This is a genomic window from Demequina lignilytica, from assembly GCF_030418305.1.
In the GTDB taxonomy this organism is placed as follows: Bacteria; Actinomycetota; Actinomycetes; order Actinomycetales; family Demequinaceae; genus Demequina; species Demequina lignilytica.
Genome location: NZ_JAUHPX010000002.1, coordinates 391,156 through 437,705 on the forward strand (window position 1 = coordinate 391,156; position 46,550 = coordinate 437,705).

General features: G+C 71.8%; 40 protein-coding genes and 1 tRNA gene (1 of these 41 running past the window's edge). 21 read left to right on the forward strand and 20 right to left on the reverse strand.

The window, feature by feature from the left end:
• The 5 genes from QQX10_RS05170 to QQX10_RS05190 all read right to left on the reverse strand — a co-directional run.
• Window positions 1-802 carry the 5' portion of an aldo/keto reductase gene (locus QQX10_RS05170; RefSeq protein WP_301122006.1) on the reverse strand. 146 nt of this gene lie to the left of the window's left edge, so only the first 802 of its 948 coding nucleotides appear in the window; it begins with the start codon at window positions 800-802; its stop codon lies beyond the left edge, outside the window.
• Window positions 803-851: 49 nt separating this feature from the next.
• Window positions 852-1,268 carry a DUF1761 domain-containing protein gene (locus QQX10_RS05175; protein WP_301122008.1) on the reverse strand — a complete coding sequence of 139 codons (417 nt, stop codon included), beginning with the start codon at window positions 1,266-1,268 and terminating at the stop codon, window positions 852-854.
• Between the two features lie 64 nt (window positions 1,269-1,332).
• Window positions 1,333-1,749: a DUF1761 domain-containing protein gene (locus QQX10_RS05180; RefSeq protein ID WP_301122010.1), complete on the reverse strand. Its 417-nt coding sequence runs from the start codon at window positions 1,747-1,749 to the stop codon at window positions 1,333-1,335.
• Window positions 1,746-2,213 carry an SRPBCC family protein gene (locus QQX10_RS05185; protein ID WP_301122012.1) on the reverse strand — a complete coding sequence of 156 codons (468 nt, stop codon included), beginning with the start codon at window positions 2,211-2,213 and terminating at the stop codon, window positions 1,746-1,748. The genes QQX10_RS05180 and QQX10_RS05185 overlap by 4 nt, the downstream gene beginning before the upstream one ends.
• Window positions 2,214-2,259: 46 nt before the next feature.
• The gene (locus QQX10_RS05190) at window positions 2,260-2,727 is read right to left on the reverse strand and encodes an SRPBCC family protein (RefSeq protein ID WP_301122014.1); all 468 of its coding nucleotides are present in this window, start codon (window positions 2,725-2,727) and stop codon (window positions 2,260-2,262) included.
• 385 nt (window positions 2,728-3,112) lie between these two features.
• Here QQX10_RS05190 and cysK point away from each other — a divergent pair, with 385 nt between their 5' ends.
• A complete protein-coding gene (gene cysK / locus QQX10_RS05195) occupies window positions 3,113-4,048 on the forward strand; it encodes a cysteine synthase A (protein WP_301122016.1) in 936 nt (311 codons plus the stop codon).
• A gap of 73 nt (window positions 4,049-4,121) precedes the next feature.
• Window positions 4,122-4,757 (forward strand): serine O-acetyltransferase, encoded by a 636-nt coding sequence (gene cysE / locus QQX10_RS05200; RefSeq protein ID WP_436968573.1) that lies wholly within the window; start codon window positions 4,122-4,124, stop codon window positions 4,755-4,757.
• A gap of 61 nt (window positions 4,758-4,818) precedes the next feature.
• Here cysE and QQX10_RS05205 read toward each other — a convergent pair whose 3' ends face one another.
• Window positions 4,819-5,319, reverse strand: coding sequence for a Dps family protein (locus QQX10_RS05205; RefSeq protein ID WP_301122020.1), 501 nt, complete (start codon window positions 5,317-5,319; stop codon window positions 4,819-4,821).
• Window positions 5,320-5,503: 184 nt separating this feature from the next.
• On the opposite strand from QQX10_RS05205, the gene QQX10_RS05210 reads away from it, so the two are divergent.
• The 3 genes from QQX10_RS05210 (at window position 5,504) to QQX10_RS05220 (ending at window position 8,674) form a co-directional block, all read left to right on the forward strand.
• Entirely contained in the window at window positions 5,504-6,007 is a 504-nt protein-coding gene (locus QQX10_RS05210) for a CoA-binding protein (RefSeq protein WP_301122022.1), read from the forward strand.
• 38 nt (window positions 6,008-6,045) lie between these two features.
• The gene (locus QQX10_RS05215) at window positions 6,046-7,311 is read left to right on the forward strand and encodes a GNAT family N-acetyltransferase (protein ID WP_301122024.1); all 1,266 of its coding nucleotides are present in this window, start codon (window positions 6,046-6,048) and stop codon (window positions 7,309-7,311) included.
• A gap of 103 nt (window positions 7,312-7,414) precedes the next feature.
• Window positions 7,415-8,674 (forward strand): GNAT family N-acetyltransferase, encoded by a 1,260-nt coding sequence (locus tag QQX10_RS05220; RefSeq protein ID WP_301122026.1) that lies wholly within the window; start codon window positions 7,415-7,417, stop codon window positions 8,672-8,674.
• Here QQX10_RS05220 and QQX10_RS05225 read toward each other — a convergent pair.
• Window positions 8,671-9,123: a ribose-5-phosphate isomerase gene (locus tag QQX10_RS05225; RefSeq protein ID WP_301122028.1), complete on the reverse strand. Its 453-nt coding sequence runs from the start codon at window positions 9,121-9,123 to the stop codon at window positions 8,671-8,673. The genes QQX10_RS05220 and QQX10_RS05225 overlap by 4 nt on opposite strands.
• Before the next feature lie 91 nt (window positions 9,124-9,214).
• Between QQX10_RS05225 and QQX10_RS05230 the strand changes: the two genes are divergently transcribed.
• On the forward strand, window positions 9,215-11,152 hold the full coding sequence (locus QQX10_RS05230; RefSeq protein WP_301122030.1) for a M13 family metallopeptidase: 1,938 nt from the start codon (window positions 9,215-9,217) through the stop codon (window positions 11,150-11,152).
• A gap of 24 nt (window positions 11,153-11,176) precedes the next feature.
• Here QQX10_RS05230 and QQX10_RS05235 read toward each other — a convergent pair whose 3' ends face one another.
• Window positions 11,177-12,856, reverse strand: coding sequence for an alpha-glucosidase (locus QQX10_RS05235; RefSeq protein WP_301122031.1), 1,680 nt, complete (start codon window positions 12,854-12,856; stop codon window positions 11,177-11,179).
• 37 nt (window positions 12,857-12,893) lie between these two features.
• Complete coding sequence (locus tag QQX10_RS05240) at window positions 12,894-14,738, reverse strand: ABC transporter ATP-binding protein (protein WP_301122079.1); 1,845 nt, start codon at window positions 14,736-14,738, stop codon at window positions 12,894-12,896.
• Between the two features lie 107 nt (window positions 14,739-14,845).
• On the opposite strand from QQX10_RS05240, the gene QQX10_RS05245 reads away from it, so the two are divergent.
• Entirely contained in the window at window positions 14,846-15,325 is a 480-nt protein-coding gene (locus QQX10_RS05245; protein WP_301122081.1) for a tRNA (cytidine(34)-2'-O)-methyltransferase, read from the forward strand.
• Between the two features lie 24 nt (window positions 15,326-15,349).
• Here QQX10_RS05245 and QQX10_RS05250 read toward each other — a convergent pair whose 3' ends face one another.
• On the reverse strand, window positions 15,350-15,811 hold the full coding sequence (locus QQX10_RS05250; protein ID WP_301122032.1) for a MarR family winged helix-turn-helix transcriptional regulator: 462 nt from the start codon (window positions 15,809-15,811) through the stop codon (window positions 15,350-15,352).
• A gap of 70 nt (window positions 15,812-15,881) precedes the next feature.
• On the opposite strand from QQX10_RS05250, the gene QQX10_RS05255 reads away from it, so the two are divergent.
• Entirely contained in the window at window positions 15,882-17,645 is a 1,764-nt protein-coding gene (locus QQX10_RS05255) for a chloride channel protein (protein WP_301122033.1), read from the forward strand.
• 102 nt (window positions 17,646-17,747) lie between these two features.
• The gene (locus QQX10_RS05260; RefSeq protein WP_301122034.1) at window positions 17,748-18,314 is read left to right on the forward strand and encodes a DUF3558 family protein; all 567 of its coding nucleotides are present in this window, start codon (window positions 17,748-17,750) and stop codon (window positions 18,312-18,314) included.
• 21 nt (window positions 18,315-18,335) lie between these two features.
• Here the strand turns inward: QQX10_RS05260 and QQX10_RS05265 are convergent, their stop codons facing one another.
• From QQX10_RS05265 to QQX10_RS05280, 4 genes are read right to left on the reverse strand one after another with little or no spacing between them, the layout of a single operon-like run.
• The gene (locus QQX10_RS05265) at window positions 18,336-19,709 is read right to left on the reverse strand and encodes an MFS transporter (protein ID WP_301122035.1); all 1,374 of its coding nucleotides are present in this window, start codon (window positions 19,707-19,709) and stop codon (window positions 18,336-18,338) included.
• 9 nt (window positions 19,710-19,718) lie between these two features.
• Window positions 19,719-20,078, reverse strand: coding sequence for a hypothetical protein (locus QQX10_RS05270; RefSeq protein ID WP_301122037.1), 360 nt, complete (start codon window positions 20,076-20,078; stop codon window positions 19,719-19,721).
• On the reverse strand, window positions 20,078-21,316 hold the full coding sequence (locus tag QQX10_RS05275; protein ID WP_301122039.1) for a TFIIB-type zinc ribbon-containing protein: 1,239 nt from the start codon (window positions 21,314-21,316) through the stop codon (window positions 20,078-20,080). Before QQX10_RS05275 ends, QQX10_RS05270 begins: the two co-directional genes overlap by 1 nt.
• Before the next feature lie 5 nt (window positions 21,317-21,321).
• On the reverse strand, window positions 21,322-22,530 hold the full coding sequence (locus tag QQX10_RS05280; protein ID WP_301122041.1) for an SPFH domain-containing protein: 1,209 nt from the start codon (window positions 22,528-22,530) through the stop codon (window positions 21,322-21,324).
• A 191-nt stretch (window positions 22,531-22,721) separates the two neighbouring features.
• On the opposite strand from QQX10_RS05280, the gene pepN (QQX10_RS05285) reads away from it, so the two are divergent.
• Both pepN (QQX10_RS05285) and pepN (QQX10_RS05290) read left to right on the forward strand, forming a co-directional pair.
• Window positions 22,722-25,322 carry an aminopeptidase N gene (pepN, locus tag QQX10_RS05285; protein ID WP_301122043.1) on the forward strand — a complete coding sequence of 867 codons (2,601 nt, stop codon included), beginning with the start codon at window positions 22,722-22,724 and terminating at the stop codon, window positions 25,320-25,322.
• A gap of 126 nt (window positions 25,323-25,448) precedes the next feature.
• Window positions 25,449-28,037, forward strand: a complete 2,589-nt coding sequence (pepN, locus tag QQX10_RS05290; protein ID WP_301122045.1) for an aminopeptidase N — start codon at window positions 25,449-25,451, stop codon at window positions 28,035-28,037.
• A gap of 161 nt (window positions 28,038-28,198) precedes the next feature.
• Here the strand turns inward: pepN (QQX10_RS05290) and malQ are convergent, their stop codons facing one another.
• Window positions 28,199-30,343, reverse strand: coding sequence for a 4-alpha-glucanotransferase (malQ, locus tag QQX10_RS05295; protein WP_301122047.1), 2,145 nt, complete (start codon window positions 30,341-30,343; stop codon window positions 28,199-28,201).
• A 66-nt stretch (window positions 30,344-30,409) separates the two neighbouring features.
• Here malQ and QQX10_RS05300 point away from each other — a divergent pair, with 66 nt between their 5' ends.
• The 6 genes from QQX10_RS05300 to QQX10_RS05325 all read left to right on the forward strand — a co-directional run bounded on the left by QQX10_RS05300 (window position 30,410) and on the right by QQX10_RS05325 (window position 36,442).
• Window positions 30,410-31,495 (forward strand): mechanosensitive ion channel family protein, encoded by a 1,086-nt coding sequence (locus tag QQX10_RS05300; RefSeq protein ID WP_301122049.1) that lies wholly within the window; start codon window positions 30,410-30,412, stop codon window positions 31,493-31,495.
• Window positions 31,495-31,923: a globin gene (locus tag QQX10_RS05305; RefSeq protein ID WP_301122051.1), complete on the forward strand. Its 429-nt coding sequence runs from the start codon at window positions 31,495-31,497 to the stop codon at window positions 31,921-31,923. Before QQX10_RS05300 ends, QQX10_RS05305 begins: the two co-directional genes overlap by 1 nt.
• The gene (locus QQX10_RS05310; protein ID WP_301122053.1) at window positions 31,923-32,795 is read left to right on the forward strand and encodes an acyl-CoA thioesterase; all 873 of its coding nucleotides are present in this window, start codon (window positions 31,923-31,925) and stop codon (window positions 32,793-32,795) included. The genes QQX10_RS05305 and QQX10_RS05310 overlap by 1 nt, the downstream gene beginning before the upstream one ends.
• A 350-nt stretch (window positions 32,796-33,145) precedes the next feature.
• Window positions 33,146-34,438 carry a quaternary amine ABC transporter ATP-binding protein gene (locus QQX10_RS05315; protein ID WP_301122055.1) on the forward strand — a complete coding sequence of 431 codons (1,293 nt, stop codon included), beginning with the start codon at window positions 33,146-33,148 and terminating at the stop codon, window positions 34,436-34,438.
• Window positions 34,438-35,397, forward strand: a complete 960-nt coding sequence (locus QQX10_RS05320; RefSeq protein ID WP_301122058.1) for an ABC transporter permease — start codon at window positions 34,438-34,440, stop codon at window positions 35,395-35,397. Before QQX10_RS05315 ends, QQX10_RS05320 begins: the two co-directional genes overlap by 1 nt.
• Window positions 35,398-35,536: 139 nt before the next feature.
• Window positions 35,537-36,442 (forward strand): glycine betaine ABC transporter substrate-binding protein, encoded by a 906-nt coding sequence (locus QQX10_RS05325; protein WP_301122060.1) that lies wholly within the window; start codon window positions 35,537-35,539, stop codon window positions 36,440-36,442.
• Between the two features lie 70 nt (window positions 36,443-36,512).
• Here the strand turns inward: QQX10_RS05325 and QQX10_RS05330 are convergent, their stop codons facing one another.
• A complete protein-coding gene (locus QQX10_RS05330) occupies window positions 36,513-36,992 on the reverse strand; it encodes an acyl-CoA thioesterase (protein WP_301122062.1) in 480 nt (159 codons plus the stop codon).
• A 39-nt stretch (window positions 36,993-37,031) separates the two neighbouring features.
• Between QQX10_RS05330 and QQX10_RS05335 the strand changes: the two genes are divergently transcribed.
• Window positions 37,032-37,418 (forward strand): VOC family protein, encoded by a 387-nt coding sequence (locus tag QQX10_RS05335; protein WP_301122064.1) that lies wholly within the window; start codon window positions 37,032-37,034, stop codon window positions 37,416-37,418.
• A 56-nt stretch (window positions 37,419-37,474) separates the two neighbouring features.
• Here the strand turns inward: QQX10_RS05335 and ettA are convergent, their stop codons facing one another.
• From ettA to QQX10_RS05355, 4 genes are all read right to left on the reverse strand, one after another.
• Complete coding sequence (ettA, locus tag QQX10_RS05340) at window positions 37,475-39,157, reverse strand: energy-dependent translational throttle protein EttA (RefSeq protein ID WP_301122066.1); 1,683 nt, start codon at window positions 39,155-39,157, stop codon at window positions 37,475-37,477.
• Between the two features lie 110 nt (window positions 39,158-39,267).
• The gene (locus tag QQX10_RS05345; RefSeq protein WP_301122068.1) at window positions 39,268-39,774 is read right to left on the reverse strand and encodes a single-stranded DNA-binding protein; all 507 of its coding nucleotides are present in this window, start codon (window positions 39,772-39,774) and stop codon (window positions 39,268-39,270) included.
• Window positions 39,775-39,917: 143 nt separating this feature from the next.
• Complete coding sequence (locus QQX10_RS05350; protein ID WP_301122071.1) at window positions 39,918-41,429, reverse strand: GTPase; 1,512 nt, start codon at window positions 41,427-41,429, stop codon at window positions 39,918-39,920.
• Between the two features lie 2 nt (window positions 41,430-41,431).
• The gene (locus QQX10_RS05355) at window positions 41,432-43,021 is read right to left on the reverse strand and encodes a dynamin family protein (RefSeq protein WP_301122073.1); all 1,590 of its coding nucleotides are present in this window, start codon (window positions 43,019-43,021) and stop codon (window positions 41,432-41,434) included.
• A 116-nt stretch (window positions 43,022-43,137) separates the two neighbouring features.
• Between QQX10_RS05355 and QQX10_RS05360 the strand changes: the two genes are divergently transcribed.
• From QQX10_RS05360 to pntB, 3 genes are all read left to right on the forward strand, one after another.
• Window positions 43,138-43,210: transfer RNA gene (locus QQX10_RS05360), tRNA-Arg, on the forward strand.
• Window positions 43,211-43,578: 368 nt separating this feature from the next.
• A complete protein-coding gene (locus QQX10_RS05365; RefSeq protein WP_301122075.1) occupies window positions 43,579-45,138 on the forward strand; it encodes a Re/Si-specific NAD(P)(+) transhydrogenase subunit alpha in 1,560 nt (519 codons plus the stop codon).
• Entirely contained in the window at window positions 45,138-46,547 is a 1,410-nt protein-coding gene (pntB, locus tag QQX10_RS05370) for a Re/Si-specific NAD(P)(+) transhydrogenase subunit beta (protein WP_301122077.1), read from the forward strand. Before QQX10_RS05365 ends, pntB begins: the two co-directional genes overlap by 1 nt.
• The last annotated feature ends 3 nt before the right edge of the window (window positions 46,548-46,550 follow it).

Below are 46,550 nucleotides of genomic sequence, written 5' to 3' on the forward strand. Positions count from 1 at the left end.
CGACGGTCGCGACCGGCACCCCATGCGCCTCCGCGGCTGCGTCGAGCGCCGCGAGCACGGCGCGCCCGCGGTCGTCGAGGTACTCGGCGGCCTGTCCGGCCCGCTGGCTGTCGACCTCCACGCCATCGCGGTACTTGCCGGTGAGGAAGCCCTTGGCGAGGGCCCAGTAGGGCAGGACTCCGAGCCCGTGGCGCTCGGCGGCGGCCCGCAGCTCCGTCTCGAAGTCGCGCTCCATCAAGTTGTAGTGCGGCTGCAGGGCGACGGGCCGGTGCAGGCCCTCGCGTTCCACGATCGCCATCCACTCGTCGATGCGAGCCGCGCTGTAGTTCGAGATCCCGATCTCCCGCACCAGGCCCTGGTCGACCAGGGTGGAGAAGGCGGCGACCGTCTCCTCGAGCGGCGTGGACGCGTCGTCGAAGTGGGCGTAGTAGAGGTCGAGGCGGTCGGTGCCGAGGCGTGCCAGGCTCGCCCGCGCCGCGGCCGCGACGTTGGCCGCGGCGAGGCCCGCGAACTCGGGGTGCTGGCTCACCTTGGTGGCGACGAGCACGTCGTCGCGGGACCGGCCGGCGGCCAGCCACTCCCCGATCACGGTCTCGGACTCGCCGCCGCTGTTGCCGGGCGCCCAGGCCGAGTAGGCGTCGGCGGTGTCGATCATGCGGCCGCCCGCGGCGACGAAGCCGTCGAGGATCGCGAAGGAGGCCTCGCGATCGGCGGTCCAGCCGAAGACGTTCCCGCCGAGCGCGAGCGGCGCGCCGGACAGGTCGAGGGTTCCGAGGGTGGGGGCGGTGATCTCTGCAGTCATGCAGTCGTCAACCACCCAGGCCGGGCGTCATTCCCGTCGCGCGCTTCTCTCAGAAGAGTCCCAGGATCACGCCCGCGACCGCGAGCGCGACCGTGTCGTGCGCCGTGTCGATCGCGGTGACGGCGGGGCTGCGGACGGCGAAGCCGTTGTGGATGGCGTGGGCGCCTCCGCGGAAGATCAGGCCGACCAGCGCGCCGAGCACGAGCCCGCCCGACCACGTGTCGATCCCCAGCCCCGCCATCAGCAGCGCGAGCAGGATCACGCCCAGCACGTTGAACACGACCGTCCCGCCGAACGCGGCACCCATGTTCGCGTCCTTCATCAGGTCGTCGGTCACGCCGGCCTTGTCCCGCCAGAGGTTCCAGAAGCCGGCGGGCGAGTACCACCACCAGCCGAGCGCGAAGCTCACCACGAACGCCACGAGCACCGCGATCCAGTTGATCGCGCCCAGATCGAACCAGTCCATGACCCCTCCCCGAGTCGGCGACGCGGCCCCGAGGGCCCCGCCTACGGCGACAGTACCGTCAGGGTCAGACGAACGCTCCGATGATCGCCCCGGCGACCGCGAGCGCCACGATGTCGTGCCCGCCGTTGACCAGGGTGAGGGTGTGGGGCCGGAGCTCGAAGCCGTGATGGATCACCTGGTTGCCCGCCCGCATCACGAACGCGAGGAAGGCTCCGAACAGCGCTCCCCCGCCCACGGAGAGCACCGACAGCTCGACCATCAGGACGTTCAGCACGATCGCGGTGACGAACGCGACCACGCCGGTCGCCACGAACCGCAGCGGCGGCGCCGTCCGCACCTCCTCCTCGGTGAGCCCGACCAGCCGCATCCACAGCGGGCCCAGCGTGCGGGGGTGGTACCAGGCGAAGCCGACCACGAAGGTCGCGATGGTCGCGAGGATGACCGCGAGCCACTCGATGTGGCTGGCGGTGAACCAGCTCACTCCGCCGCCTCCTCGGCGACCCGAGCGATGTCCTCGAGGTCGTCCTCGAGCGCCTTCTCCGTCGCTCTCATGCCCGCCTTGCCGAACACCAGCCACCCCACCCGCTGCGCCGGCCCGGGGTTCGGCGTCTCGGCGCCGAAGTCGATCCGCAGGAGCGTGCCGCCCTCGACCTCCTCGAGGGCGAACACGGTCGTGTAGTCCGTGCCCCGCGAGTGGGAGCCGACCGTGGTGGACACCGGCGCCTCGACGGCGTCCACCCACATCTCCTCGGTCTCCGACCTGCCCCACAGCCGCCGGGTCTCCCGCCACCGCACGCCGACGGCCCAGCCCTCGCCGGCCACCCGCTCGACGGACTGGATCGACCGGATCACCTCGGGTGAGTAGTCCAGGTCCGTGATGACCTGCCACACGCGCTCGCGCTCGGCCGCGATGACCCGCTCGACGCTGATGCTGTGCCCGACCATGCTCTCTCTCCCTCGCGCCCTCAACACGCTCAGGCTAACGCGCCGGTCAGGAGAAGTGCCTGATGAGGTCCCCGATGTCGGCCTTGAGCCGGACCGTGCCGCCGAGCGTGAAGAAGGTGGAGATCGCCTTGCGCATCGCGCGCTCGGCGACGCTGGGCTCGGCCTTGTACACGTGGAAGACACGCCTCACGTGGGTGCCGTCCTGCGTCTCCTCGAGGAAGGTCGAGGACGTGAACGTGCCGTCCGGACCCACGCGCTCCTGCACCAGCCGCCGGTAGGGCTCGACCTCGATCGTCGTGAGCCGGACCACCACCGGATCGCTCCCGGCGTCGATCTCGCTGAACTGGAGGACGTGGCCCACCTGACCGGGCTCACCCGCCTCGGTGACGGCCTGCGTGACCATGCTGAACACCTCGACCCGGAGATCGGGCTCGGTCACGCAGCGCCACACGTCCTTGGCCGTCGCCGGCACCAGGCCCTCGCGCTCCACGGCCACGTCGAGCGGTCCCGTCATCGTCGCCTCCCTGGCCCGGGGCATCGTCCGCACCCCGTCTTCCCACCGTAGTAGCAGGAACGCCGCCGCGTCAGGAGGCCCGCACGGGTTGCCTCGCCCCCGGCCCGGCGCTACCCTTGCGGCGGAGCGACGAAAGGTCAGGACGATGAGCATCGAGCGCCGCGCGGTCACCGCGCCCGCCTCTGCCCGCCTGATGCGCTCCTCCGACGCGATGTGCTGCCGCGCCTGCGTCTGCTGCTGTCTGTAGAGCGCTGACCGCCCCCGAACCCGCCCGCGGGTCGACGGGACACGGCCGCCCAGCGCTCGCCCCGGCATCGTTCGCGATGCACCGTTGTTGCACCATCTCGACGCAGGTCCCCGACTCAAGGAACAGGAAGACACCGCCATGGCCCGCATCTATCAGGACGCCACCGCCCTCATCGGCAACACCCCGCTCGTCCGCATCAACACGCTCACCGAGGGCGTCGACGCCACGGTGCTCGGCAAGCTCGAGTTCTACAACCCCGCGAACTCCGTCAAGGACCGCCTGGGCGTCGCGATCGTCGACGCCGCCGAGGCGGACGGCTCGCTCCAGCCCGGCGGCACGATCGTCGAGGCCACGTCCGGCAACACCGGCATCGCGCTCGCCATGGTCGGCGCGGCGCGCGGCTACAACGTCGTGCTCACCATGCCCGAGACCATGTCCAAGGAGCGTCGCGCCCTGCTGCGCGCCTTCGGCGCGGAGCTGATCCTCACGCCCGGGCCCGAGGGCATGCGCGGCGCGGTCGAGGCGGCCACCAAGATCGCCGAGGAGCGTCACGGCTCGGTGCTGGCGCGCCAGTTCGCGAACGAGGCGAACCCGGAGATCCACCGCAGGACCACCGCCGAGGAGATCTGGAACGACACGGACGGCGAGGTCGACATCGTGGTCGCCGGCATCGGCACCGGCGGCACCATCACCGGCGTCGGCGAGGTCCTCAAGGCTCGCAAGCCCTCCGTGCAGATCGTCGGGGTCGAGCCGGCCGAGTCCCCGATCCTCAACGGCGGCCAGCCGGGCCCCCACAAGATCCAGGGCATCGGCGCGAACTTCGTCCCGGAGATCCTCAACACCGAGATCTACGACGAGATCATCGACGTCGACGCGGAGACCGCGGTCGCGACCGCGCGCGCCGCCGCCCGCAAGGAGGGGCTGCTCGTGGGCATCTCGTCCGGCGCCGCGATCCACGCCGCCATCGAGCTGGGCAAGCGCCCTGAGAACGCCGGCAAGACCATCGTCGCGATCATCCCCTCGTTCGGCGAGCGCTACCTCTCCTCGGTGCTCTACGCCGACCTGATGGACTAAAGCGGACGCCCCGCGCGTTCCAGTCCCCCAGCACCCCAGCCCCTCCCGGAAGGCAGTACCGATGGCATCCGACATCTCAGCGCTCGCCCGAGCGCTCGAGGACATCCGCACCGTGCAGCGCCGCGATCCTGCGGCGCCCGCGTGGTGGGTGATCGCGGGCTCCTACCAGGGAGTTCACGCCGTCTGGTACCACCGGGTCGCGCACTGGTTCTGGCGGCACGGCATGCGGTCCTACGCCCGGCTGATCTCGCAGCGGGCGCGTCGCGCGACCGGGATCGAGATCCACCCGGGCGCGCAGCTCGGGCGGCGGCTGTTCATCGACCACGGCACGGGGGTCGTGATCGGCGAGACCGCCGTGGTCGGGGACGACGTGCTGATGTTCAACGGCATCAACCTGGGCGGCACCACGATGAGCCCCGGCAAGCGCCACCCCACCATCGGCGACCGCGTCGTGATCGGCGCGGGCGCCAAGGTGCTCGGACCCCTGCGGGTCGGCTCCGACGCCCGCGTCGGCGCGAACGCCGTGGTGGTGAAGGACATCCCCGACGGCGCCACCGCGGTCGGGATCCCCGCGGTCATCCGCAGCCACCCCGGGCCCACCGAGGCGTCGACCGCCGCGTCGGCGGTGGACGCGGGCGACTCGCACCGTCACCCCGATCCCGACCAGCCGCCGGAGCCGGTGCGCGAGCCGGCGATGTACTACATCTGAGCAGGACGCGACGGAGGCCCCCACCGGTCGGTGGGGGCCTCCGTCGCGTCCGGGGCGCGGGTCAGGCCGCGAAGGACCGGAGCATCCACGCCGCCTGCTCGTGCGCGGCGAGGCGCGCGTTGAACAGGTCCGCGGTGGCACCGTCTCCGGCGTCTTCGGCGACCTCGACCAGCGGGCGGATCAGGCGTGCCAGGGTCTCGTGGTCGCGCGCCAGGTTCTCGACCATGGTCATCGCGTCCGTGGTGCGCTCGTCGTCGACGATCGACGCGTGCTCGAGGAACTCGGCCATGGAGCCCGGGGCGCCGGAGCCGAGCGCGCGCATGCGCTCCGCCAGCACGTCCGCGGCGGCCCACAGCTCCTGGTACTGCTCCTCGAAGAGCAGGTGCAGCGACCGGAAGTGCGGCCCGGTCACGTTCCAGTGGTAACCGTGGGTCTTCAGGTAGAGGGTGAACGTGTCCGACAGCACCTGGCCGAGACCGGCGTTGATCGCCGTGAGGTCATCGACCTTGAGGCCGATCTTGGGGGTCGACTCGGTGGTCTTCACGGGAGCGTTGCTCGCCATCATTCCTCCTGGTGTCTCTCGCTCTCCGGCGCACCGGGGCGGCACGCCGTCACTCGGTGGCAACAGCAAAGACTTGGTCAACATTCCCCGTCGGGACGATGCGCGGGCGGGCCCGGCCACGCCGTCGCACGGCGGGACCGCGGTCCCTTCGGAATCCCACGGCGCGCTGTTATGTTCCGATGCCATGGACCAGTTCCGCCTCGACGCGTTCCCCGCCGGCGACGCCTGCCCGGCGCCGCACCACACCGACGCGCCCGACGACGAGCACCTCGCCCGGATCCTCGCGGCGACCCGCCGCGTCGCGATCGTCGGCGCCTCCCCCAACCCGTCGCGCACGAGCTACCAGGTGGCGATCTGGCTGATGGAGCACACGCCGTACGAGCTCTACATGGTCAACCCGGCCGCGGGCGCCGAGGAGATCCGCGGCCACGGCTTCTACGCCTCGCTCGCGGACCTGCCGGTCCGGGTCGACATGGTCGACGTGTTCCGCCGGGCCGAGCACACGCCGGCGATCGCCCGCGAGGCGGTCGACGCGGACGTGAAGACGCTGTTCCTCCAGCTGGGGATCCGGTCGGACGAGGCGATGGAGATCGCGGACGCCGCCGGCATCGACGCCATCCAGAACCGCTGCCTCAAGGTCGAGTACCGCCGGCTCGAGGGCCGGATCCGCGAGCTGCGCGGGGAGTGAGGGCGCGCGTCATCGCCCCGGGTGGGACGATGGCCGCCATGAGCCTCGCACCCGGGTACCGCCTGATCGACGTCGCACCGTCCCGCGTGGGCGAGGTGCTGCGCGTCGCCTCGTGGGCGTTCGCCGACGAGCTCAAGGACGAGGACCTGCCGCACTGGGAGATCATGACGCCGGCCTCGCGGATGCTCGGCGTCGAGATCGACGATGCGTCGCGCGGCACCGTCGGCACCCTCGCCGGGGTGGCGGCGACGTTCCGCTTCGGCATGCGGGTGCCCGGAGGCGCCGAGGTCCCCGTCGCCGGGCTCACCGGGGTCGGCGTCCACACGGGCCACCGGCGGCGCGGGCTGCTGACCGCCATGATGGCGGCGCACCTCGAGGACGCGCGTCGGCGGGGCGAGGTCGCGAGCGCCCTCTACGCCGCGGAGACCTCCATCTACCAGCGGTTCGGCTACGGGCTGGCGAGCTGGCAGGCGACGGTGCGGGTGCCCCGCGGCGCCGGGCTGCGCCCCGTGCCCGGCTCGGAGGACCTCCTGGTGGCGATCGAGCCGGTCGACCCGGCTCGGCACGGTCCGGTGATCTCGTCGGTCCAGGCTCGCCTGACCCGGCCCGGCAGCATGACGCTGGCGGACCCGGAGGCGCTCGCGGCGCGCTTCGCGGACCCCTCCGTGCGCCACCAGAGCGAGCCGCTCCGCATGCTCACCGTGACCACGCCCGACGGCGACCCGCGGGCGTTCGCGATGCTGCGCCGCCGCAGCGCGTGGGGTGACGACGCCCTCCCCGACGGCGTGGTCACCACCCAGGAGCTCGCCGCTCTCGACGCTGCCGCCGCGCACCGGCTCTGGTCCGTGCTGCTCGACATCGACCTCATGGGCACCGTGACGGCCGATCCCCTCGCGCTCGACGACCCCCTGCTCCACCTGCTCGAGGATCCGCGCTCCGCGCGGGCCAGGGTCTTCGACAACCTCTGGCTGCGGCTGGTCGACCTGCCCGCCGCGCTGGAGGCGCGCACCTACGCCGCCGACGTCGACACGGTGCTCGAGGTCGACGACCCGCTGGTGCCGGACAACACCGGGCGCTGGCACCTGACCGTCGACGGCGGCGACGCGCGCGTGGCCGCCGCGCCCGAGGCCGCGCCCGACGTCAGGCTCGGCATCGCCGACCTCGGCGCCGCCTACCTGGGCGGCACCTCGCTCGCGGCTCTCGCGTCGGCGGGCCGCGTGATCGCGCGCGACGCGGCGGCGCTGGAGCTCGCGTCGGCGGCGTTCGGTGCCGCCGTCGCACCCGTGTGCAACCTGCACTTCTGAGCGGCCCGCAACCCCGCATCGTCCACCCTGCCAGGGCGTATTCCCCCACGTGACCAGTCGCACAGGATTGGCCACGGCGCCGGAAGCCTGCCACGGTGGAGGGATGAAGAAGTCAGCAGGCTACCGATCCGTGTCCGTTCCCGAGGAGCGCCTCGACGAATTCTTCGACGTGGTCCAGTGGGCCTTCGTGGGCGAGTGGCTACGCGAGGACCGCCAGGACTATGTCGACGCGCTGCCCGTCGAGCGCGCCCGCGCGGTCGAGGTGACCGACGAGCACCGCGGCACCCCCGGGACCCTCGCGGGCGTGCACGCCAGCTTCGGCACCGAGATGGTCGTGCCGGGCGGGCGGCGCGTCCCTACCGCGGGGCTGTCGTGGCTGGGCGTGCACCCCGGCCATCGCCGCCGCGGGCTCATGACCACCATGATCCACGACCACTTCGAGCGGTCCCTCGCCCGTGGCGAGTCCGTCAGCGTCCTGTACGCGATGGAGGCGCCCATCTACGCGCGCTTCGGCTACGGGATGGGCTCGCAGACCGTGAAGGCCGAGATCCCGCGCGGCGCGAAGATGTGGGACGTCGACGGCGCCGACGAGCTGACGGTCCGGCTCGAGCGCGCGTCCTTCGAGCGGCACGACGCGTTGGTTGCGGGTCTGCAGGCGCGGCTGAGCCGGCCCGGGACCGTGCTCAACGCCGTCGGGTCCGGCCGCAACGCGCGCTTCACCGACCCCGTGGGCAACCGCCGCGGGATGGAGAAGTGGCGGATCGCGATCGTCGAGGACCGCGGCGAGCCGGTCGCGTACGCGTTCTTCCGGCGTCATGCGCGGTCCTCGGTCGGCATCCACGACGGGGTCTGCCAGGTCCGCGAGCACGGCTCCCTCACCCCCGCCGCGGCGCAGCGCTTGTGGCAGACGCTCACCGACTTCGACCTGGTCGAGACCACCATGACCGAGAACCTCGCGACCGACGACCCGCTGCTGCACCAGCTCAAGGACCCGCGCGGAGTGCGGTCCAAGGTCATCGACAACCTGTGGGTGCGTCTCCTGGACGTCCCCACGGCCCTCGCCGCGCGCGAGTACATGCGCGACTGCGACGTGGTGGTCCAGCTCACCGACAAGCACGTCCCTGCCAACGCGGGGACGTGGCGGATCGCGGTCACGGGTGGCGAGGCGACCGTGACCCGGACGGACGATGCGCCGGACCTGACCATGGACGTCCGCCACCTCTCCCAGTGCTACCTGGGCGGGACGTCGATGGAGTCGCTGGCGGCCGCCGGGCTCGTGCGCGAGCACACGGCCGGCCGGGCGCGCGAGCTCGCCGTGGCGATGCTGTCGCCGGTGGCGCCGCTCGCGAACTGGGACTTCTAGCGCGTGGCCTCGAAGTCCTTCATGAGGTCGATCCGGCGCTGGTGGCGCTCGTCGCCCGAGAAGGGCTCGGCGAGGAACGCGTCGGCGATGGCCGTCGCCTCCTCGAGCGAGTGCATGCGGGCGCCGATCGAGCCCACCTGGGCGTCGTTGTGCTGGCGCGCGAGCCTCGCGGTCTCGACCGACCAGATCAGCGCGGCCCGGATGCCGGTGACGCGGTTGGCCGCGAGCTGCTCGCCGTTGCCCGAGCCACCGATCACGATGCCGAGGTCGGCCCCGGCGCTCGCCGCCACGGCCTCCGCGGCCGCGATGCACATGGGCGGGTAGTCGTCGAGCGCGTCGTACTCGTACGCGCCGTGGTCGACCACGTCGTGGCCCGCCTCGGCGAGGTGGGCGATCAGGTGCTGCTTGAGCTCGAAGCCGGCGTGATCCGCGGCGATGTGGATGCGCATGGCCCCATTCTGCCAGCGTCGCCGCCGTGCTCGGCTCGCCGTGAGCGAAACCTCGCCCCTCGGGCCGAGCCCGCCGCCTAGGGTGAGACGCATGACGCTTCACTCCGGCATCGACCAGTCCGAGTTCTCGCCCACCGACCGCGCGCAGGACGACTTCTTCCGCTACGTCTCCGGGCCGTGGGAGGACACGCACCCGATCCCGGCGGATCGCGCCGCCGACGGCTCGTTCTACACGCTGCGCGACGAGGCGGAGGCGCACACCCGGACCATCATCGAGGAGGCGCCGACGGAGTCGGTGATCGGCGCGCTGTACGCCAGCTTCATGGACGTCGAGCGGGTCGACTCCCTCGGCATCGCGCCGCTGCTGCCCGACCTCGAGCCGATCGAGGCGGCGACCAGCCACGAGGAGCTGGCCCGCGCGATGGGCGCGCTCCAGCGCTCGGGCGTCACCGGCATCGTCGGCTACTACGTCTTCGCCGACCGCCTCGACCCCGATCGCAACGTGGTCTACCTCAGCCAGTCGGGCCTGGGCCTGCCGGACGAGGCGTACTACCGCGAGGACGCGCACGCCGCGACCCGGGAGAAGTACGCCGCGCACCTGGACCGCATGGCCGAGCTCACCGGGCTCGCGTTCGACTCGGCGACCGTGATGGCGCTCGAGACCGCGGTGGCCAAGGAGCACTGGGACGTGGTGAAGACCCGCGAGGCCGAGCTCACGCACAACCCCACCACGCTGACCGGCCTGGCCGCGGACGCCCCGGGCTTCCCGTGGGCGACGTGGGCGGACGCGATCCGGATGCCGTCGACCGCCCACGAGCTGCTGGTCGCGGGCGAGCCGACGTACTTCACGGCCGTCGCGACCGTGTGGGCGGAGACCGACCTCGAGACCTGGAAGGCGTATCTCCGCTGGCGCGTGGTCAACTCCCGCGCCGCCTACCTCACCCAGGAGATCGCGAAGGCGAACTTCGACTTCTACGGGACGGTGCTGTCGGGCGCCACCGAGCAGCGCGAGCGGTGGAAGCGCGGCGTGGGATTCGTCGAGGGGGTCGCGGGCGAGCTGGTGGGCCAGGAGTACGTCCAGCGGCACTTCCCGCCCGCCTACAAGGAGCAGATGGACGTCCTGGTCGGCAACCTGATCGAGGCGTACCGGCGCTCGATCCTGGAGCTCGACTGGATGACCGAGGCCACCAAGGAGAAGGCGCTCGAGAAGCTTCGTCAGTTCACCCCCAAGATCGGCTACCCCGACAAGTGGCGCGACTACTCCGCGCTCGAGGTCGCCCCCGACGACCTGGTGGGCAACCTGCGCGCCGCGTGCGCGTTCGAGGAGGACTGGGAGTGGGCGAAGATCGGCCGGCCGGTCGACCGCTCCGAGTGGCTGATGACCCCGCAGACCGTCAACGCGTACTACCTGCCCGTCGCCAACGAGATCGTGTTCCCCGCCGCGATCCTGCAGCCGCCGTTCTTCCACCCCGAGGCCGACGACGCGGTCAACTACGGCGGCATCGGCTCGGTGATCGGGCACGAGATCGGCCACGGCTTCGACGACCAGGGATCGAAGTACTCGGGCACCGGCGCGCTCGAGGACTGGTGGACGGCGGCGGACCGCGAGGCGTTCATGACGCGCGCGACCATGCTGATCGAGCAGTACAACGGCTACTCGCCGCGCCAGCTGTCCGACGAGCACACGGTCAACGGCGCCCTGACCGTCGGCGAGAACATCGGCGACCTGGCGGGCGTCGAGATCGCGCTCAAGGCCTACGAGATCGCGCTCGGCCACCCGATCGACGAGGCCCCCGAGCTCGACGGGCTGACCGCGCTGCAGCGGTTCTTCATCGGCTACGCCCTGACGGAGCGCATGAAGGTCCGCGACGAGGCGTTGGTGACGCGGCTCAGCACCGACCCGCACTCGCCGAGCGAGTTCCGCGTCAATGGGATCGTCCGCAACCTCGACCCCTGGTACGCGGCGTTCGAGGTGTCGGAGGGCGATGAGCTGTGGCTCGACCCGGAGGCGCGCGTCTCCATCTGGTGACGCCGGGCGGCGGGACGATGCGCGTCAGGCCGTGAGCGTGGCGCGCACCTCCCAGGGCCGCAGGTCGGCTCCGACGACCGGGTCGGGGAGGTTGGCGACCAGCACGTCGGCGCCGGGGTCCTCGACGTCGACCGCGACGTCATCGCCCGAGAGGTTCGCGACCACGGTGAGCACGGTGCCGTCGAGCTCGCGCCGGTAGGCGAACACCTGCGGGTCCCCGGGCAGCAGCATCTCGAAGGTGCCGTGCGCGATCACCGGGAGCTCGTGGCGCAGCGCGATGAGCCGTCGGTAGAACGCCGCGACCGAGTCGGGGTCCTCCCGCTGCGCCGCGGCGTTGAGCCACGTGTGGTTCGGGGTCGCGGGCAACCACGGGGTGCCCGTGGTGAAGCCGGCGTGCTCGCTCGCGTCCCACTGCACCGGCGTGCGCGCGTTGTCGCGGCTCACGTGGGCCATGCCGGCGAGGATCCGCTCGTCGGGCACGCCGATCGCGCGCAGCTCGTCCCACGCGCCATGGACCTCGATGTCCTGGTACTGGTCGATCGAGGTGAACCCGGCGTTGGTCATGCCGATCTCCTCGCCCTGGTAGACGTACGGTGTGCCGCGCTGCAGGTGCAGCACGGCGCCCAGCGCCTTGGCCGAGGCCGCCCAGTGGTCGCGATCGTCGCCGAAGCGGGACACGACCCGCGGCTGGTCGTGGTTGTTCCAGTAGAGCGAGTTCCAGCCGCGCTCCGCGAGCGCCACCTGCCACCGGTCCAGGATCGCCTTGAGCCGGACCAGATCCAGCGGTTGGGTGTCGAACTTCCCCAGCGGGCCGTGGTCGACGTCGACGTGGTCGAACTGGAACACCATGTCGACCTCGGCGCGGTCCGGATCCGTGAACTTCACCGCGTGGTCGGTGGTGACGCCGGGGGTCTCGCCCACGGTCAGCAGCTCCGCGTCCCGACCGGAGAACACCTCGCGGTGCATCTCCTGGAGGAACTCGTGGACCCGGGGCCCGTTGGCGTACAGCGGGAAGCCGTTGCCGAGCCCGCCGGGCAACGGCTCGCCGTCCCCCAGGGGCAGCACCTTCGAGATGAGGTTGATGACGTCCATCCGGAAGCCGTCGACGCCCCGGTCGAGCCAGCGGTTCATCATCGCGTAGACGGCGGAGCGCACCTCGGGGTTCTCCCAGTTGAGGTCCGGCTGCTTCACGTGGAAGAGGTGCAGGTAGTACTCCCCCGACGCCGGGTCGAGCTCCCAGGTCGAGCCCGAGAAGAAGGCCCGCCAGTTGGTCGGCTCCGCCCCTGCCTGCCCCGCCGCGAAGCCCGCGCGCGGCGGCCGCCACCAGTACCAGTCCCGCTTGGGGCTGTCGACGGAGGAGCGGGCCTCGACGAACCAGGGGTGCTCGTCCGACGTGTGGTTCACCACCAGGTCCATCACGAGCTTCATGCCGCGGGCGTGCACGTCCGCGAGCAGCGCGTCGAAGTCCTCGAGCGTGCCGAACGCGGGGTCGATCGCCTCGTAGTCCGAGATGTCGTAGCCGTTGTCGGCGTGCGGGGAGGCGTAGATGGGCGACAGCCAGAGCACGTCGACGCCCAGCCACTCGAGGTGGTCGAGCCGGGAGCGGATGCCCTGCAGGTCGCCCACGCCGTCGCCGTTCGAGTCCTGGAAGCTGCGCGGGTAGATCTGGTACACCACCGCGGACTTCCACCAGTCGTTCGCCACGTCGCGCCTCCTCGTCGGGTCGGGTCCGTCCTCCACCCTAATCGCGCTGCTGGGCGGCGAGCGCGGCGTAGAGCCCGCCCGCGGCGAGCAGCTCGGCGTGGGTGCCGGACTCGACGATCCGCCCCGCGTCGACCACGTGGATGACGTCCGCGTCGGCCACCGTCGAGAGACGATGCGCGACCACCAGGGTGGTCCGGCCGCGCGCCGCGCGGTCGAGCGCCGACTGGACGACCCGCTCGGAGACGGTGTCCAGGGCGCTCGTCGCCTCGTCGAGCAGCAGCACCGGCGGGTCCTTCAGCAGCACGCGCGCGATCGCGATGCGCTGCTTCTCGCCGCCCGAGAGCCGGTAGCCCCGCTCGCCGACCACGGTGTCGTACCCGTGCTCGAACGTCATGATCGCGTCGTGGATGCTCGCGTCGCGGCACGCCTGCTCGAGCTCGGCATCCGTCGCGTCGGGCCGCGCGTAGCGCAGGTTCTCGGCGATGGTCGCGTGGAACAGGTAGGTCTCCTGGCTGACCACCCCGACGTGATCCACCACCGACTCGTGGCGCAGGCGCCGCACGTCCTCGCCCGCGAACAGCACCGCACCGCCGCTCACCTCATGGAGCCGTGCCGCCAGGTAGGTGATGGTGGTCTTGCCCGCGCCCGAGGGGCCCACGAAGGCGTGCGTGCTGCCCGGCTCGACCCGGAAGCTCACACCGTCCAGGGTGGGCCGCGCATCGTCCCTCGCCCCGGGATACCGGAAGGTGACGTCGCGGAACTCGACCGCGCCGACGGGTCCGGGCGCGTCCTCCACGTCCACCGCATCGTCCGCATCCCTGATCGCGGGCTCCAGGTCGAGGTATTCGAAGATGCGCGCGAAGAGCGCGCGTGAGGTCTGGACCTCGAGCGCGACACGCATGAGCGCCATCAGCGGGAACAGCAGCCGCGACTGCACGGCCGTGAACGCCACGATGGTGCCCGCGCTGATCGCGGTCGAGCCGTTCGCGATCAGCAGGCCGGCGGCGAGGTAGATCACCGCCGGCACCGAGGACATGATCACCGTGACCAGGCCGAAGAACCACTGGCCGGTCATCGCCTGCTGGACCTGGAGCCGGATCTGGTTCGCGTTCTCCGCGGCGTAGCGGCGGGACTCGAGCCGCTGCCGGTTGTAGACCTTGGAGAGCAGGATGCCGCTGACCGAGAGGGACTCCTGGGTGATCGCCGTGAGCTCGGACAGCGACTCCTGGGTCCGGGCGGCGATCCGCGCCCGCACCCGGCCGACCCGCCGCTGCACCGCCACCAGCGCGGGCATGAGGATCACGGCGATCACCGTCAGGCGCCAGTCGAGCAGGACCATGGCGACCAGGCTCGCCGCGACCGTGACGGAGTTGCCCACGATGCTGGAGACGAACGTGGTCAGCACGCCCGAGACTCCCCCGACGTCGTTCTGCAGCCGCGACTGGATCACGCCCGTCTTGGTGCGGGTGAAGAACGCCAGCTCCATCGACTGCAGGCGCTGGAACAGCCGCTCGCGCAGGTCGCCGGTCACACGGTTCCCGACGGAGGATGTCAGGTAGGTCTGCCACACCTGGAGGCCCGCCGCCGCGATGAAGATCGCGATCATGAGCGCGACCAGCTCCGCGAGCAGGCCGACCCGCGGCGTCCCGTCCGGCGGGAAGAGCGCGCTGTCGAAGATCCGCTCGATGAGGAGCGGAGGCACCACGGTGGCGCCGGCGGCCACCACGACCAGCACGGCGGTCGTGAGCAGCGCTCCCCGGTACGGCCGGAACAGCGCGATGACGCGGGGCCAGAGGTCGGGGATGTCCGGGGCCTCGGCGTTGAGCGCGCGCTGCGTCTCCTCGTCCCGTCCGGCGATCCCCCGGCCGGGCATGCCTCCCATCGCGGCGCGGCGGGAGCCCGAGGGCGCGGGATGGCTCATGGGGAGAGCCTAGGCCCGCCATCCGACGTCGCTGCGCCCGTGGAAGACTGGGCGCCATGCCCGTCGCCATGCCCTCGATCGCGTTCTACGAGCCCCGCATCCCCGAGAACACGGGCAACGCGATCCGGCTCTCGGCCGTGACCGGGGCGCCGCTGCGGCTGATCGAGCCCCTCGCGTTCACCTTCGAGGACAGCAAGCTGCGGCGCGCGGGCCTCGACTACCACGACCTCGCGACGGTGACCGTGCACCCGGACCTCGAGGCGATGCTCGCCGACCTGCCGGACTCGCGCGTCTTCGCGTTCACGGCGCGCGCGCAGACCGTGTACACCGAGATCGACTACCGGGCCTCCGACGTCCTGCTGTTCGGCCCGGAGCCCACCGGCCTGCCCGAGGAGGTGCTGGCGCATCCGCGGGTGACCGCGCGCGTCCGGATCCCCATGCTCGCGGGCCGGCGGTCGCTCAACCTGGCCAACTCCGCCTCGATCGCCATCTACGAGGCCGCGCGGCAGCTGGGTTTCACGGACATGGAGACGTCCGTCCCGGAGTGAGCCGCGGCAGCGGCCGCGGGCGCGTCAGATCCCGAACTCCAGCAGGTCCGCCGGCTCGGGCTCGCCCGCCGCACGCGCGAAGATCTCCATGCCGCGGCGGACCTGATCGCGGTCGTCGTCGGTCAGCCCGTCGATGACCTTGACGATCTCGGCGCGTCGCACGTCCGTCACCGTCGCGACGAGCGTGGCCCCCTCGGGGGTGAGCTCGACCTTGACCTCGCGGCGGTTTCCGGGCACCTGCGCGCGGAGGATCAGCCCGGCGGTCTCCAGGCGCTCGACGGTGCGCGTCAGCGTCGAGGGGTGGACGCCGATCTGCTCCGCGAGGTCGCCCATGCGCTGCGGCCCGGTCGACGCGAGCACCACCAGCACGCGGAACTGCGGGACCGTCACCGTCTCGAGCACCGTCGACAGCGATCGGGCGACCATCCCCAGCAGCGCCCGGGAGGCGACGACGGTCGAGTCGGTGGCATTGAGAGGCGGATTCACCTCACCCAGGCTAGTCCATCAGCTCTGGTATCGTCCAACTGTTGCGGACATACAACCTTGAGGATTCCTCGTGCCTTCCCCTGCCCCCACGGCCTCGCTGACGTCGCGCGCCCTCGCCTGGATGCGGCGCTCCGAGAACTCGACCCTCATCGCCCTCTCCCTGGTGGTCGGGACCTGCGCCGGGTTCGGCGCCATCGCGTTCCGCTGGCTCATCGAGCGCGCGACGCTGCTGTTCACCGGCACCGCGGACTACGCCGCCACCACGGACCACCCGTCGCATCCGTGGCTCCCGTGGCTCGGTGGTTTCTTCGTGATCCTGGCTCCCGCCGTCGGCGGCCTGCTCCACGGCCCGCTGGTCCAGCGCTTCGCGCCTGAGGCACGTGGCCACGGCGTCCCCGAGGTCATGTATGCCATCCACCGGCGCGGCGGCCGCATCCCCGCGAAGGTCGCCTTCGTCAAGGCGCTCGCCTCCGCCATCACCATCGGGTCGGGCGGCTCGGTCGGGCGGGAGGGGCCGATCGTCCAGATCGGCTCCGCGATCGGCTCGAGCCTCGCGCAGCGGGCGCGACTCAACGAGAACGGGGTCCGCATGCTGGTCGCGTGCGGCGCCGCCGGCGGCATCGCGGCCACCTTCAACGCCCCGATCGCGGGCGTGTTCTTCGCGTTCGAGCTCCTGCTCGCCTCGATCGCCGCGCGCTCGTTCGGGGCGATCGTGATCTCGGCCGTCACCGCCTCGGTGATCGGACGCGTGTTCCTGGGCGACGAGCCCTTCCTGGTCCTGCCGGAGTTCTCCGTGGGCCACCTGGGCGAGTACGGCCTGTACGTGGTGCTGGGCCTGCTCGCGGCGCTGGTCGGAGTCGCGTTCACCCGCGTGCTGTACAAGGTCGAGGACTGGTGCGACGCCGCGTGGAAGGGACCGGAGTGGGCACGGCCCGCGGCCGGCGGCCTCCTGCTGGGCGTGCTGCTGTTCGCGCTCCCGCAGATGTACGGCGTCGGCTACCCCGTGCTCGAGGGCGCGGTCATGGGTGCCTACGCGATCGGCTTCCTGGTGCTGCTGCTCGTCGCCAAGATCGTCGCGACGTCGCTCACGATCGGCATCGGCGGGTCGGGAGGCGTGTTCGCGCCCTCGCTCTTCCTCGGCGCCATGCTGGGCGCGGCGTTCGGACAGGCGGCGCAGCTCGCCCTCCCCGGGCTCGACATCCATCCGGGAGCGTACGCGCTCGTGGGGATGGCGGCCATGTTCGCCGGAGCCGCGCGAGCGCCCATCACCGCGGTCATCATCCTGTTCGAGCTCACCGGGGAGTACACGATCATCCTCCCGCTGATGCTCGCGGTGGCGGTGGCGACCCTCACGTCGAGCGCGCTCAGCCACGACACGATCTACACGCTCAAGCTGCGCCGACGCGGCGTCGACATCACGCAGCGCGCCGGCGGGCGGCCTCTCGACGGGCTCACGGTCGGCGATCTGATGACGGTCGCGCCGCCCTCCGTGCCCCTGACGCTGGGCACGGCGGACGCGGTGGGCGCGTTGGTCGCCGCCCGACGCCACTCCCTTCCCGTGGTGGGCGCCGACGGCTCCTACGCGGGGATCGTGACCTCTCCCGCCGCCGCCGGCGCGCTGACCTCCGACGACGACGTGTCGAGCGTCACCGTCGAGCGGCTGCTCGACTGGCACGAGCCGCTCCGACCCGACCAGGCGGTCGAGGACGTGCTCGAGGCCATGCTCTCGGAGGAGGCCGAGAACGGTGTCGCGGTGGTCGGTCCCGACGGGGCGCTGGTCGGCTGGCTGCATCAGGAGGCGGTGCTGAGGAAGGTGTCGACGGTCGCGACCTGACCGCGCGCGCATCGTGCCGCGCGACGATGGTGGACAATGGTCCGGTGCCCGGCACGGCCGACGGCCGCCGCCGGCGTCAACCCGATCGACGGAAGGGACCTGATGAGCAAGCTCGCGCTCGCGACCCGACTGGGCGCCGCCGCCGCGGCCGCCCTGCTCCTGGCGGGCTGCACCGCCGCCGGAGGCGGCGCCGCCAGCTCCGCGTCCCCCAGCGCGGACCCGACCGTGAGCATCGTCGCGCAGCCGGACCCGAACCACCCCGATCCCTGCGAGCTCCTCACCGCGGCCGACTTCGAGGAGTGGGGCGGCACCCCCGAGATGACCGACGGACGCTTCATCGGGTCGCTCTCGGGCGACGGCCGGTCGATCTGCCGCTGGCAGCCCGCCTCCGACGAGCTCAGCGTGCCGCGCATCCAGGTGCTGCTGAACTGGGAGTACGCGGACATCGCCGAGCAGCGCGAGCTGAGCGAGGGCATCGGCGCGAAGACCGAGGACATCGAGATCGAGGGCGCCTCGAGCGCGTACGCCGCGTACGGCGGCCGCACCATCGCGATGGAGGTCGGCGACTACTTCGTGCAGGTCTCGTACACCCGCCCGACGTCGAAGGCCGCCGACGTGAAGCGCGCGTGCGCGCACTTCGCCACGCTGGTCGCGTCGCGCCTCGCCTGAGGCCTCGCCTGAGGCCCCGCCTCAGGGTGTCGGCGCCTGCGCGTCGTACTCGCGCCATGCCCGCTGCGCGCGCGTGAGGATCGCGATCAGGGCGATCACGAGCACTCCGCCGAGCAGCGGGGGGAACCACAGCGCGACGGCGGCGGCCAGCGCGCCCGCGTACATGTCGCCGAGGCGCGGCCCCCCGGTCACCACGACGACGAAGACTCCTTGGAGGCGCCCGCGCATCTCGTCGGGCGCGGCCTGGATGATCATCGTCTGACGGAAGATCGCGCTGACCTCGTCCGCGGCGCCCATCCCGGCCATGCACAGCGCGAGCACGGCAAGCGTGGGCCAGTGCACGCCGCCCCAGCCCTCGGCGGGCTCGTGCTCCACGGCGGTCGCCACGAGCGTGGTCAGCCCGAACAGCGCGGCGAACACGCCGAACACCTGGATCGCCCGGGAGATCGCCACGCCATGGCGATGGACCCGCGCGACGGGCCCCGAGAACAGGCTCGTCAGCATCGTCCCGACCGCGCCGGCGGCCGCGAGCGCCCCGACGGTCAGCGCGCCGCCGCCGACCAGCGTGGCGCCGAGCGCGGGGAACAGCACGTAAGGGCGCCCGAACGTCATGGCGATGATGTCGACGACGAAGCTCATGCGGATGTTGGGGCTGCGGCGCAGGAACGCGAGCCCCTCCTTGAGCACCGGCCACCCCGCCTCCACCCGCTCCCCCAGCCGCGGCAGGGACGGCAGCATCCAGATGCCCAGGAATCCCGCGCTGAACAGCACGGCGTCCACCGTGAACGTCCACGGCAGGCCCACGCCGGCCGCCAGCACGCCCGCGAGCGCGGGTCCCACCGTCAGCATCACGCCGAAGGAGATCCCGTTGAGCGCGGTGGCCCGGCTGATCATGTCCGCGGGCAGGATGCGGCCGACCACCGAGCCACGCGTCGCGTTGGAGACCGTCGACGCGACGGCGCTGAGGGTGGTGACGACGAAGAAGTGCCACACGGCCGCGTGCGTGCCGTCGGCGTGCAGGTGCTGGTCGTGGAAGGACAGCGCCGCGAGCGCCACGGTGGACGCCCACGCGGTCAGCGACGCCACGATCAGCACCCTGCGGCGGTCGAAGACGTCGGCGATCACCCCGCCCCAGAGCCCGGCGATGATCATCGGCAGCAGCGCGATGCCGCCCACGAGGCCGACCATGAAGGTCGACTCGGTGATCTCGTAGACCTGGAGGCCCACGGCGACCTGGGTCATGAAGGCGCCGATCCCGGAGATCGCGCCGCCGATCCACAGGCGCGCGAAGGCCGGGCTCGCGCGCAGCGGCGCGAGGTCCACCAGGTGGCGCGACAGCCCGCGCCTCCCGGAGGCGGGCGACGGGGACGATGCGGGCGACGGCTCGGGCGGCACCAGCCGAGTCTAGGCGGGGCCCGGACCCGGGTCGCCGCCGTCCGGGTCGGCGAGGTCCTCGGCCGTCGGGTGCGGCTCGGGCGGCGCCTCCACGGGGGCCTCGATCACGCGCCACACGCGCGCCCGCTGCTCGGGGCGCAGCTCGTTGCCGCCGTCGATGCTGCCCGACCGCGTCCGCAGGCGCCTCACCAGCGCATCGTCGCCACGCAGGTCCACCACGTGGGTCCGGACCACCTCCTCGGGCCGGTACCTCGCCGAGCGGTTCCGGTAGTGGCCCTGGATCCACATCCACACCGCGACGCCTGCCCCCGGGCCGAGCGCGAACAGGAACAGCGCGATCAGCGGGCTGCCGTCGGAGTTGCCGCCCATCAGATCCCCCTCATGATCAGGAACGCGATCGGCCAGGTGACGACCGACGCGGCGGCGGCGACGCCGAACGCCACGCGACGCGCCTTGGAGGTGTTGATCGGGACCGACCCCATGGTGGCGCGGCTGCGGCCGTTGACCGCGAGGTAGTGCGTCACCGAGCCGTGCCGGCCCTTCTCCTCGAAGCCGTAGAGCCAGACGGGCAGCAGGACCGACGTCCAGCGCGTGCCCGTCACGCTCAGCTGCTCCTGCTCCCACCGCACGCCGCGGTCGTACCGGCCCACCGAGGCGGCGGCCGAGCCCCGCGCGATCGTGAGCATGTGCGCGTACGCGGCGTCGTCCGCGTGGTCGACGTCCATGTCGCGGCGCTCCGAGGTGTACTCGTCGCCCAGGAAGGACGCGTTGAACCGGACGATGTTCTTCACGTCGAACGGGAGGATCGAGTTGATGATGTTGTTGGTGCTCTCCGTCGCGTGGATATCGGCCTTCGACGCGGAGGTCTCGACGATCACGTCGTCGATCTCGAGGTCGAGCTCGCGGGCCACGGCGTAGCGGTCCACCTTGTACTCGTAGTTGTTCTCGCCGACCTTGACCCGGCCCCGGCCGATCTCGCCCACGCCGTCGAGCCGCGCCGTGACCTTCCCGTCGACCGTCATGTACGGGATGTACACGCCCATGACGTTCTCGGGCCGGAAGGTCTTCTCGAACTCGGGATGCGCGAACGACTTGCGCTTGGCCACGAACGCCGAGATCGACTCCATCGCCTGCTCGCGGGTCACCGAGAACGGCAGGATCCCGTCGGGCACCGCGCCGTTGGGGATCCGGTTGTTGATCGAGAGCACGTGCTTGCACCAGTGGCAGCGGGCCTGGAGGCTGCGCGCCGTGTCGACCACCACCTCCGCGCCGCAGCCGGAGCACTTGAAGGTCATGAGCGTCTCGTCGTCGGTGATGTCGGCCGACGCGGTCGACAGCGTGCGTCCCCGCAGGTCGGCGATCCCCTCCGACAGCCCCATCGCCTCGTCGAGGCGTGCCTCGGTCCACTCGTAGCGGCAGAACTCGCACACGAGCGTGCCCGTCTCTGGCCGGTAGGCGACGTCCGTCGCGCCGCAGCGGGCGCAGCGGACCAGCCCGTCCTTCGCGCCGGCCGGGGTGGCGTTCTCCGCGGGGCCGGCCGGCTCGGGCACGGGCTCGGGCGTCCATCCGGGCTCGGGCGCGGCTCCGCCCTGGTCGGGGGTGGTCATCGCGTCTAGAGCCCCAGCACCTTCTTCTTGAGCGCCTCGAAGTCGTCCTCGTTGATGAGGCCGTCGTCGAGCATCTTCTTGTACTGGGCGAGCTGGACGGCCGGGTCGGCCGGGGCCTGCGCGGGGGCGGGCGCGGGCGCGCCGGCCGTCGCGGCGGCGGGCGCCGCCCCGGGCGTGGGCGTGGGCGGGACCAGGTTGCCGATCGCGCCCATCCCCATGCCCATCATCGCCAGGCCGGTGCCGCCGCCACCCGACTCGCCGGCGGCCTGCACCCCGCGCGCGACGGACTGCTTGAGGAAGGTGTCCGAGCGGCCGCCGGAGAGGGCGTCGGCGCGGCGCACGTCGCTCAGGAGCGCGGTCGTGTCCTCGTCGTACTCGATCGCGACCAGGGTCGCGGACTCGATCTGCAGGCCGCGCCCGGACTCCCACTCGTAGTTCGCCTCGACCTCGTCCGCGAGGGACTTGGCGAAGCCGACGGAGTCGCCCTGGATGCGGGTGATCCGGTGCTCCTTGTCGGCGTCGTTGACGTAGCGGCTGAAGGCCCCGGCCAGGGAGCCCACGACCTCGCTGAACAGCTGCTCGGAGACGGGGTTCGTGTGCTCCGTGATGTCGAACGGGCGGGCCCCTGCAGAGATGTAGGAGGCGGGCACCAGGTTCTTCACGAACAGGATCGGGTCGACCACCTTGAGCACGTAGGTGCCGCGGGTGATCGCACCGGCCTGCGCGTTGAGGTAGCGGTCGTCCCAGTAGATCGGGCTCTGCGTGCCGAAGCGGTTGTTCGGGATCTGCTTGAGGTTGACGTAGAACGCGAGCTGCTGGCTGCCCGGGCGTCCGCCGAACTTGAACCTCTCCCACGAGGTGGTGAACGTCGAGCTCAGGAGCCCGCCGCCGCTGAACACGGACTTCGAGTTCTGGTCCTCGCTGTCCCAGCGGAACGCGCCGGGCTCGGCCACGACCGCGGTGACCGCGCCGTCCTGGAAGGTGAGCAGCCCGTAGCCCTCGGGGACGATGATGACGGAGCCGTTGGTGATGATGTTCTCGGAGCCGCGGGTGTTCTGTCCGCGCCCGGCGTTGGTCCCCTGCGTCACGGCGGGGAACACCACCGCGGTGTCGCCGACGCCGGCGGGCGGGACCAGGAAGTCGAGGAACTGGTCCCCGAACGTCGACTTGAGCGAGTCCCATGCCGCGCCGACCGCGATCTGGATGAATCCCATCACTGCTCCTGCCCTCGGGGAGGAGCCGGGTCCCGACGCCCCCACGCCTGTGCGCCCGCGGCGCATGTCCGTCGCGACACTATCCCGCGGCCGGGGGCCGGGCAAGGCGGGACACCAGGCTCCCAGCCATTTCGCAGTGATGGAATTATCAGCGCAACGCGAATGACACAGGTTTCTGACACAATCTCGCCATGCCAGGTACGAACCTCACGCGCGCCGAGGCCCAGGCCCGCGCCGCCATCGTCGCCGTCGACGCCTACCTCGTCGACCTCGACCTCACCTCGTCGAACACCACCTTCCGTTCGACCTCGACCGTCCGCTTCACCGCCACCCCCGGCGAGAGCACGTTCATCGACCTGATCGCGCCGGCCGTCGTCAGCATCGTCCTCAACGGCGAGGAGCTCGACCCGGCGACGCACTTCGCGGACTCGCGGATCTCGCTGCCGTCCCTCGCGGCGGACAACGAGCTCACGGTGGTCGCCGACTGCGCCTACATGAACACCGGCGAGGGCCTGCACCGGTTCGTCGACCCCGAGGACGGCGAGGTGTACCTCTACTCGCAGTTCGAGGTCGCCGACACGCGCCGCGTCTACGCCGTGTTCGAGCAGCCCGACCTCAAGGCCTCGTTCACCTTCACCGTGACGGCGCCGGAGCACTGGCACGTGCTGTCGAACTCGCCGTCCACCAAGGAGGCCGTCGACGGGTCGCTCGAGATCGCCGGCACCGCGCGCGGCGTCGCGCGCTGGTCGTTCTCCCCGACCACCCGCATCCCCTGCTACGTCACCGCGATCGTCGCGGGCCCGTACCACGAGGTGGTCGGGACGGTGGAGTCCCGCAAGGGCACGCTGAGCGCCAACGTGTACTGCCGCAAGGGTCTCGCGCCGTTCCTCGACGCGGATGTGATCCTCGACGACACGCAGAAGGGCTTCGCCTTCTACGAGGAGAAGTTCGAGACGGACTACCCGTTCGAGAAGTACGACCAGATCTTCGTGCCGGAGTTCAACGCGGGCGCCATGGAGAACGCCGGCTGCGTCACCTTCCTCGAGGACTACGTCTTCCGGTCCAAGACCGCGCAGGCGCGCGTCGAGCGCCGCACGGTCACGGTCCTGCACGAGCTCGCCCACATGTGGTTCGGCGACCTGGTCACCATGAAGTGGTGGAACGACCTGTGGCTCAACGAGTCGTTCGCCGAGTTCGCGTCGACGCTCGCGACCGCGGAGGTCACCAGGTACACGAACTCGTGGGTGACGTTCAACGCCCTCGAGAAGTCGTGGGCGCTGCGCCAGGACCAGCTCCCGTCGACGCACCCGATCATGGCCGACATCAAGGACCTCGAGGACGTCGAGGTCAACTTCGACGGCATCACCTACGCCAAGGGCGCATCCGTCCTGCGCCAGCTGGTCGCGTGGGTGGGCCAGGACGAGTTCTTCGCCGGCGTCGCCGAGTACATGCGCAAGCACCACCACGCGAACGCGACGCTGAACGACCTGCTGGTCGAGCTCGAGAAGGCCTCCGGCCGCGACCTGTCCGGCTGGTCGGACGTGTGGCTCCAGAAGGCCGGCGTCACGACGCTGCGCCCGGAGATCGAGACGGACGATGCGGGGATCATCACCTCCTTCGCCGTCCTCCAGGAGGTGCCCGCCGAGTGGCCGACCCAGCGCCCGCATCGTCTGGGCATCGGCGGCTACGACCTCACGGTGAACGACGAGGGTGACGAGGTGCTCGAACGCGTCCTGTCGGTCGAGGTGGACATCGACGGGGAGCGTACGGAGATCCCCGCGCTGGTCGGCAAGCCGCGCCCCGCGCTGCTGCTGGTCAACGACGGCGACCTGGCCTACGCGAAGGTCCGCCTCGACGAGGCCTCGCTGGCCACCGCGGTCGAGCACGTGTCGAAGTTCACCGACCCGCTGGCGCGCTCGATGGTGCTCGCCTCCGCCTGGGACATGACGCGCGACGCGGAGATGCCGGCGCGCCAGTACGTCGAGCTGGTGCTGAAGAACATCGGCGCCGAGACCGAGTCGACCACGGTGCTGGTGCTGCTGCGCCAGCTCGCGACCACGCTGGGCGTCTACGTGCACCCGACGGTGTCGGACGCGACCCAGTCGGACGCCGCGCGCGAGGTCTGGACGCTGATGCTCGCCGCCGCACCCGGCTCGGACAGCCAGCTCCAGTTCCTCAAGGCCTTCGCCTCGCTCGCCAACACCGAGCCGATGTACGACACGGTGCAGGCCGTCATCGACGGGAAGATCGCGATCAACGGCCTCGAGCTCGACACCGACCTCACGTGGGACCTGCTGACGTCGCTGGTGGCGGGCGGGCGCGCGTCCGAGTTCGCCATCGAGGTGCAGCTCACCAAGGACGCGACCGCGTCCGGGCAGCGCCGTGCCGCGCACGCCCGCGCCGCGATCGCGACGCCTGAGGCGAAGCGGGCCGCGTTCGACGCGCTCATCAACGCGGAGGTGGACCTGCCGAACGCGCTCCAGTACGGCACCATCGCGGGCTTCAACCACGCCCACGACGCCGCGCTGCTCGCGCCGTTCGTCGACGAGTACTTCGCCGCGCTCCGCCGCATCTACGCGGAGAAGACCAACGAGATCGCCGCGAACCTCATCGAGGGCCTGTACCCCGTCCAGCTCGCCGGGCGCGTGCCCGACCTGCAGGACAAGGCCTTCGCGTGGCTCGAGGCGAACGCGGATGCGCATGACGCCCTCCGCCGTCTGGTGGTCGAGGGCAAGGACGGCGTCCGCCGCGCGCTCATGGCGCAGGCTGCGGACCTCGCCTACGAGGGCTGAGCGCCTCCTGCGGGGATCACCTCCCCGCAGGAGGCGCGCATCGTCCCCCGAGGGCACTCACCTCCCCGTAGGACGCCGGGACCCTCGCCGCGCGACGAGCGCGTCACCCCTGACAGACTGGACCCCATGCCAGGCCTGAACCTCACGAAGGCGGAGGCGGTCGAGCGCGCCGCCACTGTCGCGAACGTCTCCTACCGCGTCGACCTCGACTTCACCGCGACCGCGGACACCTTCCGCTCGGACACCGTGGTCGAGTTCGACGCGGTCGACGGGGCCTCGACCTTCATCGAGGCCGCAGGCGCGCGCATCGACCTCATCGAGCTCAACGGGGAGGCCCTGGACCCGGTCCTCCACGCCGAGGGCCGCATCGTGCTCGCTCCTCTCCGCGCGCGGAACACCCTGCGCGTCGCCGGCGACTTCGCCTATCGGAACGACGGCCAGGGGATCCACCGGTTCGTCGACCCGGCGGACGGGGAGGTCTACCTCTACAGCCAGTTCGCGGCCAACGACGCGCGCGCCGCCTTCGCGTGCTTCGACCAGCCCGACCTCAAGGCGCCGTTCACCTTCACCGTGACCGTTCCGGATCACTGGGTGGTGGTGTCGAACTCCCCCACGCCCGAGCCCGAGCCCCTCGACGGCCTCGCGACGGTCGCCGACGCGGACCACGGCACCGCCCGATGGAGCTTCGGCCCGACCGCGCCGATCCCCACCTACGGCGCCGCGGTGGTGGCCGGGCCGTACGCGTTCCACGAGGGGCTCCTGCACAGCGCCAAGGGCGACGTCCCCGCGCGCGTGTACGGGCGCCGCGAGCTCGAGGAGCACTTCGACGCCGAGCGCGTCCTCGCGGATACCCAGGCCGGGCTCGACCTCTACGAGCGCGTGTTCCGCACCGACTACCCGTACGAGAAGTACGACCAGATCTACGTCCCCCAGTACAACCTGGGCGCGATGGAGAACATCGGCTGCGTCACCATCTCCGAGGACCGGCTGCTGTTCCGCGGACGCGCGTCCGCGGCGAACCTGGAGTTCCGCACCGTGGTGGTGCTCCACGAGCTCGCCCACATGTGGTTCGGGAACCTCGTGACGATGCGCTGGTGGGACGACCTGTGGCTGAACGAGTCCTTCGCTGAGTTCATCGGCACGTGGGCCGCGGCCGAGGTGTCCGAGTGGACCGATGCGTGGGTCACGTTCGCGGCCGACCGGAAATCGGTCGCCTACGTCCAGGACCAGCTCCCGACCACGCACGCGATCGTGACCGAGGTCCCCGACACGGAGGCGACGGTCTCCGCGTTCGACATGATCACGTACGCCAAGGGCGCGTCCGCGCTCAAGCAGCTCGCCGAGCAGGTGGGCGAGGCGGTCTTCTTCCGCGGCGTAGCGTCGTATCTCAAGCGCTACCGCCACGGCAACGCCACGCTCGCCGAGTTCCTCGCGGAGGTCGAGCAGGCGGCCGACCGGCCCCTGGACGCCTGGGCGAGGGTCTGGCTCGAGACGCCCGGCGTCACCACGCTGCGCGCGATCGTGACGGAGGACGATGCGGGCCGCATCTCCCGCCTGGCGATCGCCGAGGACGTGCCGGCCGAGCACCCGGTCGGCCGCCCGCACCGCGTGCGCGTCGCCGGATACCTCCTCGGCGAGGAGGGCCTGCACCGGTCCTGGAGCGTCGACGTGGGCCTCGACGGCGAGCTCACCGAGGTGGGCGCCGCGGTGGGTCTTGCCGCGCCCGACCTGCTGCTGGTCAACGACCAGGACCTGACGTACGCCAAGCTCCACCTCGACGACCGCTCGCTCGAGACGCTGCGCGACGGCATCCGCGCGATCGACGAGCCGATGGTGCAGGCGACCGTGCTCGACGCGCTCTGGCACATGGTCCGCGACGGGTCGCTGCCCGCGCAGGTCTACGTCGACGCCGTGCTCACCCTCCTGCCGCGCCTGCGCAACTCCGCGACTGCTGAGTCGCATGTGCGCCTGACCGTGTTCGCGCTGACGCGCTACGTCGCGCCCGAGCTCACGCTGCCGCTGACCGAGGCGGCGGCCGAGCGGATGTGGGCCGCGCTCGCGGGGGCCGCCCCGGGCGGCGATCCCCAGCTCCAGCTGCTCAAGGCCTACGCGTGGTTCGCGACCACCCCCGATCAGGGTGAGCGCCTGCGGGCCCTGGTCGACGGCTCCGCCGAGCTCGAGGGGCTGCCGCTCGACTCCGACCTGCGCTGGGACCTGGTGGCGGGGATGGCCGCGTCCGGCGCGGCCACGCTCGAGCAGGTCGACGTGTACGCGGCGCGCGACGTGACCTCGGCGGGCCAGCGGCGAGCGGCCGGCGCGCGGGCGGCGATCGCGTCACCGGACGCCAAGCGCGCCGCCTGGGACGCGCTGGCCCACCCGGCGACCGGACCCGCCACGAACGCCGTCCAGTTCGAGCTCGCCGCCGGTCTCGCGCGCGCCGTCGACCCGCGGCTGCTCGTCCCGCTGCTCGACGACCTGCTCGCGGGGCTCCGCGGCTACTACGACGCGAACGCCGGCTTCGTCGGCGCACGGGTGGTCAAGGCGGTGCTGCCGACCGCGCTCACCGGGCGCGTCGACGGGATCGCCGAACGGCTCGAGACGTGGCTCACGGCGAACGCCGATGCGCCGTCCGTGCTGCGCAAGGCCGTGATCGAGGCGCTCGACCACGTGCGCCGCGCGGCCGTGGCGCAGGCGGTCAGCCGCTCCGCGCGCTGACCGGCCGAGGCACGCCCCGGCCCGCGAGCCTTCCGCCCCGGCCCTCCCCGTCGGACAGTCCGCACGGAGCTGGTCCCGGTTGGTCGGCGTGTCGCGGCGCGAACCGTCGTGACACGCCGCAGACCCGGGACGCACTCCGTGCGCACCGTCCGGGGGGGTGGTCAGGAGCGGGCCGCCTTGATCGCGCGGAACAGCCGCCGCACACGCGGGTGCTCGAACAGGTCGTCCAGCAGCACGGGCTCGCCGTTGCCGTCGGTGATCGGCACGCACCAGTTCGGGTACTCGGTGTCCGTGCCCGGCATGTTCTGGGCACGACGGTCGCCCACCGCATCGGTGATCGCGACGCCCGTGAGGAGCGAGGGGCTGTCGAGCACCCACCGGTGCAGGCCGGCGACCAGGTCCTCCTCGTTGTAGTCGCCCAGGATCCAGCCGCGTTCGAGCATCACGTCGATGTACGCCTGACGCTCGCGCTCCGCCTCCGCCTGCGCCGCCTCGATCCCGCCCTCGCCGAGCATGCCGAGCTCGGCCCGCAGCGTCACGTGCTCGCCCGCGAGGTACGCGGGCGTCGGGGGCAGGTCGTGCGTGGTGACGGCCGCGAGCGTGTCCGCGCGGTAGTCCTCGGGCAGGCGCGGGGCGCCGTCGTCATGGCGCTCGAACCAGACGATGGACGTGCCGAGGATCCCGCGGGAGTGCAGGTAGTCGCGCACCCACGGCTCGACGGTGCCGAGGTCCTCGCCGATCACGATCGTGCCGGCGCGCTGCGCCTCGAGCGCGATGATCCCGATGAGCGCCTCGTGGTCGAGGTACACGTACGCGCCGTCGAGCGGCGGGTGCCCGGCCGGGACCCACCACTGGCGGAACATGCCGAGCACGTGGTCGATCCGCAGGGCGCCGGCGTGACGCGCCGCCGCACGCACCATGTCCCGGAACGGCAGGTACGCGGCGGCCTCCAGGGCGCGCGGCTGCCACGGCGGGATCGACCAGTCCTGGCCCATCGCGTTGTAGTAGTCCGGCGGCACGCCCAGGCTGATCCCCTGCGCCAGCACGCGCTGGGAGGACCATGCGTCCGCCCCCTCGGGGTGCACGCCGACCGCGAGGTCGACCATCACGCCGATGCTCATGCCGGCGCGGGTCGCGGCGGCCTGCGCCCGCTCGAGCTGCTCGTCGGCGATCCACTGGAGCCACGCGTAGTACAGGACCCGGTCGGCGTGCTCGTCGCGCCAGGCCGCCACCGCCGCGGACGTCGGGGAGTCGAACTCGTCGGGCCAGGGCAGCCCGCGGTGCGCCTCGGAGATCGCGCACCACGTGGCGAAGTCCTCGAGAGCGGCGCCCTCGCGGAGGCAGAACTGCTCGAAGAGCGCGTCGCGGCCCGCGGAGCGGGGCGCCTTGAACACCTCCTCGAGCGCGGCGGACTTGAGCCTCCACACCGCGTTGCGGTCGAGCAGCTCGTCCGACTCGTTGAGGCGCTGAGGCTTCTCCGCCTCCCACGCCAGGAGCGCGCGCTGCTGCGACGGCAGGTACGCGACCTCGGGGATGTCCTCGACACGGATGTAGAGGGGCGAGAGGAACCGCTTGGACGTCGGCAGGTACGGCGAGTTGGTGATCGGCGCCACCGGCTCCGTCGCGTGCAGCGGGTTCACCAGGACGAACTCGGCCTCCGCGCGCGCCTTGCCCAGCGCGCACAGATCCGCGAGGTCGGCCAGGTCGCCCACGCCCCACGAGCGCTCCGAGCGCAACGAGTACAGCTGCACCGTGAGACCCCACGGCCGGGCCGCGCGGATCGCCGGGTCGATCTCAACCTGGGCGGGGGCGATCACGATGTGCCCGCGCCCGCGGCGCCCACCGGACACGGCCTCGACCACGTGCCAGCCCAGGGGAAGATCGGGTGGGACCAGGAAGGTCGCCCGGCCGCGCATCGTCCCCGCGACCTCTCGCGGCGGCACCCACCGGTCGAGCTGCTCCATCTCGCGCGTCTCGCCGCTCTCGAGGCGCAGCGTCACATCGACCTCGTCGCCGTCGTCGACGTGGACGGGCAGCTCGAGGGCGTCGCCGGCGGTCACCACCACCACGGGCGGCACCAGCCGGCTCCACTCGAGGTCCTCGAGGGCCTCGAGGGAGCGCTCGCACGCGACGTCCGAGCCGGCGTCGACCCCCATCGCGGCGAGGGCCGCGCGGATCGCGGGAGCGGAGCACTGGACCAGGGTTCCGTCGATGGCGTAGTACTCGACGGACACGCGGCACGCGCGCGCGAGCGCCGCGAGGGCCTCCGACGGCAGCTCGCGCTCGACCTCGGGCGCATCGTTCACACGCTCATCCTGCCACGATGCTGGGCGGATGCGGGCGCTGGCGCGCCCTCGTCTAAGGTGGGGCGCGTGATCTTCCTCACCGCGTCGGCGACCCCCGAGCCCGTGCCCACCAGCAGCGCGGAGGCGCAGGAGCTGATCGACGGGTGGATCTCGAACCTCGAGGACGGCGCGCTCGCGATGCTCGTCGTGACCGTCCTGCTGCTGCTCGCCTGGTTCGTCGGTCGCGGCCTGATCAAGGGCGTGACCAAGGGGATCGAGCGAGGGACCCCGTTCCAGGACGCGCGGACGCGCCGAGCGCTCAAGAAGGCACGCATCCCGATGCCGGAGCCCGACACGATGGAGCTGCGGCTCGAGACCGAGCGTCGGAGCCAGCGCGCCCACACCCTCAAGCGCGTGATGACGTCGGCCCTCGCCGTGGTGCTGATCGCGACGTTCGTCATGACGCTGCTCACCGTGCTGGGCATCCCGGTGAGCGGCATGCTCGCCTCCGCCGGCATCGTGGGCGTGGCGCTGGGCTTCGGCGCGCAGTCGCTCGTCAAGGACGTGCTCACCGGCGTGTTCATGCTGATCGAGGACCAGTACGGCGTCGGCGACGTGGTCGACCTGGGCGAGGCCTCCGGAGCGGTCGAGGAGGTCGGGATCCGGTCGACCCGGCTGCGGTCCCTCGACGGGACCGTCTGGTACATCCCCAACGGCGAGATCACGCGCGTGGGCAACATGACGCGGCTGTGGTCGCGCGCGCTCGTCGAGGCCCGCTTCGCCTACGACACCGACATCGAGGCCGCCCGTCAGGCGATGCTCGACGCGGTCGAGGCCGCCAAGGGCGCCTCCGACCAGGTCGCGGCCAACGTGCTGTCCGAGCCGGAGGTCGCCGGGGTCGAGTCGCTCGAGTACAACGCGGTGATGCTGCGGCTCCTGGTTCAGGTGAACCCGTCGACGCAGTGGGACATCATGCGCGAGATCCGTCGGCAGCTGCGGACCATCCTCGCGGAGCGGGGCATCGAGCTCGCCGTGCCGGGCGACGCCATGATGGTGTCCTCGACGGCGCCGAACCGCGCGGTGCACGACTCTGCGCGCACCGACTCCGGAGATCAGCCGACCGATGCCGACGGCCGGCCGCTCCCTCCGCCCAACGACGCCGCGGACGACTGATGAGCCAGCCGGGCATGAACGTCGGAGCGGGTCCCGCTCAGGACGAGGGCCAGAGCTTCTTCGAGGCGGTCGGAGGGCACGCGACCTTCGACGCGATCGTGCGCGCGTTCTACGACGGCGTCGCGGGGGATCCGGTGCTCCGACCCATGTACCCGGAGGACGACATGGAGGGCGCCGTCGAGCGCCTCACGCTGTTCCTCGAGCAGTACTGGGGCGGTCCCACCACGTACTCCGATCGGCGAGGTCACCCGCGGCTGCGCATGCGCCACCAGCCGTTCCGCGTCAACCCCGACGCGCGCGACCGGTGGATCGCCCACATGCGCGAGGCCGTCGCACGCCAGAACCTCGCTCCGCTGCACGCCGTCACCCTGATGGACTACCTGGAGCGCGCGGCGCATTCCATGGTGAACACGTTCGAGGAGGGCTGATGGAGCGCGTCGAGGACATCTGGGCGGACGCCGCGGTCGCCTCCGGCATGGCCGCCCTGGACCTGCGCCGGCTCGGCGACACGAGCTTCGAGGGCGACTCGCTGCCGATGCCGCGCGGCCGCGTGTTCGGCGGGCAGGTGCTCGCGCAGTCGCTGCTCGCGGCGGGCGCCACCGTGGCCGAGGACCGCTTCGCCCACTCGCTGCACGGGTACTTCCTCCGCGCGGGCGACGCCACCCAGCCGATCCAGTTCGAGGTCGAGATCCTCCGCGACGGCGGCTCCTTCTCCGCGCGCCGCACGCATGCGCTCCAGAACGGCAAGCCGATCCTGTCCCTGATCGCGTCCTTCCAGCTGGAGCAGGAGGGACCGGAGCACGCGGCGCCCATGCCCGCGGTGCCCGGTCCGGAGGAGGCCGCGTCGGGCGTCGACATCATGGCTCCGTTCGCCGGCCACCCCTCCGCCGACTTCTGGCTCACGAAGGCACCGTTCGACGTGCGCCACCTCGACGGCTCGCTCTTCCTGGGGCCGGACGCGGAGCCGAAGTCGACCCAGATGGCCTGGATGCGCGTGCGCCGGCCGATCGACGCCCCCGACCTGATGCACCGCGCGCTCCTGGCGTTCGGCTCGGACCAGGTGATGCTCGAGCCGCTGCTGCGTCGCCACGGGGCCTCGTGGGTGACGCCGGGGGTGGCCGTCGCCAGCCTCGACCATGCGATGTGGTGGTACCGGCCGGCGCGCGCCGACGAGTGGCTGCTGTTCGTCCAGGAGGCGCCCAACGCCCGGGGCGGTCGCGGCCTGACCGCGGCGCGGATCTACGCGCAGGACGGTACCCTGGTCGCCTCCGCGGCCCAGGAGGGCATGATCCGGATGTAGCGGGCTGACTGGTCCGTCATGCCTCGTAGGACCACGGATGTCACCGGTCTCACCGGCCGACCGGACACCACGGCGCCGTGTAACGATTCGATAAAGCCTGCTGCCTGAGTTGGACAACCCCCCGGGGGTCGTTGTTACGGTCGGCGAGCCGCTTCGCCTGGCTGTACCCGGCCGGCTGAGGCGTCAATGACCAGCCGAAGACCTCCTGACGCGCCCGCCCGACGCGGTGCTGCGGAGTGTGAGCAACGCCGCCCCGCGGTGTCGCCGGCGGGCCCGTGATTGCCGTCCGACGGCTGCGAGTCCCCTCGCTTGCCGAGGCCTTCGCCCACCCGAGTGAAGCCTGAGGACCCGTGAACGACGCGATCGCCTTGAAGGCGGAGGGCCTGTACAAGGTCTTCGGCCGCAATGCCGAGGCCGCCGTGGACAAGCTCCGCGCCGGCACCCCCCGAGACCAGCTCGGCGGCGCCACCGCCGCCGTCATCGACGCCTCCTTCGAGGTCATGCGCGGCGAGATCTTCGTCGTCATGGGTCTGTCGGGCTCGGGCAAGTCGACCCTGATCCGCATGCTCAACGGGCTCCACCCCGCGACCACGGGCAGCGTCGAGATCGGCGGCGAGCCGATCACGGCGACCAGCCCGAAGCGCCTGCGCGAGGTCCGTCGCACCAAGGTCTCGATGGTATTCCAGCACTTCGCGCTGCTCCCCCACCGCACCGTGATCGACAACGTCGCCTACGGCCTGGAGATCCAGGGCATGGGCCGCGAGGAGCGGATCGCCCGCGCCCGGAAGGTCACCGAGATCGTCGGGCTCGCCGGCTGGGAGGAGAAGCACCCCGGGGAGCTCTCGGGCGGCATGCAGCAGCGCGTGGGCCTCGCCCGCGCCCTCGCGGCCGACACCGAGGTCCTGCTGATGGACGAGGCGTTCTCCGCGCTCGACCCGCTGATCCGCCGCGGCATGCAGGATCAGCTGCTCGAGCTCCAGACCGAGCTCGGCAAGACCATCATCTTCATCACCCACGACCTCAACGAGGCGATGTACATCGGCGACCGGATCGCCGTCATGCGCGACGGGCGGATCGTCCAGATCGGCACGCCGGAGGAGATCCTCACGGACCCCGCGAACGACTACGTCGAGCAGTTCGTCCAGGACGTCGATCGGGCCAAGGTGCTCACGGCGGAGTCGGTCATGCGGCCCGCCCGCGCGGTGGTCCACACCGGTGCGGGCCCCCGTGCCGCCCTCACGCTGATGCGCGACGAGCAGGTCGCGGGCGCGTACGTGGTCAACCGCGACCGCAGCATCGTCGGTTGGGTCCGGGACCGCGACGTCTTCGACCTGGTGCGGAAGGGATCGACCGACCTCACGCCGGCGGTCAAGCCCGACCACGGCGCCGTCCCCGCCGACACCGCGCTCGCCGACCTGTTCATCCCCTCACTCGAGGCCGCGCTCCCGCTCGGCGTCGTCGACCACCGGGACCGTCTGGTCGGCGTGATCCCGCGCGTCACTCTGCTCGCGGCGCTGGGCGGGGAGCCCGAGGCGGCCGCCACGGCCAGCCCCCGACCCGACCCGCTGCCGACCGAGATGGTCGACCAGCTGCTGGAGAGCGCCGTCGGAGCCGGCGCCGCCGACGCCAAGGAGGCCCGCTGATGGACATCCGCATCCCCGTCGGCTCGTGGATCAAGGACTTCTTCGACTGGCTCGAGGACACGTTCTCCTGGCTCTTCGAGGCGCTCCGCCAGCTCTTCATCTGGATGTTCGACGCCGTCGACTGGGTCTTCGCGACCCCGCCGGCGCTCGTGGTGATCGCGCTCGTCGCGGCCGCCGCCCTCCTCGCGCGCGGCTGGCGCTTCGCGCTCGGCTCCGCGATCGGCCTGCTCTTCATCATGAGCGTCAACCAGTGGGACAACGCGGTCGACTCGCTCGCGCTCGTGCTGGTCGCCGCCTTCCTGGCGGTGGTGATCTCCATCCCGCTCGGCATCTGGGCCGCCCGCAACGACACGGTCTCGGCCGTGCTCAAGCCGGTCATGGACTTCCTGCAGACCCTGCCCGCGTTCGTGTACCTCGTGCCCGCGCTCGGGCTGTTCCGCATCGGGGTCGCCCCCGGCATCATCGCCACCCTGATCTTCGCGATGGCCCCCGGCGTGCGCCTCACCGAGCTCGGCATCCGCGGCGTCGACAAGGAGGTGGTCGAGGCCGGGCAGGCGTTCGGCGCGCACCCCCGTCGCATCCTGCGCCAGATCCAGATCCCCCTCGCGATGCCGTCGATCATGGCGGGCGTCAACCAGATCATCATGCTGTCGCTCTCGATGGTGGTCATCGCCGGGCTTGTCGGCGCCGGCGGGCTCGGCGGCGACGTGGCGCAGGCGATCTCCGCGCTCAACGTCGGGCTCGGCTTCGAGGCGGGCCTGTCGGTCGTCGTCCTCGCCATCCTGCTCGACCGCTTCACTGCATCGTTCGGCAAGGGCCTCGGCCTCTACTCGCGATGGCGCCGTGCCGCCGTCGCGAAGAAGGAGGCGGACGAGCAGGCGCGCTTCGACGCCGAGCTCGTCGAGGTCGGCGGGCCCCGTCGCTCGCCCGGCGCGGGCGGGGGCGGCGGCAGCCTCTGACCCTTCGCCGCATCGTCCCGCCCGGACGATGCGGCGCCCACCCAGGCTTCGCGGCCGCAAGGCCGCGTGCGCATCGCGGAGAAAGGACCCGGATGCGCTCACGGGCGCGGAGACACCGCGACCCGGGAAAGGAATACCAATGTTCAAGCGCACTGCCACCGCGTTCGCGGTGACGGCTGCTGCGGGCCTCGTGCTCGCGGGCTGCTCGTCCTCCGAGGGCGAGGCCGCCGACGAGGCCACCTCCGGCTCCGACGCCATGGCCGGCGGCGAGCTCACCCTCGCCGTCTTCAACGGCTGGGACGAGTCGCTCGCCACCTCGCTGCTCTGGGAGAACATCCTCGAGTCCAAGGGCTACACCGTCGAGCTCGAGTACGCCGACCCCGCGGTCGTCTTCCAGGGCGTCGCGGACGGCGACTACGACATCGTCACCGACGTGTGGCTGCCCCTCACCCACGCCTCGTACATCGAGGAGTTCGGTGACGACATGGAGGAGCTCGGCGCCTGGTTCGACTCCGCCGCGCTGACCGTGGCCGTGAACGCGGACGCGCCGATCGACTCGCTCGACGAGCTCGCCGACAACGCGGACGCCTTCGGCAACCGGATCGTCGGCATCGAGCCGGGCGCGGGCCTCACCGCCACCGTCCAGGACGCGGTCATCCCGACCTACGGCCTCGAGGGTCTCGACTTCATCACCTCGTCGACCCCCGCGATGCTGTCGGAGCTCGACACCGCCACCTCGAACGGCGAGAACATCATCGTGACGCTGTGGGAGCCGCACTGGGCCTACGGCGCGTACGACCTCAAGAACCTCGAGGACCCCGAGGGCACGCTCGGCGAGGCCGAGAGCATCGTGACCTACGGTCGCGCGGGCATCTCCGAGGACCTCCCCGAGGTCGCCGCGTGGCTCGGCGCGTTCACCATGGACGCCGACCACCTCTACGACCTCGAGAACCAGCTCAACGGCCAGGACGCGTCGGACTACGCGGACATCGTGTCCGAGTGGGTCGCCGCGAACCAGGAGTGGGTGGACTCGCTCACCGCGTGATCCTCTCGCATCGCTGAGAAGGCGCCGGTCACCCTCGGGTGGCCGGCGCCTTCTGCGCGTGCGGGGCGGCTCAGCGGTTGCGGAAGCGCACCGGCTCGTCGAGGTGCGGGCTCCACGCCTCGCGCTCGGCCTCGGTGAGGCGCCGCGGCCGGTTGGACTCGGCGTCGATCAGCACCAGGGTGGTCGCGGCCTTGGCGTAGAGCGCGCGCGGCTCGTCGCCGGCGGGGGACCACACCTCGTAGCAGATCTCGATGCTCGCGCCGCCGAGCCGCCCGATCCACAGCTGGACGTCGAGCGGCCGGCGCAGGTACGGGATAGGCGCCAGGTACTCGATCCGCTGGGCCGCGATCAGGGTGATGGTCTCCGCGTCGGGGCCCCCGGCGATCAGGGCCGTGTGGGGCACCTCGTGCTCCTCGGCGGCGGAGCGGTCCGCCCAGAACACGCGGATGCGCGCCTCCTCGAGGAGCCGCAGCATCTCGGCGTTGTTGACGTGCCCGTAGGCGTCGAGGTCCGACCACCGCAGCGTGATCGGCACATGGATCCGGCTCATGCCTTCACGCTAGCGCGGACCTGCACCTAGCCTGGACCGGTGAGGTTCACGGATCCGCAGGTCATCCTGTTCGTGGGCGACTGCGAGCGCGCGGCGCGCTTCTACGCGGCGTTCGGATTCGCCGAGACGTTCCGCAGCCCGGACGATGCGCCGGTCAAGATCGAGATGGCGATGGGCGGCTTCGCGCTCGGGCTGGCGCTGCCCGGCCCCGCCGCGGAGAGCCACGGCCTCTCCCCCGTCACCACCGGCGACCGCGCCTGCCTCACCCTCTGGACCGACAACGTCGAGGCCGCGTACGGGCTCGCGGTCGATGCGGGCGGCACGGCGCGGCGCGCGCCGCATCCCTTCCGCGACGGGATCCTCAGCGTCGCCTTCGTCGACGACCCCGACGGGCATCCGGTCCAGCTGGTCCAGCGCGTCCGCTGAGACGACGATGCCCGCGCCTCGGGTGAGGCGCGGGCGTCGTCGACGGGTGCTCGCGGTCAGTCGCGCGTGAGCTTGCGGTAGGTCACGCGGTGCGGGCGAGCCGCCTCGGCGCCCAGGCGCTCCACCTTGTTGGCCTCGTAGGACTCGAAGTTGCCCTCGAACCAGAACCACCTGGCCGGGTCCTCCTCGGTGCCCTCGTACGCGAGGATGTGGGTCGCGACGCGGTCGAGGAACCAGCGGTCGTGGGAGACCACCACGGCGCAGCCGGGGAACTCGAGCAGCGCGTTCTCGAGCGAGCCGAGGGTCTCGACGTCGAGGTCGTTGGTCGGCTCGTCCAGCAGCAGGACGTTGCCGCCCTCCTTCAGGGTGAGGGCCAGGTTGAGGCGGTTGCGCTCACCGCCCGACAGGATCCCTGCGGCCTTCTGCTGGTCCGGGCCCTTGAAGCCGAATGCGCTGACGTACGCGCGCGAGGGCATCTCGACCTTGCCGACGTTGATGTAGTCGAGCCCGTCGGAGACGACCTCCCACAGCGACTTGTCCGGGTCGATCCCGCCGCGGCTCTGGTCGACGTAGGAGACCTGCACGGTCTCGCCGACCTTCAGGTCGCCGCCGTCGAGCGGCTCGAGCCCGACGATGGTCTTGAACAGGGTGGTCTTGCCCACGCCGTTGGGGCCGATCACGCCGACGATGCCGTTGCGCGGCAGCGAGAAGCTGAGCCCGTCGATGAGCACGCGGTCGCCGAAGCCCTTCTTGAGGTTCTTCGCCTCGATCACCGTCGAGCCCAGGCGCGGGCCCGGCGGGATCTGGATCTCCTCGAAGTCGAGCTTCCGGGTGCGCTCTGCCTCGGCCGCCATCTCCTCGTACCGGGCCAGGCGCGCCTTGGACTTGGTCTGACGTCCCTTGGCGTTCGACCGCACCCACTCGAGCTCCTCCTTGAGGCGCTTGGCGAGCTTCGCGTCCTTCTTGCCCTGGACCTGCAGGCGCTCCTGCTTCTTCTCGAGGTAGGTCGAGTAGTTGCCCTCGTAGGGGTACAGGCGTCCGCGGTCGACCTCGCAGATCCACTCCGCGACGTGGTCGAGGAAGTACCGGTCGTGGGTGACGGCGAGCACGGCGCCGGGGTACTTGGCGAGGTGCTGCTCGAGCCACAGCACGGACTCGGCGTCGAGGTGGTTGGTCGGCTCGTCGAGCAGCAGCAGGTCGGGCTTCTCCAGCAGCAGCTTGCACAGCGCGACGCGGCGGCGCTCACCGCCCGAGAGGACCGTCACGTCCGCGTCCGGCGGCGGGCACCGCAGCGCGTCCATCGCCTGTTCGAGCTGGGCGTCGAGGTCCCATGCGTTGGCGTGGTCGAGCTCCTCCTGGAGCTCGCCCATCTCGGCCAGCAGCTTGTCGTAGTCCGCGTCGGGGTCGGCCATCTCCTCGGAGATCTGGTTGAAGCGCTCGAGCTTGGTGTAGATCTCGCCCACGCCCTCACGGACGTTCCCGATGACGTCCTTCTCCTCGTTCAGCGGCGGCTCCTGCAGGAGGATGCCGACGGTGTACCCGGGGCTGAGCCGTGCCTCCCCGTTCGAGGGCTGCTCGATGCCGGCCATGATCTTGAGGATCGTGGACTTTCCGGCGCCGTTCGGGCCCACGACGCCGATCTTGGCGCCGGGGTAGAACGCCATGGTCACGTCGTCGAGGATGACCTTGTCGCCGTGCGCCTTGCGCGCCTTCTGCATGGTGTAGATGAACTCTGCCACTGCCGCTCCGTGTCTCGAGTGCGCGCGTGCGTGCCGCGCCGCATACCAGTGACCTAGCCTACGCGAGCGATGCCGGGCGCAGGGGCGTCCGGACGCCCGGCACCGAGGCCTCACCGCACCAGGGTCGGTTCCTCGACCTCCGCATCCTCCGGCTCGTCCAGCTCCTCGCCCCCGGGGCCGTGCTCCTCCGCCTCGCCGCGCGCCGCCTCGATGGCCTCGCCCGCAGCGGTGCCGTCACCTTCGCCCATCGACTCGTCGCCGACGGCACGGGTGAACGTCGCGAAGCCTCGCGTGAGGTCGTGCCCGACGGCGGTCGCGTCGATCACCAGGTCCGTGCGCGGGCCCTTCTCCGACTCCCAGAGGTTGGTCCGCATCCTCCCGGTCACCAGCACCGGCTGGCCCTTCTCCACCGACTGCTTGATCAGGATCGCGGAGCCGCGGAACGCGCGGACCGTGAACCACTCCGTCGACCCGTCGACCCACTCGCCCCGCGCCCGGTCGAAGTACCTCGGAGTCGAGGCGAGCCGGAAGCTCGCCACCGCCGCCCCGTTCTTGCCCACGGTCAGGCGGACGTCCGTCGCCGCCCACCCCACCACGGTCACCTGCAGCTCGTTCATGTCTTCCTCCCTGGCGGCCGCACCGTGCGGCCGCCTCCAGGGTGGGCGGGTGGACGATGCCGCGCGGCGCCGGGCGCCGCGATCGGGGATGACGGCAGGCAGCGACGCGGGTGGGGACATCGCACGCGGCTCACCCGCGCGGGTCAGCGGGCGTCCGGCTCCGGTGCGCCGGCATCGCCGCGGAGGTGGGCGGGACCGTGATGCGGCCGGCCGTCGCCCTCGCCGGCGACCGGCTCCCACAGCTCGGCCGGCGCGGTGTGCGGTTCCTCGGGCTCCGCGACATGCGCGGGCACGCGTGAGTCGGGGCGGTCGCGCGGCACCTCCGGGGGTGCCTCGCTGCGGGCGAGCTCCGTGAGCTCGTCGAGGTTGCGGTAGGCCTGGTGGATGAGCTCGGTCGGGGCCACCACCAGGGGCGAGACGGCGCCGAGGACGGCGGCCCTCCCCTGCTCGACCATCCCGCGGGCGAACGCGGTCCCCTTCGCCCCGCGCCGGAAGAAGCCGCCCGCGCGCACCGGCGTCTCCCACGGGACGGCCGCGAGGGCCTCGGCGATGCGCTCGGTCAGCAGCTCCGCCGGCGCCACCGCGTCGTCGATCACGGTGCGCCACGTGACGGGCAGCCCCTCGGACGCCGCGTCGACCCAGTCGAGCCTCTCGCGCTCGACCACCTCGCGGCCCAGCCCCGCGGGCTGCGGCACCTGCTGCGCCTTGCCCGCCACCACCAGCGCCGCCGCCTGCGCGCGCGCGTCGACACCGGCCGCGGCCGTCAGCGCCGCGACGAGCTCCGCGACGTCGGGCAGGACCGGCTCCGCGTCACGCGCCAGCGCGCGCTCGAGCGTCCGGCCGGCCTCGACCAGGTCGGCGGCCACCGCGTCGGCGGCGACCGAGCGCGCCTCCACGGCGCCCTCGAGCTCCGCGCGCAGCACGTCCACCCCCTGGCCGGTGCGCGCGCTCACCGGCATGACCGGGACGGAGTGCATCCCGTCCTCCGCCAGCAGACGCTGCAGGTCGCGCGCGACGTTCCAGCCGTCCTCGGTGGTGAGCCGGTCCACGTGGTTGAGCACCACCAGCGACGGCTGGCCATGGTCGGAGGCGACGCGCAGGTAGCCGTCGTGGATCGCGTGGTCGGCGTACTTCTGCGGGTCGACCACCCACAGCAGCAGGTCGACCATGGGGATCATGCGGTCCACGGTCGCGCGGTTGTGCGCGTTGACCGAGTCGTGGTCGGGCAGGTCCAGCAGGATCAGGCCGCCGAGCGCCGGATCCGCATCCGCCTCCGGCGCCTGCGCGCGCACCAGCCGACGCTGCGGAGCGACGCCGAGCCAGTCGAGCAGCGCCTGAGCGGGGTCGGGGCCCCAGACCGCCGCACTGACCTCGGAGGTGGTGGGGCGCGCGACGCCGGGCACCGCGAAGGACATGCCGGCGAGCGCGTTGAACAGGGTCGACTTGCCGGACCCCGTGCCGCCCGCGAGCGCGACCACCGTCCAGTCGATGCCGAGCCGGAGCCGCTCCTCGCAGCGGTCGATCGTCGCCTCGAGCTCGCGGCGCACGTCGCCGGGGATCGCCGCGCGGGCCCACGTGAGGGACGAGCGCAGGCGCTCGACCCGCTCGCGCAGCACGGAGGTCTCGTCGCGGGGCGCCAGGTGGTCGAAGCTCACGCTCACAGCAGGCCTCGCAGCTCTGCGCGCCGCAGCCGGATCTTCGCCGAGGAGTCGGGCATCAGCGACGGGATGTCGGTGGGCCGCATCATGTCGAGCGACTCCCGGGAGACGCAGTGGCGGCGGGCGGCGGCCAGCTCCGCCCGTGCCTCCTCGACGGCCTCGCCGACGGCCTGGCCCGTGAGCACCATGAGCGCGGTGCGCGCCTCCTCGATCCCGAGCGCGGCGCTCGCGAGGGTGGTGGTGAGGCCGGGCTCCCCGACCACCTCGATGCCGGACGATGCGCCGGGCAGCGCGAGGACGATCTCCTGGCAGCGGTGCATCCACCGGCGGGCCGCGTCGGCCGCCTGGCGCTCGCGCGCCTGCCGGGCGTCGCGGGGATCGCGTCGCTCCGCGAGCCAGGGTCCCACGCCGGTGTCGGCGCGCCGCAGCGCGGCCGTCATCGCCTCCGCCACCGAGGCAGCGGCGTGGACCAGGCGCGACTCGACCGCGTCGAGCACGTCGACGTAGATCTCGTGCAGGACGGTGTCACGGTCCTCCCGCAGGTGCCGGCGCTTGACCCACAGCGAGTTGCGGAGCCGGAAGAGCGCGCCGCCGTCGGCCGTCGCCTGCTGCCACCGGGTGGTGAGCGCGCCGGTCGGGATGGTCTCCCACCACCGGTCGCCGCCTTCGTTCTCGACCTGGGCGGCGCTGCGGCGGACCTCGGATCGAACGTCCTTGGCGGCGGCGGACTGCTCGTCCATCGCCTCGGCGACCACCTCGAGCCACTCCTTCACGGACTCGGCGGCGCCGTGCAGCGTGCGTTCGACGATGGTCGCGGCGGACGCGGCCGCCACGGAGTCGAGCCAGCGGCCCAGGCCGTTGACCACGTCGCGCGGCACCGTGGCCTGACGCGCGGTGTCCTCGGGGATCACGAACAGCGGGAGCGTCTCGAGGTGCTCGAGCGTGAGGCGGTCGACCAGCTCGCGGCGCACCTGGGCGGCGATGTCGACCGTGACACGGTTGAGCACCACGGCGATCGACGCACCACGGTCCGCGCCCGCGCGCAGAGCCTCCCACGGCAGCGCGTCGCCGTAGCGAGCGGGGGTGGTGACGAAGATCCACAGGTCGGCGGCCTCGAGCAGCACCTTGGCGATCTCGCGGTTCTCCCCGCGCACCGAGTCCAGGTCGGGCGAGTCCACGATCGCGAGCCCGCGGGGCACCGCCTCGGTCGCGATGACCTTGCCCCGCTGCTCGACCTCCGTGAGCACCGAGGTGTCGAGCGGGTGGTGGAACACGTGAGGGATACGGGTGGTCGGGCGCAGCACCCCCGATGGGGTGAGCTGCTCTCCCACCAGCGCGTTGACCACGGTGGACTTGCCCGCGCCCGTCGAGCCGGCGACCACCACGACGGCGGGCGACGCCTCCTCGCGGACGCGCGGGATCAGGTGATGGTCGAGCTGGTCGAGCATGCGGCGCATGGTGTCGCGCGCCTCGTCCACGCTGGGCGTCGGGAGCGGCAGCTCCACCCCGGCGACCACCTTCCTGGTGTCCACCAGGGCGTCGAGGAGGTTGCCGGGGTACGACCACGTCTTGATGGGTCGCACGCTCATGCGACCCCGACCCCTCGTCCCACCATGCGTCAAGGGTAGCGCGGGGCCTCCTACCAGGCCGCACGAGCGCAGCGAGCCGCGCGACTACTCTGTATCCGTGCGTTCTGCGCGCGCCGGCCCCCGTAGCTCAATGGATAGAGCAACGGCCTTCTAATCCGTAGGTTGCAGGTTCGAGTCCTGCCGGGGGCGCCGCCGACCGAGCGCCACCGAGATGGCGCGCGAGCGCTCGATACCCGCGGGCCCTGTGCACCGGTCCTCCATCTCAGGGGGGGGGGTGAGGGCGGACGATGCGCCGGGACGGCGGGACGATGCGCGCCCGGCGCGGCGATTTCTGGCACCGGGGCGCCCGCATGAGCCGTCTCACCAGGCGAGACGCTTCCGCCGAGAATTGGGACCAGGAGCGGGCACAGGTCCCGGGTCGCGCCCGCGAACCGTCCACTAGCCTGGTCGCGAGGCAACCAGGAACCCGGTCCGCGGCCGCCGCATCGGCACGTCGCACCGACCGATGGAGACCGGTTCCGCGGCACGCGACGCGCGGGACCAGAACAGGATGACCGATGAAGATTGGGGTCCCCGCGGAGACCCGTGCGGGCGAGAGGCTCGTCGCGGCGAGCCCCGCCTCGGTGGCGCAGCTGATCAAGCTGGGCTACGAGGTCGTGATCGAGGCAGGCGCCGGCACGTCGGCCAGCTTCCTCGACGCCCAGTACGAGGAGGCCGGCGCGACGCTCGTCGACGCCGCGACCGCCTGGGGCGCGGACATCGTCACGTGCGTGAACGCCCCGAAGCCCGCGCAGATCAAGCTGCTGCGCGAGGGCGCGACCCTGGTCGCGACCATGGCGCCGCACTCGAACGAGCGGCTGGTGGCCTCGCTCGCGAAGCGCGGCGTCACCGCGCTCGCCCTCGACGCCGTCCCGCGCATCTCCCGCGCGCAGGCGATCGACGTCCTGTCGACCATGTCGAACGTCGCCGGCTATCGCGCGGTGATCGAGGCGGCCGAGAACTACGGCGGCATGTTCACGGGCCAGGTCACCGCCGCCGGCAAGACCAAGCCCGCCACCGTGTTCATCATCGGCGCGGGCGTCGCCGGCCTCGCGGCGATCGGCGCCGCGTCCTCCCTGGGCGCCCAGGTGCGCGCGTTCGACGTGCGCCCCGAGGTGGCGGAGCAGATCGAGTCGATGGGCGGCACGTTCGTCGACGCCCCCGAGGCTCAGCAGGAGATCAGCGCCGACGGCTACGCCAAGCCCCTCACGGCGGAGCAGCAGGCCGCCGCGATGGCCGTCTACGCCAAGGAGGCCGCGAACGCCGACGTGGTGATCACGACGGCGCTGGTGCGCGGCACCGCGCCCACCACGATCACCGCCGACGTGGTGGCGGGCATGCGGCCCGGCTCCGTGATCGTCGACCTCGCGGCCTCGGGCGGCGGCAACTGCGCGCTCACGGTCCCCGGCAAGACGGTCCTGTCGGACAACGGCGTGACCATCGTCGGCTACACCGATCTCACCAGCCGCATGCCGCGCCACACGTCGACCCTGTTCGGCACCAACATCGTGCACCTGATGGCGCTGCTGACGCCGGGCAAGGACGGCGCGATGGTGCTCGACCTCGAGGACCAGGTGCAGCGCGGCATGACCGTCGCGCACGCGGGCGAGGTCATGTGGCCGCCGCCGCCCGTGTCCGTGTCCGCGGCGCCGGCCCCGGTCGCGGCGCAGGGCCCGACCGAGGAGGAGCTGGCCGAGAAGGCCCGCCTCGAGCAGGAGGTCGCGCTGGCGACGGCCAGGCGCCGCAACTGGCTCTACGGCGCCGGCGCGGTCGCCGCGCTGCTCCTGCTCGCGCTCTCCGACCAGGACACCGTCAAGCACCTCACGGTGTTCGCGCTCGCCGTGATCGTCGGCTTCTACGTGATCTCGAACGTGAAGCACTCGCTCCACACCCCGCTGATGGCTCAGACCAACGCCATCTCCGGCATCATCCTGGTCGGCGCGCTGCTGCAGATCGGCTCCGAGGACGCGATCGTGTCCACGCTGTCCTTCATCGCCGCCGCCGTCGCCAGCATCAACATCTTCGGAGGCTTCCTGGTGACGTACCGGATGCTCGGGATGTTCAGGAAGGACGCCTGATGACCCTCACCTCCCTCGCCACCGCGATCTACGTGGTCGCCGCGGTCCTGTTCATCCTGTCGCTCGCCGGCCTCTCCCAGCAGGAGACCGCCCGTCGCGGCAACATCCTCGGCATGGTCGGCATGGGCCTCGCGCTCGTCGCGACCGTGGTCCTGTCCCTCCAGCAGTCCGAGCGCAGCCCGTGGATCACGGCGCTGCTCATCGCGATGGTGTTCGCGATCGGCGCGGGCGTGGGCATGTGGCGCGCGCGCACCGTCGAGATGACGCAGATGCCCGAGCTCATCGCGATGCTCCACTCCTTCGTGGGCCTCGCGGCGGTGCTGGTCGGCTTCAACTCCTACCTGACGGAGGAGGCCGACGCGATCCACCAGATCGAGGTCTTCCTCGGCGTGTTCATCGGCGCGATCACCTTCACGGGCTCGATCGTCGCGTACCTCAAGCTCAGCGCGAAGATGAAGTCGCGCCCGCTCACGCTGCCCGGCCGCAACCTGCTCAACCTGGGCGCCGTGGTGGCCAGCGCCGGCCTGCTGGGCTGGTTCATCGCGACCAACAGCCTCGTCCCGCTGATCATCATGACCGTCATCGCGCTCGCGCTCGGCTTCCACCTGGTCGCCGCGATCGGCGGCGGCGACATGCCTGTGGTCGTGTCGATGCTCAACTCGTACTCCGGCTGGGCGGCCGCGGCCGCGGGCCTGATGCTGGAGAACGACCTGCTGATCGTCACCGGCGCGCTGGTCGGCTCCTCCGGTGCGATCCTCAGCTACATCATGTGCAAGGCGATGAACCGCGCGTTCCTCGCCGTCATCCTCGGAGGCTTCGGCACCGAGGGCGGCAGCGCATCGTCCGGCGACGCCGAGCAGGGCGAGCACCGCGAGGTGAAGGCGCCCGAGGCGGCGGAGATCCTCGCGCAGGCCAAGTCCGTCATCATCGTCCCGGGCTACGGCATGGCCGTCGCGAAGGCGCAGTACCCGGTCGCGGACATGGTGTCGAACCTGCGCGCGCACGGCGTCGAGGTGCGCTTCGGCGTCCACCCGGTCGCCGGACGCCTGCCGGGCCACATGAACGTGCTGCTCGCCGAGGCGAAGGTGCCGTACGACATCGTGCTCGAGATGGACGAGATCAACGACGACTTCCCCGAGACCGACGTGGTGCTGGTGATCGGCGCCAACGACGTGGTCAACCCGTCCGCGCTCGAGGACCCGGGCTCGCCTCTCGCCGGCATGCCGGTGCTCGAGGTGTGGAAGGCGAAGCAGTGCATCGTCTTCAAGCGCTCGATGGCCACGGGCTACGCCGGCGTGCAGAACCCGCTGTTCTTCCGCGAGAACTCGGCGATGCTGTTCGGCGACGCGAAGACCCAGGTCGAGGAGATCCTCACCCACCTGCGCGTCAGCGAGGGCGCGAGCGCCTGACGT

Bases quoted from the DNA above. Each gene is read 5' to 3' on its own strand.
- QQX10_RS05345 (WP_301122068.1), bottom strand. From the start codon at position 39,774: ATGAACGAGCTGCAGGTGACCGTGGTGGGGTGGGCGGCGACGGACGTC.
- QQX10_RS05365 (WP_301122075.1), top strand. From the start codon at position 43,579: ATGAAGATTGGGGTCCCCGCGGAGACCCGTGCGGGCGAGAGGCTCGTC.
- QQX10_RS05210 (WP_301122022.1), top strand. From the start codon at position 5,504: ATGGACCAGTTCCGCCTCGACGCGTTCCCCGCCGGCGACGCCTGCCCG.
- QQX10_RS05175 (WP_301122008.1), bottom strand. From the start codon at position 1,268: ATGGACTGGTTCGATCTGGGCGCGATCAACTGGATCGCGGTGCTCGTG.
- QQX10_RS05230 (WP_301122030.1), top strand. From the start codon at position 9,215: ATGACGCTTCACTCCGGCATCGACCAGTCCGAGTTCTCGCCCACCGAC.
- QQX10_RS05310 (WP_301122053.1), top strand. From the start codon at position 31,923: ATGGAGCGCGTCGAGGACATCTGGGCGGACGCCGCGGTCGCCTCCGGC.
- QQX10_RS05275 (WP_301122039.1), bottom strand. From the start codon at position 21,316: ATGACCACCCCCGACCAGGGCGGAGCCGCGCCCGAGCCCGGATGGACG.
- QQX10_RS05215 (WP_301122024.1), top strand. From the start codon at position 6,046: ATGAGCCTCGCACCCGGGTACCGCCTGATCGACGTCGCACCGTCCCGC.
- QQX10_RS05330 (WP_301122062.1), bottom strand. From the start codon at position 36,992: ATGAGCCGGATCCATGTGCCGATCACGCTGCGGTGGTCGGACCTCGAC.
- QQX10_RS05240 (WP_301122079.1), bottom strand. From the start codon at position 14,738: ATGGGAGGCATGCCCGGCCGGGGGATCGCCGGACGGGACGAGGAGACG.
- pepN (WP_301122045.1), top strand. From the start codon at position 25,449: ATGCCAGGCCTGAACCTCACGAAGGCGGAGGCGGTCGAGCGCGCCGCC.
- QQX10_RS05245 (WP_301122081.1), top strand. From the start codon at position 14,846: ATGCCCTCGATCGCGTTCTACGAGCCCCGCATCCCCGAGAACACGGGC.
- QQX10_RS05320 (WP_301122058.1), top strand. From the start codon at position 34,438: ATGGACATCCGCATCCCCGTCGGCTCGTGGATCAAGGACTTCTTCGAC.
- QQX10_RS05280 (WP_301122041.1), bottom strand. From the start codon at position 22,530: ATGGGATTCATCCAGATCGCGGTCGGCGCGGCATGGGACTCGCTCAAG.
- QQX10_RS05260 (WP_301122034.1), top strand. From the start codon at position 17,748: ATGAGCAAGCTCGCGCTCGCGACCCGACTGGGCGCCGCCGCCGCGGCC.
- cysK (WP_301122016.1), top strand. From the start codon at position 3,113: ATGGCCCGCATCTATCAGGACGCCACCGCCCTCATCGGCAACACCCCG.
- QQX10_RS05220 (WP_301122026.1), top strand. From the start codon at position 7,415: ATGAAGAAGTCAGCAGGCTACCGATCCGTGTCCGTTCCCGAGGAGCGC.
- QQX10_RS05205 (WP_301122020.1), bottom strand. From the start codon at position 5,319: ATGGCGAGCAACGCTCCCGTGAAGACCACCGAGTCGACCCCCAAGATC.
- QQX10_RS05190 (WP_301122014.1), bottom strand. From the start codon at position 2,727: ATGACGGGACCGCTCGACGTGGCCGTGGAGCGCGAGGGCCTGGTGCCG.
- QQX10_RS05270 (WP_301122037.1), bottom strand. From the start codon at position 20,078: ATGGGCGGCAACTCCGACGGCAGCCCGCTGATCGCGCTGTTCCTGTTC.
- pntB (WP_301122077.1), top strand. From the start codon at position 45,138: ATGACCCTCACCTCCCTCGCCACCGCGATCTACGTGGTCGCCGCGGTC.
- QQX10_RS05225 (WP_301122028.1), bottom strand. From the start codon at position 9,123: ATGCGCATCCACATCGCCGCGGATCACGCCGGCTTCGAGCTCAAGCAG.
- QQX10_RS05325 (WP_301122060.1), top strand. From the start codon at position 35,537: ATGTTCAAGCGCACTGCCACCGCGTTCGCGGTGACGGCTGCTGCGGGC.
- QQX10_RS05305 (WP_301122051.1), top strand. From the start codon at position 31,495: ATGAGCCAGCCGGGCATGAACGTCGGAGCGGGTCCCGCTCAGGACGAG.
- QQX10_RS05355 (WP_301122073.1), bottom strand. From the start codon at position 43,021: ATGAGCGTGCGACCCATCAAGACGTGGTCGTACCCCGGCAACCTCCTC.
- QQX10_RS05185 (WP_301122012.1), bottom strand. From the start codon at position 2,213: ATGGTCGGGCACAGCATCAGCGTCGAGCGGGTCATCGCGGCCGAGCGC.
- pepN (WP_301122043.1), top strand. From the start codon at position 22,722: ATGCCAGGTACGAACCTCACGCGCGCCGAGGCCCAGGCCCGCGCCGCC.